General features: G+C 64.3%; 45 protein-coding genes and 1 pseudogene. 25 read left to right on the forward strand and 21 right to left on the reverse strand.

The features are described 5' to 3' along the window. The 4 genes from G455_RS0118000 to G455_RS0118015 form a co-directional block, all read right to left on the reverse strand. Nucleotides 1–255, reverse strand: a 255-nt coding sequence (locus tag G455_RS0118000) for a transposase (RefSeq protein ID WP_028094968.1), incomplete at its 3' end; no start/stop codon positions are given. A 231-nt stretch (nucleotides 256–486) separates the two neighbouring features. Continuing rightward, nucleotides 487–3,849: a carbamoyl-phosphate synthase large subunit gene (carB, locus tag G455_RS0118005; protein WP_028094969.1), complete on the reverse strand. Its 3,363-nt coding sequence runs from the start codon at nucleotides 3,847–3,849 to the stop codon at nucleotides 487–489. Nucleotides 3,850–4,039: 190 nt separating this feature from the next. Continuing rightward, a complete protein-coding gene (locus G455_RS0118010) occupies nucleotides 4,040–5,593 on the reverse strand; it encodes a M10 family metallopeptidase C-terminal domain-containing protein (RefSeq protein WP_028094970.1) in 1,554 nt (517 codons plus the stop codon). Between the two features lie 267 nt (nucleotides 5,594–5,860). Further along, complete coding sequence (locus tag G455_RS0118015; RefSeq protein WP_028094971.1) at nucleotides 5,861–7,111, reverse strand: SAM-dependent methyltransferase; 1,251 nt, start codon at nucleotides 7,109–7,111, stop codon at nucleotides 5,861–5,863. Nucleotides 7,112–7,288: 177 nt separating this feature from the next. Between G455_RS0118015 and aspS the strand changes: the two genes are divergently transcribed. Beyond that, nucleotides 7,289–9,070 carry an aspartate--tRNA ligase gene (gene aspS / locus G455_RS0118020; protein WP_028094972.1) on the forward strand — a complete coding sequence of 594 codons (1,782 nt, stop codon included), beginning with the start codon at nucleotides 7,289–7,291 and terminating at the stop codon, nucleotides 9,068–9,070. 159 nt (nucleotides 9,071–9,229) lie between these two features. Here the strand turns inward: aspS and G455_RS0118025 are convergent, their stop codons facing one another. Both G455_RS0118025 and G455_RS0118030 read right to left on the reverse strand, forming a co-directional pair. Beyond that, nucleotides 9,230–9,943 (reverse strand): BglII/BstYI family type II restriction endonuclease, encoded by a 714-nt coding sequence (locus G455_RS0118025; RefSeq protein ID WP_028094973.1) that lies wholly within the window; start codon nucleotides 9,941–9,943, stop codon nucleotides 9,230–9,232. Between the two features lie 3 nt (nucleotides 9,944–9,946). Continuing rightward, nucleotides 9,947–10,579, reverse strand: a complete 633-nt coding sequence (locus G455_RS0118030; protein ID WP_028094974.1) for an MT-A70 family methyltransferase — start codon at nucleotides 10,577–10,579, stop codon at nucleotides 9,947–9,949. 340 nt (nucleotides 10,580–10,919) lie between these two features. On the opposite strand from G455_RS0118030, the gene G455_RS0118035 reads away from it, so the two are divergent. Continuing rightward, nucleotides 10,920–12,218 (forward strand): DUF1800 domain-containing protein, encoded by a 1,299-nt coding sequence (locus G455_RS0118035; protein ID WP_229861832.1) that lies wholly within the window; start codon nucleotides 10,920–10,922, stop codon nucleotides 12,216–12,218. 11 nt (nucleotides 12,219–12,229) lie between these two features. Then, nucleotides 12,230–13,405 (forward strand): DUF1501 domain-containing protein, encoded by a 1,176-nt coding sequence (locus G455_RS0118040; RefSeq protein ID WP_035366980.1) that lies wholly within the window; start codon nucleotides 12,230–12,232, stop codon nucleotides 13,403–13,405. A 130-nt stretch (nucleotides 13,406–13,535) separates the two neighbouring features. Here the strand turns inward: G455_RS0118040 and G455_RS0118045 are convergent, their stop codons facing one another. Beyond that, nucleotides 13,536–14,255, reverse strand: a complete 720-nt coding sequence (locus G455_RS0118045) for a response regulator (RefSeq protein ID WP_028094977.1) — start codon at nucleotides 14,253–14,255, stop codon at nucleotides 13,536–13,538. A 165-nt stretch (nucleotides 14,256–14,420) separates the two neighbouring features. Between G455_RS0118045 and mce the strand changes: the two genes are divergently transcribed. Continuing rightward, nucleotides 14,421–14,825 (forward strand): methylmalonyl-CoA epimerase, encoded by a 405-nt coding sequence (mce, locus tag G455_RS0118050; protein WP_028094978.1) that lies wholly within the window; start codon nucleotides 14,421–14,423, stop codon nucleotides 14,823–14,825. A gap of 44 nt (nucleotides 14,826–14,869) precedes the next feature. Next, nucleotides 14,870–15,145 (forward strand): DUF1467 family protein, encoded by a 276-nt coding sequence (locus tag G455_RS0118055; protein WP_028094979.1) that lies wholly within the window; start codon nucleotides 14,870–14,872, stop codon nucleotides 15,143–15,145. Nucleotides 15,146–15,195: 50 nt separating this feature from the next. Here the strand turns inward: G455_RS0118055 and G455_RS0118060 are convergent, their stop codons facing one another. Continuing rightward, on the reverse strand, nucleotides 15,196–15,897 hold the full coding sequence (locus tag G455_RS0118060; RefSeq protein WP_028094980.1) for an EI24 domain-containing protein: 702 nt from the start codon (nucleotides 15,895–15,897) through the stop codon (nucleotides 15,196–15,198). Then, the gene (locus G455_RS0118065) at nucleotides 15,894–16,472 is read right to left on the reverse strand and encodes a nitroreductase family protein (RefSeq protein WP_028094981.1); all 579 of its coding nucleotides are present in this window, start codon (nucleotides 16,470–16,472) and stop codon (nucleotides 15,894–15,896) included. Before G455_RS0118065 ends, G455_RS0118060 begins: the two co-directional genes overlap by 4 nt. 210 nt (nucleotides 16,473–16,682) lie before the next feature. On the opposite strand from G455_RS0118065, the gene G455_RS0118070 reads away from it, so the two are divergent. Next, on the forward strand, nucleotides 16,683–16,961 hold the full coding sequence (locus G455_RS0118070; protein WP_035366984.1) for a DUF167 domain-containing protein: 279 nt from the start codon (nucleotides 16,683–16,685) through the stop codon (nucleotides 16,959–16,961). Nucleotides 16,962–16,964: 3 nt separating this feature from the next. Here the strand turns inward: G455_RS0118070 and G455_RS0118075 are convergent, their stop codons facing one another. Further along, complete coding sequence (locus tag G455_RS0118075; RefSeq protein WP_028094983.1) at nucleotides 16,965–17,213, reverse strand: hypothetical protein; 249 nt, start codon at nucleotides 17,211–17,213, stop codon at nucleotides 16,965–16,967. Nucleotides 17,214–17,347: 134 nt separating this feature from the next. On the opposite strand from G455_RS0118075, the gene G455_RS24570 reads away from it, so the two are divergent. From G455_RS24570 to G455_RS0118100, 5 genes are all read left to right on the forward strand, one after another. Then, entirely contained in the window at nucleotides 17,348–18,088 is a 741-nt protein-coding gene (locus G455_RS24570) for a M48 family metallopeptidase (RefSeq protein WP_051312611.1), read from the forward strand. Beyond that, nucleotides 18,085–18,462 (forward strand): YigZ family protein, encoded by a 378-nt coding sequence (locus G455_RS0118085; RefSeq protein ID WP_028094984.1) that lies wholly within the window; start codon nucleotides 18,085–18,087, stop codon nucleotides 18,460–18,462. Before G455_RS24570 ends, G455_RS0118085 begins: the two co-directional genes overlap by 4 nt. 69 nt (nucleotides 18,463–18,531) lie before the next feature. Beyond that, nucleotides 18,532–18,795 (forward strand): DUF6455 family protein, encoded by a 264-nt coding sequence (locus G455_RS0118090; protein WP_028094985.1) that lies wholly within the window; start codon nucleotides 18,532–18,534, stop codon nucleotides 18,793–18,795. Between the two features lie 15 nt (nucleotides 18,796–18,810). Further along, nucleotides 18,811–19,095 carry a DUF6455 family protein gene (locus G455_RS0118095; RefSeq protein WP_035366982.1) on the forward strand — a complete coding sequence of 95 codons (285 nt, stop codon included), beginning with the start codon at nucleotides 18,811–18,813 and terminating at the stop codon, nucleotides 19,093–19,095. Between the two features lie 3 nt (nucleotides 19,096–19,098). Continuing rightward, a complete protein-coding gene (locus G455_RS0118100; RefSeq protein ID WP_028094987.1) occupies nucleotides 19,099–19,374 on the forward strand; it encodes a DUF6455 family protein in 276 nt (91 codons plus the stop codon). A 262-nt stretch (nucleotides 19,375–19,636) separates the two neighbouring features. On the opposite strand, the gene rimO is transcribed toward G455_RS0118100, so the two are convergent. Further along, the gene (gene rimO, locus G455_RS0118105; protein WP_028094988.1) at nucleotides 19,637–21,031 is read right to left on the reverse strand and encodes a 30S ribosomal protein S12 methylthiotransferase RimO; all 1,395 of its coding nucleotides are present in this window, start codon (nucleotides 21,029–21,031) and stop codon (nucleotides 19,637–19,639) included. 172 nt (nucleotides 21,032–21,203) lie between these two features. Between rimO and G455_RS0118110 the strand changes: the two genes are divergently transcribed. Next, nucleotides 21,204–23,132 (forward strand): AsmA family protein, encoded by a 1,929-nt coding sequence (locus G455_RS0118110; protein ID WP_028094989.1) that lies wholly within the window; start codon nucleotides 21,204–21,206, stop codon nucleotides 23,130–23,132. A gap of 51 nt (nucleotides 23,133–23,183) precedes the next feature. On the opposite strand, the gene G455_RS0118115 is transcribed toward G455_RS0118110, so the two are convergent. Genes G455_RS0118115 through G455_RS0118130 form a run of 4 tightly spaced genes read right to left on the reverse strand, consistent with a single transcriptional unit; the run spans nucleotide 23,184 to nucleotide 28,037 of the window. Next, nucleotides 23,184–24,680 carry a phosphomannomutase/phosphoglucomutase gene (locus tag G455_RS0118115; RefSeq protein ID WP_028094990.1) on the reverse strand — a complete coding sequence of 499 codons (1,497 nt, stop codon included), beginning with the start codon at nucleotides 24,678–24,680 and terminating at the stop codon, nucleotides 23,184–23,186. A gap of 19 nt (nucleotides 24,681–24,699) precedes the next feature. Beyond that, nucleotides 24,700–25,533: a 3-deoxy-8-phosphooctulonate synthase gene (gene kdsA / locus G455_RS0118120; protein ID WP_028094991.1), complete on the reverse strand. Its 834-nt coding sequence runs from the start codon at nucleotides 25,531–25,533 to the stop codon at nucleotides 24,700–24,702. Between the two features lie 4 nt (nucleotides 25,534–25,537). After that, a complete protein-coding gene (locus G455_RS0118125; protein WP_028094992.1) occupies nucleotides 25,538–27,400 on the reverse strand; it encodes a capsule biosynthesis protein in 1,863 nt (620 codons plus the stop codon). Further along, nucleotides 27,378–28,037, reverse strand: coding sequence for an ABC transporter ATP-binding protein (locus G455_RS0118130; protein ID WP_028094993.1), 660 nt, complete (start codon nucleotides 28,035–28,037; stop codon nucleotides 27,378–27,380). The genes G455_RS0118125 and G455_RS0118130 overlap by 23 nt, the downstream gene beginning before the upstream one ends. A gap of 342 nt (nucleotides 28,038–28,379) precedes the next feature. On the opposite strand from G455_RS0118130, the gene G455_RS0118135 reads away from it, so the two are divergent. Then, nucleotides 28,380–28,979 (forward strand): uracil-DNA glycosylase family protein, encoded by a 600-nt coding sequence (locus tag G455_RS0118135; protein WP_028094994.1) that lies wholly within the window; start codon nucleotides 28,380–28,382, stop codon nucleotides 28,977–28,979. Then, on the forward strand, nucleotides 28,969–29,772 hold the full coding sequence (locus G455_RS0118140) for an SseB family protein (RefSeq protein WP_028094995.1): 804 nt from the start codon (nucleotides 28,969–28,971) through the stop codon (nucleotides 29,770–29,772). The genes G455_RS0118135 and G455_RS0118140 overlap by 11 nt, the downstream gene beginning before the upstream one ends. A gap of 332 nt (nucleotides 29,773–30,104) precedes the next feature. Here the strand turns inward: G455_RS0118140 and yghU are convergent, their stop codons facing one another. Together yghU and G455_RS0118150 are read right to left on the reverse strand one after the other, a co-directional pair. Continuing rightward, nucleotides 30,105–30,971, reverse strand: coding sequence for a glutathione-dependent disulfide-bond oxidoreductase (yghU, locus tag G455_RS0118145; RefSeq protein WP_028094996.1), 867 nt, complete (start codon nucleotides 30,969–30,971; stop codon nucleotides 30,105–30,107). Between the two features lie 158 nt (nucleotides 30,972–31,129). After that, nucleotides 31,130–31,720, reverse strand: a complete 591-nt coding sequence (locus G455_RS0118150) for a GcrA family cell cycle regulator (RefSeq protein WP_028094997.1) — start codon at nucleotides 31,718–31,720, stop codon at nucleotides 31,130–31,132. A 411-nt stretch (nucleotides 31,721–32,131) separates the two neighbouring features. Here G455_RS0118150 and G455_RS0118155 point away from each other — a divergent pair, with 411 nt between their 5' ends. The 3 genes from G455_RS0118155 (at nucleotide 32,132) to G455_RS0118165 (ending at nucleotide 35,532) form a co-directional block, all read left to right on the forward strand. Continuing rightward, complete coding sequence (locus G455_RS0118155) at nucleotides 32,132–33,322, forward strand: aspartate aminotransferase family protein (protein ID WP_028094998.1); 1,191 nt, start codon at nucleotides 32,132–32,134, stop codon at nucleotides 33,320–33,322. Between the two features lie 67 nt (nucleotides 33,323–33,389). Further along, the gene (gene argF, locus G455_RS0118160; RefSeq protein ID WP_028094999.1) at nucleotides 33,390–34,316 is read left to right on the forward strand and encodes an ornithine carbamoyltransferase; all 927 of its coding nucleotides are present in this window, start codon (nucleotides 33,390–33,392) and stop codon (nucleotides 34,314–34,316) included. 217 nt (nucleotides 34,317–34,533) lie between these two features. Then, entirely contained in the window at nucleotides 34,534–35,532 is a 999-nt protein-coding gene (locus G455_RS0118165) for a 2-dehydropantoate 2-reductase (RefSeq protein WP_028095000.1), read from the forward strand. Between the two features lie 8 nt (nucleotides 35,533–35,540). Here the strand turns inward: G455_RS0118165 and hrpB are convergent, their stop codons facing one another. Further along, entirely contained in the window at nucleotides 35,541–38,009 is a 2,469-nt protein-coding gene (gene hrpB, locus G455_RS0118170) for an ATP-dependent helicase HrpB (RefSeq protein ID WP_028095001.1), read from the reverse strand. A 574-nt stretch (nucleotides 38,010–38,583) separates the two neighbouring features. Here hrpB and meaB point away from each other — a divergent pair. The 4 genes from meaB to G455_RS0118190 all read left to right on the forward strand — a co-directional run bounded on the left by meaB (nucleotide 38,584) and on the right by G455_RS0118190 (nucleotide 41,032). Continuing rightward, on the forward strand, nucleotides 38,584–39,561 hold the full coding sequence (gene meaB / locus G455_RS0118175) for a methylmalonyl Co-A mutase-associated GTPase MeaB (RefSeq protein ID WP_028095002.1): 978 nt from the start codon (nucleotides 38,584–38,586) through the stop codon (nucleotides 39,559–39,561). A 163-nt stretch (nucleotides 39,562–39,724) separates the two neighbouring features. Next, entirely contained in the window at nucleotides 39,725–40,018 is a 294-nt protein-coding gene (rpmB, locus tag G455_RS0118180) for a 50S ribosomal protein L28 (protein ID WP_028095003.1), read from the forward strand. 119 nt (nucleotides 40,019–40,137) lie between these two features. Continuing rightward, on the forward strand, nucleotides 40,138–40,488 hold the full coding sequence (locus G455_RS26720) for a hypothetical protein (RefSeq protein ID WP_028095004.1): 351 nt from the start codon (nucleotides 40,138–40,140) through the stop codon (nucleotides 40,486–40,488). Between the two features lie 52 nt (nucleotides 40,489–40,540). After that, a complete protein-coding gene (locus tag G455_RS0118190; protein ID WP_028095005.1) occupies nucleotides 40,541–41,032 on the forward strand; it encodes a copper chaperone PCu(A)C in 492 nt (163 codons plus the stop codon). A 71-nt stretch (nucleotides 41,033–41,103) separates the two neighbouring features. Here the strand turns inward: G455_RS0118190 and G455_RS0118195 are convergent, their stop codons facing one another. Further along, nucleotides 41,104–41,796 (reverse strand): NAD-dependent deacylase, encoded by a 693-nt coding sequence (locus tag G455_RS0118195; protein ID WP_028095006.1) that lies wholly within the window; start codon nucleotides 41,794–41,796, stop codon nucleotides 41,104–41,106. A 53-nt stretch (nucleotides 41,797–41,849) separates the two neighbouring features. Between G455_RS0118195 and G455_RS0118200 the strand changes: the two genes are divergently transcribed. After that, complete coding sequence (locus G455_RS0118200; protein ID WP_028095007.1) at nucleotides 41,850–42,299, forward strand: low molecular weight protein-tyrosine-phosphatase; 450 nt, start codon at nucleotides 41,850–41,852, stop codon at nucleotides 42,297–42,299. Between the two features lie 173 nt (nucleotides 42,300–42,472). On the opposite strand, the gene G455_RS0118205 is transcribed toward G455_RS0118200, so the two are convergent. Beyond that, complete coding sequence (locus G455_RS0118205; protein ID WP_028095008.1) at nucleotides 42,473–43,438, reverse strand: LysR family transcriptional regulator; 966 nt, start codon at nucleotides 43,436–43,438, stop codon at nucleotides 42,473–42,475. Between the two features lie 120 nt (nucleotides 43,439–43,558). On the opposite strand from G455_RS0118205, the gene hisD reads away from it, so the two are divergent. Further along, nucleotides 43,559–44,830: a histidinol dehydrogenase gene (gene hisD / locus G455_RS0118210; protein ID WP_028095009.1), complete on the forward strand. Its 1,272-nt coding sequence runs from the start codon at nucleotides 43,559–43,561 to the stop codon at nucleotides 44,828–44,830. Nucleotides 44,831–44,929: 99 nt separating this feature from the next. Here hisD and G455_RS0118215 read toward each other — a convergent pair whose 3' ends face one another. Then, complete coding sequence (locus G455_RS0118215; RefSeq protein ID WP_028095010.1) at nucleotides 44,930–45,241, reverse strand: hypothetical protein; 312 nt, start codon at nucleotides 45,239–45,241, stop codon at nucleotides 44,930–44,932. 334 nt (nucleotides 45,242–45,575) lie between these two features. On the opposite strand from G455_RS0118215, the gene lepA reads away from it, so the two are divergent. Next, entirely contained in the window at nucleotides 45,576–47,375 is a 1,800-nt protein-coding gene (gene lepA, locus G455_RS0118220) for a translation elongation factor 4 (protein ID WP_028095011.1), read from the forward strand. A gap of 643 nt (nucleotides 47,376–48,018) precedes the next feature. Then, nucleotides 48,019–48,167 (forward strand): annotated as a pseudogene (locus G455_RS26995) (IS481 family transposase); the annotation flags it as partial.

A 48,167-nucleotide genomic window follows, 5' to 3' on the forward strand; every position in this document is an offset into this window, starting at 1 on the left:
GTCCATCTGCTCCATCAACTGCCGTTCCGAGCGGATCGAGAACAGGATCTGGAGAAGGCTCGCCCGGATCAGGCGCTCCGGCGCAATGGAGGGGCGGCCAAAGTCGGTATAGAGCGCGTCAAACTCGGCATCGAGGCTCGTCAGTGCATCGTTCACGATCTGCCGGATCTTGTGAAGCGGATGACCCACAGGGATCCGCTCCTCAAGGTCAACATAGCTGAACAGCGACTCGCTCGCTTCGTCCGTCCCACGCATCGTCACCCTCACCACCGCTGCCGTGCCGGAAGTGAATCATGTTCTCAAAACCGCGTCGAGACCGGCCTTTTTCAGCAGCCTGCTAAAGGATGTTCGCCCTGAAACGTCAGACCCTTGTGGTTTGACCGCTTCGGTGGGTGCGCGCGGGGCAGGGGCCGACCGCGCAGGGGGCGAGTGCAAAGCAAAACGCCCGGCACGGGGCCGGGCGTTCTTTGGTTTTGCGAGCGTCGATCAAGCCTGCAGGCTTTTCACCCCGACTTCACCTTCGGCCTGCGCCTTGATGGCGAGGGCTGCGGCATGGCTGCCGGCGGCGGTGGTGAAATAGGGGATCTTGTCATAGAGCGCGACTGAACGGATGCCCTTGGAATCCTCGACCGCCTGGGCGCCTTCGGTGGTGTTCATCACCAGTTGCACCTCACCGTCCTTCATCATGTCGACGATATCGGGGCGGCCCTCATAGACCTTGTTGACCTGATCGCAGGGCACCCCGTGACCGGCCAGCCAGCTTTGGGTGCCGCGCGTGGCGATCAGGCTGAAGCCCAGCCCGACCAGCGTCTGCGCCGCCTCAAGCATCAGCGCCGTCTTGTCGGCATCCTTGATCGAGATGAAGGCACGGCCTTCACGCGGCAGCGCCATGCCGGCCCCCATCTGCGCCTTGAGGAAGGCGCGCGGGAAGTCGCGGTCCCAGCCCATCACCTCGCCGGTGGAGCGCATCTCGGGGCCGAGGATGGTGTCGACGCCGGGGAAGCGGGCGAAGGGCATCACCGCCTCCTTGACCGAGAACCAGGGCATGTTGGGATCGGCCAGCGTCATCGGATCGGCCAGCGGCAGGGCGGTGTCGTAATCTGCATCCTGGCGATAGGGTGCCCGCTGCGGGAAGGCGGTGAGCTTTTCGCCCGCCATCACCCGTGCCGCGATCGACGCGATGGCGCTGTCGGTGGCCTTGGCGACGAAGGGCACGGTCCGGCTGGCGCGGGGGTTCACCTCGATCAGATAGATATCGTCGCCCTTGATCGCGAACTGCACGTTCATCAGGCCGACAACATGCAACGCGCGGGCCAATGCCTCGGTCTGGCGCTTGATCTCGGCGATGGTCTCAGGCGACAGCGAATAGGGCGGCAGCGAACAGGCCGAGTCGCCCGAGTGCACGCCGGCCTCTTCGATATGCTGCATGATGCCAGCGACATGCACCGTCTCACCATCGCAAAGCGCATCGACGTCCAGTTCGGTCGCGCCGGACAGATAGCTGTCGAGCAGGACCGGGCTGTCGCCCGAAACCACCACTGCCTCGGAGATATAGCGCTTGAGGTGATCCATATCGCGGACGATTTCCATCGCCCGACCACCCAGCACGTAAGAGGGGCGGATCACCAGCGGGAAGCCGATGCCTTCGGCGATTTCCATTGCCTCGGCGTCGGAATGGGCGATGCCGTTGCGCGGCTGTTTCAGACCCAGCTTGTTGACCAGGTCTTGGAAGCGTTCGCGGTCTTCGGCCAGGTCGATGGCATCAGGCGTGGTGCCCAGGATCGGGATGCCTTCGGCCTCCAGCGCGTTGGCCAGTTTCAGCGGCGTCTGGCCACCGAATTGCACGATCACCCCGTGCAGCGTGCCGTTCTGCTGTTCGACCCGCAAGATCTCCATCACATGTTCGAAGGTGAGTGGTTCGAAATAGAGCCGGTCCGAGGTGTCATAGTCGGTCGAGACCGTCTCCGGGTTGCAGTTGACCATGATGGTCTCATACCCGGCATTGGTCAGCGCGAAGCAGGCGTGGCAGCAGCAGTAATCGAATTCGATCCCCTGACCGATCCGGTTCGGGCCGCCGCCCAGGATCACTACTTTCTTGCGATCCGACGGGCGCGCTTCGCATTCGACCTCGCCCATCATCGGCATTTCGTAGGTGGAATACATATAGGGGGTCTGCGCCTCGAACTCTGCGGCGCAGGTGTCGATCCGCTTGAAGACCGCGTTAACACCCAGGTTCTGGCGAGCGCGGCGCACGTTGTCCTCATCCCGGCCGGTCAGCTTGCCCAGCCGTGCATCGGAAAAGCCTAGCATCTTGAGCGCGCGCAGCTCGTCCTCGGTCACCGGCAGGCCGGTCTTGCGCAGCTTGGCCTCGGCCTCGACGATCTCGCGGATGCGGGCCAGGAACCAGGGGTCGAACTTCGTGACACCATTGATTTCGCTGTCACTGAGCCCGTGACGCATGGCCTGGGCGATGGTGCGGATCCGGTCCGGCGTTTGCTTGCTGAGTGCCTTGATGACGGCGGCCTTGTCATCGGAACCGACTTCGTCCCAGGGGCCGACCGAAAGGCCGGGGATGGTGATCTCGTCGAAACCGGTCAGGCCGGATTCCATCGAAGCCAGCGCCTTTTGCAGGGATTCGTGGATGGTGCGACCGATCGCCATCGCCTCGCCCACCGATTTCATTGCGGTGGTCAGGTAGGGTTCGCTGCCGGGGAATTTCTCGAAGGCGAATTTCGGGATCTTGGTGACGACATAGTCGATGGTCGGTTCGAAGCTGGCGGGGGTCACCTTGGTGATATCGTTGTCAAGCTCGTCCAGCGTATAGCCGACCGCCAGCTTGGCAGCGATCTTGGCGATCGGGAAACCGGTGGCCTTGGACGCCAGCGCCGAAGACCGCGACACCCGCGGGTTCATCTCGATCACAACCATGCGACCGTTTTCCGGGTTCACCGCCCATTGCACGTTCGACCCACCGGTTTCCACGCCGATCTCGCGCAGCACGGCGATCGAGCCGTTGCGCATGATCTGATATTCCTTGTCAGTCAGCGTCAGGGCAGGGGCGACGGTGATCGAATCGCCGGTATGCACGCCCATCGGGTCAATGTTTTCGATGGCGCAGACGATGATCGCATTGTCCGCCTTGTCGCGGACAACCTCCATCTCGAATTCCTTCCAGCCCAGCAGGCTTTCGTCGACCAGGATTTGCCCGACGGGAGAGGCTTCCATGCCAGAGCGGCAGTAATATTCGTAATCGTCTCGGTTATAGGCGACGCCGCCGCCGGTGCCGCCGAGCGTAAAGGCGGGGCGGATGATGGCGGGCAGGCCGATATGTTCCAGCGCTTCCATTGCCTGTTTCAGGCCGGCGGCGATGTCATGCTTGCCATTGGGCAGTTTCGGCGCGGTGACGATATCGGCCTTGGGGTTCTCCAGCCCGATCCGGTCCATCGCCTCGCGGAACAGCTTGCGGTCTTCGGCCATTTCGATGGCGTCCCGCTTGGCGCCGATCATCTCGACGCCGAATTTCTTCAGAACCCCCATCTCTTCCAGTGCGAGCGAGGTGTTCAGCCCGGTTTGGCCGCCCATCGTGGGCAACAGCGCGTCGGGGCGTTCCTTTTCGATGATCTTGGCGACGACTTCCGGTGTGATCGGCTCGATATAAGTGGCATCGGCCAGGCCGGGGTCGGTCATGATCGTGGCGGGGTTCGAGTTCACCAGGATCACCCGATAGCCTTCTTCGCGCAGGGCCTTGCAGGCCTGGGCGCCGGAATAGTCGAATTCGCAGGCCTGTCCGATCACGATGGGACCGGCGCCGATGATCATGATCGAGGAGATATCGGTTCTTTTGGGCATGGCCTGTTCCTTCGAATTGCTGTGGGCGGGGCGAGTCACCGGGGCGCGCGGGCGCCCAAATTGTCCTGCTTTATAGGGATGGGCCGGAAAGGTGCAAGGGGGAGGAGACAGGTTCCCGAGAACGAAAAATCCCCCGCCGGAGCGGGGGATCTGCAAGGGCCGGACAGTCCGGGCCGGGGTTCGGATCCGTTCAGATCAGATCGAAAGAGAAGTCCGACGCGTCGATATCGGCCACATCGACATCACGCAGAACCGCGAAACGGGTGCCGGACAGCTCCAGCAGCACGTCATCGCCGTTCTGGGTGGCGGTGATGTCGGCAAAGCTGTGCAGCGCCACATCCAGGATTGCGATCTGATCGCTGCCGTCGGTGAAGTCGAGCACGATATCGGCCTTGTCGGCCTTGGTCATGTTGAACTGGAAAGTGTCGTCACCGGCGCCGCCCTTGAGGGTGTCCTTGCCCAGACCGCCGTCCAGCACATCGCTGCCCCGTTCGCCAAAGAGCTTGTCCTTGCCGCGACCGCCCAGCAGGGTGTCGCCGCCATTGTCGCCGAAGATTTTGTCGTTGCCATCCTTGCCACGGATGAGGTTGGCGGCTGCGTTGCCCTCGATCACATCCCGGAAATCAGTGCCGATGGCGTTCTCGATCAGCGTATCGGTGGCGTCGGAGATGCCGCCCTCGATGCTGTCGATGATGTCCGAGCTGTCCGAGCTCAGCGTCACGACGGTGCCGAAGCCGAATTCGTCGACGATGTCCTGATAATCGCTGACCACGCCGGAGGTGACCGCGAAGATCGGGATGATGCCGCCGTCGATCAGGGCCTGCTTGACCTGGGCGAGGGTCGGGTAATCTTCGCCGGTGCCGTTGTCGCCGGGCCCGTCGGTGACCGCGTCGCCGTCATTGGGGGCCACCGGGTTGTCGCCGGCCAGGTGCGGGATGGCATCGGTGGTGAGGACCACGACCTTCAGCGCGTCGCTGGACCAGCCGACTTCAGCCGCACGCAGTGCGACCTGCATCAGGCCGGTCATCTGGGCTTCGGGGCCATCTGCACCGCTGCCCACCACCATCGCGTCCAGGGCCGCTTTCCAGGCATCGAAATCCGATGTCAGCCCCAGTTGGGTCAAGTATTCATGGTCCGAGGTGGACCCGAAGGGCGAGGTCGGCTTGTCGATGAAGCTGGCCAGACCCAGCCGCACCGTATCAGCCAGGCCCGACAGTGCCGCGATCAGGTCGTCGGCAAGGCCGCGCACCGTGGACACGTCATCGCTGAACGATCCCGACAGATCCTGCAACAGCACCATTTCCAACGGCCGTTCGCCTTCGCCGCTGACGCCGGTCAATTCGATCACCCGATCATCGACATAGGACATGGAACCGGCGTTCATGTTGATCTGCGCCCCGGTGATGCCGCCGGAGAAATCCAGCGTGTCGCGCCGCCCGGCAGTGTCGGTGATCACCACGTGATCGCCGGCCAGGCCGTTCACGATGAAGTGGTCGTTCCCGTCGCCACCGAAGGCCACGTCATCGCCGGCGCTCAGGTCGAAGACGTCACGACCAGCGCCGCCCAGCAGGGTGTCATCGCCCAGACCGCCAGACAGTACATCATCCCCGTCGCCACCCTGCAGCGTGTCGTCGCCGCTTTGGCCGAACAGGATGTCGTCGCCTCCCAGGCCGAAAATCTGATCATTGAAGAGCGTACCCGCCAGAACGTCGTCTTCGCCGTCGATACCAAAAATCTCTTTCATACCTGCGCCCTCCCGCGCTTTAGGTTAATTTCCGTAGTAAATTCACCGGGAACCCCCGGTGCCATTTGAAATAATAATAACCAAGAATAACCGATTCTTTGTTCTAGGTCATGGTGAGATTAAGACAGTTGCCTAGGCGGTCGTAAAGCCCGTTCATGAATAATCGGGCGCGCGGCGCATTTGGACGGTCTCTCCATTTGAGAGCTACATTCGGTTGAGCGTTATGTATATGCTTTACACCTACGGCCCTATGCGCCGCCGCTTGCGTTATTCGGCCGCCTGACTGGTCGGGTCAGCCTGGGCCTGCAACGGGATGCCGGTGGGCTGATACATATAATCCCGCGTCAGCGGCACCGCAGCGCGCTGATGACCAAGCTGGAGCTGGAAGACCACCTGCTTCTCTTCCTCGAAGGTCATGAAGCAGGCGATCAGATAAAAGCGCCACATGCGGATGAAGCGATCGTCATAGCTTTGCCGGACGATGTCGATCTTTTCGTCGAAGCGGGCGAGCCAGTGGCGCAGAGTCATCGCATAGTGCAGACGCAGGATTTCGATATCCAGGGACCAAAGCCCGGATCGTTCGATCGCCGGAGCGAGTTGCGACAGGCTGGGAATATAGCCGCCGGGGAAAATGTACTTGGTGATCCACTCCGCCTGCGGCCCTGCGGGATCGAGGCTGCCGATGGTATGGATCAGGGCGACGCCGGTCTCGTTCAGCAGATGCGAGATCTGGTTGAAATACACACCATAGAAGGGCACCCCCACATGCTCCAGCATGCCGACCGAGACGATACGGTCGAAAGTCTGGTTCAGGGCGCGGTAATCCTGCAGGCGGAAATCGGTTCGCCCAGCGACCCCTGCCGCCTCGGCGCGGCGCCGTGCGGTGGCAAGCTGGTTTTCCGACAGGGTGACCCCGGTGACATCGGCGCCGTAATCGCGCGCCAGCGTGATCGCCATGCCACCCCAGCCGCAGCCGATATCCAGCACCTTCATGCCCGGCTCGATCTGCAGCTTGGCCGCGATATGGGCCTTCTTGGCAACCTGCGCGTCCTCCAGGCTCATGTCCGGATCGGTGAAATAGGCGCAGCTGTATTGCATGTCCTCATCCAGGAACAGGCGATACAGATCGTCGGAGATATCGTAATGATGCGCCACGTTCTGGCGTGCGTGCTTGGGTGTGTTCAGCTTCGCCCAGGCCTGTACCGCATAACGCAGCTTGTTATAGAAGCGGGCCCAGATCGGGATATCCATGTTACGGGCATTGCGCAGCAGGACTCGCAGCAGCGCCTCGGGATCGTCCCCTGCGATCTGCAATGTCCCGTCCATATAGCTTTCGCCGAGGGCGAGTTCGGGTTTCAGGCACAGCGCCCTGAGCGCCTGTTCATCGGTGAGCCTGACTTCGCAACTCGGGTCGGTGGTTGAGCCATAAGTCTTGGTTTCACCATCGGGGAAGGTAACCGTCAGCTGACCTTTCTTGATCAGCTTCAGCATCATGCGATCGAATATCGTTTTCCACATCGGGCAAACCTCCGCAGTTCGGGTTCGCTGCTTCTCGCGCCGTTAAAAGCTACACTGAAACGTTCAATTTCCCAAGTCTAGCGCAATTCCCGTTGCGTCACCTCCTGCTTACTTGACTTCTGAAGCGCGGCGCGGTGTATCAGCGCCACATTTCTGATCACTCAAAGGATCGCCACGATGCACGCCTATCGCAGTCATACCTGCGCCGACCTCACCGCCGCCAACGTTGGGCAGGCCGTTCGCCTGTCTGGTTGGGTTCATCGGATTCGCGACCATGGCGGCATCCTGTTCATCGACCTGCGCGATCATTATGGCATCACCCAGGTGCTGTGCGATCCCGATAGCGCGGCCTTCGCCGAGGTCGAGAAAGTTCGCTCGGAATGGTGCATCCGCATCGACGGCGAGGTGAAGGCGCGCGACGAGAGCCTGATCAACCCCAAGCTGCCCACCGGCGAGATCGAGGTTTTCGTTCGCGACATCGAAGTGCTGGGCGCCGCCAAGGAATTGCCGCTGATCGTCTTCGGCGATCAGGAATATCCGGAAGAAACTCGTCTGCGCTATCGTTACCTCGATCTGCGGCGCGAGGCGATGCAGCGCAACATGACCCTGCGTTCCGACGTGGTCAGCTCGATGCGCCGGCGGATGTGGGACAAGGGGTTCCGCGAATACCAGACCCCGATCATCACCGCGTCGAGCCCCGAGGGCGCGCGCGACTTCCTGGTGCCGTCGCGTCTGCACCCGGGCAAGTTCTATGCCCTGCCGCAGGCGCCGCAGCAGTTCAAGCAATTGCTGATGGTCTCGGGCTTCGACAAGTATTTCCAGATCGCTCCCTGCTTCCGCGATGAGGACCCGCGCGCCGACCGCTCGCCGACCGACTTCTATCAGCTCGACCTCGAGATGAGCTTTGTCACCCAGCAGGACGTGTTTGATACCGTCTCGCCGGTGCTGGCGGGCGTGTTCGAGGAGTTCGGTGGCGGCCGCAAGGTCGACAATCCGGCCGAGTGGCCGCAAATTTCCTATCGAGACGCGGCGCTGTGGTATGGCACCGACAAGCCCGACTTGCGCAACCCGATCAAGATGCAGGTCGTCAGCGAACATTTCGCTGGTTCCGGCTTTGCCATTTTCGCCAAGCTGCTGGAGCAGGAAGGCACCGAAATCCGTGCCATCCCGGCGCCCACCGGCGGCAGCCGCAAGTTCTGTGACCGCATGAATGCCTTCGCCCAGAAGGAAGGTCTGCCCGGCATGGGCTATATCTTCTGGCGCGAGGCGAATGGTGAGATGGAAGCGGCCGGCCCCCTGGCCAAGAACATCGGACCGGAACGCACCGAGGCGATCCGCCAGCAACTGGGCCTGGGCGTGGGTGACGCGGCCTTCTTCCTGGGCGGCAAGCCCGAGGCATTCCAGACCGTTGCCGGCAAGGCCCGCACCGTGATCGGTGACGAGCTGGGGCTGACCGACACCAACCGTTTCGCCTTTGCCTGGATCGTCGACTTCCCGATCTACGAAAAGGACGACGAAACCGGCAAGATCGACTTTGAACACAACCCCTTCTCGATGCCGCAGGGTGGCATGGAGGCGCTGATGGGCGATCCGCTCAAGGTGCTGGGCTATCAGTACGATCTGGCCTGTAACGGCTACGAGCTGGTTTCGGGCGCGATCCGGAACCACAAGCCGGAAATCATGTTCAAGGCCTTCGAGATCGCCGGCTATGGCGAAGACGAGGTGCGCAAGCGGTTCGGCGGCATGGTCAACGCCTTCCAGTTCGGCGCCCCGCCGCACGGTGGTTGCGCCGCCGGCATCGACCGCATCGTCATGCTGCTGGCCGATGAGCTGAACATCCGCGAGGTCATCCTGTTCCCGATGAACCAGCGCGCCGAGGATCTGATGATGGGCGCCCCGTCGGAGCCGAGCGCAGAGCAGCTGATGGAACTGAACCTGCGGGTGATCCCGCAGGAGTGATCCGGGCAACAGTTTCGAGCAGTAAAGCGGCGGCCTTCGGGCCGTCGTTTTCGTTTGGGGCTAGGGGGAAGGGCGGGCGCTCGCCCGGCGGCCCTGCGGGCCTTGTTCCGGGCGGAAGAATGGCGTTCGGCTTCTGTCGTGCGTTCCGGCCCCGCAGGATCACTCCGGGGTGATGTTCTCCGGCAGGATGCCGATTGCCAGCACCGGGCAGCCGCCGCTGCGGCCGGCGGCGATCCGGCTGATCAGCTTGTGGGTGCCGGTGGTGCTGGCGCCGAACTTGGCGGCAACGGTCTGGTCGGTCTCGCGCCCCAGCCGGTCGAGACAATGGCCCAGCGACTTGAAGAACTCGTTCGACAGCTCACGCGTGACGATGACGCCCACGTCGATCACGCCGGCTTCGAAGAAGCTGCGGAAGGCGTAAAGATCGCGGTCATAGGTCTGGTCCTTGCTGTTCCATTCGTAATCGAAGGCGACCCGACCCTTCCAGAAGTCGATCATGTGGTTGTGGATGTAATCCTGGCGCAGGATGCGGTCGACCTCCTGCGCAGACTGGCCCTTGCCGGCCTTCAGCTTGACCACCAGGTCGGCCTCGATATGCACCTCTTCATGAAAGCCTGCCGCGCCTGCCAGCCTGGCAAAACGCGTGGTCGCCTCCATCCGGTTGCCGCCGGGGCTGCGGATTTCGGTCGACGAGATGGTGAAGGCGCGCAGCACCTGCTTGATCGTCTCGAATTCCTCTGGTGCGCGCTGCTGCAGCACCGCCGTCGCGCTGCGATAACTGCGCACCGAATAACGGCGCAGCAGGTCGTCGTCGAACGCGGCTTCGGCCAGCTCTTGCGGGTCGAAGACCAGATCTGAAATGTCGCGGGCCACGGGCTATTCCGCCGCAACGCCCGAGTTATAGGCGTAGGTCTTCCAGCCGGGCTTGTAATCGGCATCCGCCTGATTGCCCCAGACGGTCCAGCCCTCGCGCACGCCACGGCCGAAAAGCTCCAGATAGGGGCCCCAGGAGCAGCCCTCGATCAGCTCGTATTGCTCATCTGGCTTGCGCGAATGTTCGCGCTTGCGCGACTGGATCATGTTCACCTGGCGACGGCCCAGATCCAGCGTGCGGGCGTTCTTGCCACGGGTGCCGAACAACAAAAGCTCGGTCACATTGCGGAAATAGAAGCCGACGCCGCGCCCGTCGCTGCCGCCATCCTTGCGGATCTTGTGCCAGACGATGTTCGATTTGTATTCGAACCCCCAGGCGCGCAGCACTTCCAGCCCCTCGGGCAACAGCGCGTTGGGCACCCAGACATAGCAATGCGCCTTGTCCTCGAGATGTTCGGCGACCGGCAGCGCGCAGATCTCCTCAAGTTCCATGGTGGGATAGCGGGCCAGTCGCTTGTGTTCGGGGGCAACCTTGCCGGTGCGGTTGGTGAATCGCCAAGGCGGGTCCGCCATCACGCAGCCGAACCGCGAATCCCCCAGGAATTTGGCCAAATCGTGTGCGGCTGTCTGTGTCATACGCAATATACTGCTTGAATTTCGTCGGGCTGTCACTCGGATTCCCACCCGAGCTTACGCGGAGGTTTTGGGAACATAGCGGGAACGGCATCGCAAGGCCACCATCTTTTGCCCATGATGCCGTGGGCTGGCCCTGTTGCGGGCGGGTTTTCGCCCGCACACCACAGTGTGACGGGCCTTTGTTCACGGGCCCGCTGTCCGATGCGGCGCGATGGTGTAGGCTGTTGGCATATCCCTTGTTCCGAAGGATGACTGAGTGAGCTTTTCCCCTGAACGGGCCGAGATTCGGTTTGGTTGCGGCCTGTCTCCGATTCGGCCGGCGCCGGAGTCTGCGACGGCAATGCTGACCGGCCTTGATGGCCTGGACGAGATGGCGGAGCGGTTCCCGGTGATGCCCTATTCGGTCTATATCGAACGGCGTCAGCGGGATCGGAAGCTGAGAAAAAAGCTCAAGACGGCCTCGGGTGCACGAGCGCAAGAGATCAAGGCCCAGCTCAAGGCGCATTCGGGTGAAAGCGTCCGGACCACGCGGCAGGGGGTGGTGCAGACCGTGCTGCGCTGGAGCCAGAGCGGGCAGGGGTTTCGCGAAAGGCTGGCACGTTTCTGGGCCGATCATTTCACAGTCGTGGGCAAATCAGCGCTGACCCGCAGCGTGGTCTCCACCTATCTGGACGAGGCGATCCGGCCGCATCTGGCGGGCAGCTTCGGTGATATGCTGGTGGCGGTGACCACGCATCCCATGATGCTGAAATATCTCGATCAGGAGAACTCCGTCGGTCCCGGCAGCCGCTTTGCCAACCGGGCGGACCGGGAGCGCGGGTTGAACGAAAACCTCGCCCGCGAGGTGATGGAGCTTCACACGCTCGGGGTTGGCGGTGCCTATTCGCAGGATGACGTGCGTCAGTTGGCCGAATTGTTCACCGGCATGGGAGTCGATGCCTCCGGGGCGTTCACCTTCCGGCCGAACCGGGCAGAACCGGGGGCGGAAACCGTTCTGGGGCATCGCTATGGCGGTGATCCGGCGGGGTTTGCGGCCATCGAACAGGCCTTGCGGGCTCTGGCGGTGCATCCGTCGACTGCCAGCCATATCGCCCACAAGCTGGCGGTGCACTTCGTCTCGGACAGCCCTGATCCGGCGCTGGTCGATCACGTTACCGCCCGGTATCGTGAGACCGACGGCGATCTGCGCGCGGTCTACGCGGCGCTGCTGGAGCATCCTGCCGCTTGGGCCGATGGCCCGGGAAACGTCAAGCCTGGCTTTGACTTCATCGCTTCGGCCTGCCGGGCGTTGGCACTGGGGCCGGACAGGCTGCATGCGTTGCAGCCCAAGCAGATCAACCGGTTCTTTCTGTTGCCGCTGACCAAGATGGGGCAGGCCTGGCAAAAGCCTATCGGCCCCAATGGCTGGCCCGAGGAAGACCGCGCCTGGATCACCCCACCGGGGCTGTCGGCGCGGATCGGCTGGGCGATGTCCGTACCGCGCCGGCTGCGTCCCGAACTGCCCGATCCCCGCGATTTTGTGACCACGGCATTGGGGCTGGGGGTGCCGGAGGCGGTGCAATTCGCCGCCAGCGCCGCGGAGACCGAGGCCGATGCAGTGGGGCTGGTGCTGGCCTCGCCCGCCTTTCAGCGCCGATAAGGAGCCTTGCTATGCCTGATATCCTGTCCCGTCGCGCCTTTCTGACCCGGGCCACCGCCCTGGGGTGTTCGGCTGCGGCCAGCCCGTTGTGGTCCCGGGTCAGTTTCGCCGCCGCCCCTTGGGACACCCGGCTGGTGGTGATTATCCTGCGTGGTGGCATGGACGGGCTTGATGTGGTGCGGCCCTATGGGGCGCCGGAATATGCTGGGCTGCGCGCTGCGCTGGCGGGCGGGGCGCAGGGGGGCGCAGCCGAGCTGGATGGGTTCTTCGGCCTGCATCCGGCGCTGTCCGAACTGATGCCGCTCTGGCGCAAGGGGCAGTTGGGCTTTGTCCATGCGGTCTCCACCCCCTATCGGGACAAGCGCAGCCATTTCGACGGGCAGGACATCCTCGAGGCCGGCACCGCCCGCCTGCAGACCGGGGTGCACGATGGCTGGCTCAATCGCATGTTGCAGCATCTGCCCGGGATCGAGGCACGCACGGCCTTCGCCCTGGGCCATGGAGAGATGAAGGTCCTTGCAGGACCGGCCACCATTGCCAATTGGGCACCGGATTCCGATCTGGTGATGAGCCCGCAGGCGGAACGGTTGATGGCACGGGTGATGCAGGACGATCCGGCCTTTCACGCCGCCTTTTCCGAGGCGCTGATGTTGTCTGCCGATACGTCGGATGGCAGCGGGGGCGGGGGCTCGGGGGCGGTGCAGATCGCCCAGTTCGCCGCCGAGCAGATGCGTGCGGATACCCGCATCGTGTCGTTTTCGCTCAATGGCTGGGACACCCACGGCAATCAGTCCAGAACCCTGCTGCCAGCGCTGAAAAGCCTCGCGGCCACGATCACCACGCTACATGACGGGGTGGGGGCGGATGTCTGGGACAAGACTGCCGTGGTGGCGATGACCGAATTCGGACGCACCGCTGCGATCAACGGCACCGGTGGCACCGATCACGGCACCGGCGGAGTGATGGTGCTGGCCGGTGGTGCATTGCGCGGTGGCCGGGTGCACGGGCACTGGCCCGGTCTGGCCGAGGCTGATCTCTATGCCCGGCGCGATCTGATGCCGACCGGCGATGTGCGCGCCGCCGCGGCCTGGATTTTGCGCGGGGCCTCAGGGCTGGATCGCGCGGTGTTGGAGCAGGCGGTATTTCCGGGGCTCGATATGGGCGGCGATCCCGGGCTGATGCTCTGATCCGGTCCGGCCGCTTCCGGACGTGGCGGCGGTGGCCGTGAGCCCCCCGAACTTGGTGGTGCTGGGCCCCGGGCCGGCGCCATGGCAGGGCTTGTCGGTTACAGGTCCGGTGCGCGGGCCTGGCCCGTTTTCACAGCAGGTGATCGCCCTGCATGCGCTGCTGTACCAGTCCCGCGATCCGCGCTGCCATCGCCCCGACAGGCGCCCCGTCGCGACGGATCTGTGCCAGCTCTGCCGCGGCTTCGGCCAGATCGTCATCGGCGGCGCTGCGGGCAACACCGCGCAGGAATTGCGCCACATAGTCCAGTACGCGCCCGTCATGGGTTTCCGTCAGGATGTCGGCGACATGGGCCATGTCATCGCGGAAGGCGATCGGATCGGGGTGGATGATCTCGTCTTCGCCGACGCTGGGCGGCGCGCCCAGCAGATCGACGGGCAGCCGGCGCAGGATCATGGTCTGGAAATCAGCCAGAGAGCTCAGCGGTTTGGGCAGGAACCCGTCGGCACCGGCTGCGATCGAGAAGTCTTCGGAAAAGCTGTCGCCGGACAGGCCGAGGATGGCGGAAATCCGCGGGCGGGCGCTGGCCATTTCCTCGATCAGGTCGGCGCCGGAGCCGTCCGGCAGGCCGAGATCGACAATCAGCACCGATGGCCGGTAGGCCTGCAGATGCAGCCGGGCGGATTTCAGACTGTCGGCGCGGCGAATGCGGGCGCCGCTGCGCAGGCACAGGAGCCGCAAGGCCTCCGCCGCGAAATTGCTGTCCTCGACGACCAGCACCGTCAGCCCCAACAATGGACGGCGCCCGGGGCCATGCGACCCCCCGGCGCCAAAAAGATCGGTGTCATCCATAGCGTAGCCCCCTAGATGGATTCTCGCAGACGCTAGGTGGATATGCCTAAGGCCGGGTTAACGCTGACGGGGCGGGAGCAAGCTACCGCCGGTGGTGCCGCCACACTTGCTCTTGCATCCGGCAGGGCCCATAACCTGGAAAACCCAGGATTGAGGAGACCCGCCATGATCGGCCGTCTGAACCATGTCGCAATCGCCGTTCCGGATCTGGAGGCCGCGGCAGAGCAATATCGCACCACGCTGGGCGCCAAGGTCGGCGCGCCGCAGGACGAACCCGATCACGGCGTCACCGTGATCTTCATCGAGCTGCCGAACACCAAGATCGAGCTGCTCTACCCGCTGGGCGAGAACAGCCCGATCCAGGGCTTTCTGGACAAGAATCCCTCGGGCGGCATCCATCACATCTGTTATGAGGTGGACGATATCATCGCCGCACGCGATCATCTGAAAGCGTCCGGTGCCCGGGTTCTGGGCACGGGCGAACCGAAGATCGGTGCCCATGGCAAGCCGGTGCTGTTCCTGCATCCGAAGGACTTCAATGGCTGCCTGATCGAGCTTGAACAGGTCTGAGCCCAGGGCTTGGACCGCACATCCGGGCAGGGGAGGAGGCCTGAATGTCGATCACATCCGCCATCGTGCTCTATGCGGTGCTCTGGTTCATGACCTTCTTCATCGCCCTGCCGATCCGTCTGAAGACGCAGGGCGATATGGGAGAGATCGTGCCGGGCACCCATGCCGGGGCGCCGGAACATCATTATCTCAAGAAGAAGGCTGTCATCACCACGGTGGTGGCGGCGGCTCTCTGGGTGCTGGTCGCCTGGGTCATTTCGACAGGGTTGATCACGCTCAGGGATATCGACTGGATGCACCGGCTACCATCGGGGCAATAGGACAACATCAGAAACGGCGCCCTGTGGCGCCGTTTCCGTTTCATTCGGGCTCAGCTCCGGGGAGCGCGTTCGGCCAGCCGATGGAAGATATGGGTGAAGGTTGCTGCCCCCAGGATCGGGATCACCAGGTTCAAAAGCGGCACCGACAGGGGCACGGCCATCAGCGTCCCGGCGGCCCAGATCGTGCCGGAATAACGCGCCCGCATCTGTTTCGCCCCCTCGCGCCCGATCCGGCGCATTGCTGCCAGCATGAAATACTCCCGCCCCAGCAGGAACCCGTTCAACGCCCAGAAGATGAAGACCGAGGCCGGCGGTATCAGCGCGTAGATGATCAGCGCCAGGGTGTTGGCGGCGATCAGTACGCCCATGAAATTGACGCTGTCCTTCAGCCCGTCCCAGAACGACACGCCCGGCACCGGCGGCAGGGTTGGATAATGCTTGTCCTCGACTGCCTGAGCCACCTCGTCGAGGAACATCGAGGTGATGGCCGAGGCGACCGGCACCATCAGGAAGACGGACAGGATCATCATCAGAAAGAAAGATCCGGCGCTGAGCAGATCGTTCAGCCAGGTGACCTGGCCGATCAGCGGCAGGGTGACCTGGTCGCCGACCAGCCCGTTGACCAGCCACAGAACCACTGCATAGGCGGCGACCAGCAGGGCGAAGGTCAATCCGATACCCAGGAACAGAACCTTGCGGAATTTCGGATCGCCGGTCTGTTGCAGGGCAAGGAGGAAGGATTGAAAGATCACTGCTCGACCCATTCGGTGATGGCAGCCAGATCCGGGCGCGGGCGCTCGGGGGCGGCGACGGTTTCTGTGGCGATGTGGATAAGTCCTGCAATGCGTTCGTTTTCGGCAAGCCCCAGCCCGTCTTCGCAGAAACCACGATCATGCGACGCCCAGCCGGTCAGCCAGTTCGCCCCCCAGCCCGAGGCCAGCGCGGCATTCAGCAGCGCCAGGCAGACGGCGCCGGCGGAATAGGTCTGTTCGATCGCCGGGACCTTGTCCGAGGCTTTCTGCACTTCGATCACCGCCACCGCCAGGATGCCCTGATCGAACTGGCTGCGGCCCTTGACGATATCGGTCTCGGACTTGCCAAGCGCTTTGCCGCGGGCCTCCGCCAGATCGGCGAGCCGACCCATGGCGCCCTGTTCGATGACGATGAAGCGCCATGGCTCCAGCTTGCCATGATCGGGGCTGCGCGCGGCGGCTCGCAATAACGGCTCCAGCTCGTCACGGGTCGGGGCCGGGGTGGTCAGCGTCTTGGCAGGGCGCGATCGGCGGGTCAGCAGAAAGTCGAGCGCGGCAGGATTGGGTGCGGGCATCTATGTAAAGCCTTTTTACATTCGGGTCTCCCCCAATCTCTGGTCGCGGGGAGGCAGTTTCAAGGGCAAACTTGCCCGCCGGGTCCCAGTACTCCAGCCGTGCGATTTTGTCCGCTTGTGTGGGACGGCAGGCCGCGCCGGTTGCCTTGAGGCAGGAAGGCCCGACGGAATTCGATGGAACCCGATCCCGATCCGGCGCAAAATGTGCTCATGGCGAAGAAACCGAAAATCCGCGATCTGCCCGACCTGTCGGACCTGGCCCGTCCAGGCACGGAAATCGCTCTGCGGGTGACCCCCAAGGCTGCCCGTACCAGCCTGACGCGCGAGGGCGACAGCCTGCGTGCGACCGTCACGGTGGTGCCCGAAAATGGCAAGGCCAATGCCGCAGTTCAGGCGCTTTTGGCCGCGGCAATGGGGGTTGCGCCCTCACGCCTGGAAATTCGCCGCGGCCAGACCGCGCGCGACAAGGTCTTTGTCTTTCTGGGCTGAACGCTATCCCTTGTCCTCGGGGACTTCCCGGATCTGATAGATGCCTTCGGGCAGATCCAGCGCCGCCGCCAGATCGCGGAGTTGTTCGGGCGAGAGGGTGATCATTTGCACTCGGTCGGTGCGTGGGTCGAGCTGTTCGAGCGTCACGCATTCGGCAAAGGCGTTTATGGTGATGTCCTCCTGCAACGGCAGGCTGCCCTCGTCGACAAGGGTGATCACCGTGGCGTCGAAATCGTGTTCGATCGTAAACATAGGACCAGATTGCCGCCGCTTGGCCGCCAATGCAAGCGTGGAAAACCGGCATTGGTGGGGACAGGGGCTGGCGGGGCGGACCGGCTGTGCTAAGGTCGCCCTAGTAAATCGTTTGTCAGGAAAAGGCCCGAGTGATGCGCTGGATGTTCCTGTTGGCGGCCCTGCTGCTGACCGCCGCTTGCGACACTGGCGGCCTGTTGTCTACTTCCGAGATGGATCCGCACGATCAGGCGCGGATCAACAGCTTTGTCGAGGTTATCCAGAAGGTAGAGCCGGTGGCCGAAACCGAATGCGTCGCCTTCGGTCTGGCGCATAACTGTAATTTCCAGATTCAGGTCGACACCAATCCGGAAGAGCCGCCGAACGCCTTTCAGTCACTGGACCGGAAGGACCGCCCGGTAATCACTTTCACGATGACGCTGATCGAGACGACGCAGAATAATGACGAACTGGCCTTCGTGCTGGCGCATGAGACCTCGCACCATATTCTGGGCCATCTGGCGCGTCAGGCGAAGAATGCCGAGGCCGGGGCGCAGATCCTCGGTCAGATGGCGACGCTGGATGGCGCCAATCCGGTGACCATCGCCCGGGCGCGTCAGATCGGCGCCGAACTCGGCGCGCGGAGCTTTTCCAAGGAATATGAACTTGAAGCCGATCATCTGGGCACGATCATTGCCTATGAGGCGGGGTTCGATCCGTTGAAGGGGGCGGCATATTTCGATCGTCTGCCCGATCCGGGCGACCAGTTTCTGGGCAGTCATCCGCCCAATGCCGCCCGCAAGAAAATCGTTCTTCAAACCATGCGTGACATTCGCGCCGCCGTCGCGTCGGGGCAGCCGATCACCCTGGGCACCCTGGCCGGGGCGGGGGGATGACATCGCCGTCACTGACCTGTCTGGGCATTGTGGTGACAGACCGCGGTTCGCGTTATGCGGTCAGCGGCGCGCCGGTCCGGTCGCGCGCTGAGATCGACATGGCGCTGGCGGCGCTCAAGACGGACAGATCCTATGCCAAGGCGACTCACAACACCTGGGCCGCGCTATTGCCGACCGGGGCGTTGAAGGCCGATGACGGAGAAAGCGGGGCGGGCATGGTCATTCTGCGAATGCTGGAACGGGCGGGGCTTGATGATCACTTGATCGTGGTAACCCGTTGGTATGGTGGCAAGAATCTGGGCGGAGACCGGTTTCGGCGGGTCCAGGATGCGGTCCGCGCCTATCTCGACACGACCGGTCTGGCAGCGGATTGACCTGCATCAAGGGGCGCGTGTCGTCTCTTCTGTAAGTTGGGGCCGTGCCGATAAGGGAGGGCCCCCGGAATGCAGGATCGTGACAGCTTGAAGCGCCACGCGGCGTTGGTCGACCGAATGGCTGAAACACTTGGCATTGATCTGCAGGAGGCCGCGCTGGAGGGCAGCGTGGCGATGGATGAGATTGCCGATGCGGTGTTGCGCTGTACCGGGTGTTCCGATCCGTCGCATTGTGCCGGTTGGCTGGATGGCCATGGCCATGGCGCAGCGCAAACGCCGGGATATTGCCGCAACAGAGATTTGATGGCGCGGCTGCGACCCGGGGTTGCCTGAGCTGGGGGAGGACTGATGACAAGCGTTTTGGGAAATGTGATGACGCATGTGCGGCTGGTGTCGCGGATGGCGCGGGCAACCGGCACCGATCTGGTTGGCGCCTACCGCGCCGGCGACCTGACGCAAGAGGCCTGGGTCGACATGGTGCAAGCCTGTCGGGGCTGCAGTTGGGCCGGCGCCTGTGGTGACTGGCTGGAGGCGCATGAATACGCCGATCGTGCCCCGACGGAATGCCCGAACCGGGGGCGTTTTCTTGACCTGCAGGCGCTGGCTGCGCTGCGGATGCCCGAGGAGGCCTGAGCAATGGATGGCGGTGCCATTCCCTCGGAAATGGGGCGTCCATTCTGGCTGACCCGTTCGATGGCGCGGGTGGCCGGTGTCAACCTGACCCAGGCAATGGCCGAGGGTGGCCTGAGCGCCGATGACTATGTGGGGATGATCGAACGTTGTCGAAGCGGTGGCTGTCATGCCGCCTGCGCCGAGTGGCTGGCGGGGCAGGCCGATTGGCCTGTCGCACCGCCGTCGTTTTGCGCCCATGTGGAAATCCTGGCCCGGCTCAGCCATCTTCAGGTCGATTAAACGCGGTTCAGAGCCTGGCGCGGGTATCGTCGCCGGATGGCTGGGGATGGCGCGCTGCCGGGCGATGACGGCAGCCCTGCCCGGGCGAAAGCTGTCAGCTCCGTCGGCGAGGCGCTGATGGGGCGGAGCTGACACGGGTCAACCGCCCCGATGCCGCCGCATGGACCCCTCTGAGAAAACTCAGAGATGCCGTCGGGATAAAATCCCCGGAATGTTGAAAAAAGACAATCTTGTGGCGGAAATTTGCGGGAAAATCGGGCCCCTATGCCTGCAAAATGCGGCCCCACAGATCGTATTCGCTGGCCTCTTCGACCTCGACAGTGACGATATCGCCGGGTTTGAGCCCATCGAACCCCTCGTCAATGAACAGGTTGCCGTCGATCTCAGGGGCGTCGGCCATGGTGCGGCAGGTCGCGGCGTCGGCATCCACATCGTCGACGATGACTTGGCAGGTGGTGCCCACCTTGGCCTCGAGCTTGGCGGCGGAAATCGCCTGCGCCTTTTCCATGAAGCGTTCCCAGCGGTCCTGCTTGATCTCGTCCGGCACGTGGTCGGGCAGGTCGTTCGACCGGGCACCTTCGACGTTCTCGTATTGAAAGCAGCCGACGCGATCCAGTTGCGCCTCATCCAGCCAGTCTAGCAGGGTCTGGAATTCCGCCTCGGTTTCACCGGGATAGCCGACGATGAAGGTCGAACGCAGGGTGATATCAGGGCAGGTGGCGCGCCAGGCGGCGATTTCGTCCAAGGTCTTGGCGGCGGCAGCGGGGCGCGCCATCCGCTTCAGCACATCGGGATGCGCATGCTGGAACGGGATGTCCAGATAGGGCAACAGGCCGCTGTCGGGATCCGCCATCAGCGGGATCAGCTCACGCACATGGGGATAAGGATAGACATAATGCAGCCGCACCCAGGCGCCCATCTGCCCCAGTTCGCGTGATAGATCCGTGATATGGCTGCGGATCTCTCGATCCTTCCAGGGATTGCTGTCGTACTTTCGGTCCAGCCCGTAAGCGCTTGTATCTTGGGAAATAACCAGAAGTTCGCGCACCCCGGCCTCGACCAGTTTCTCGGCCTCGCGCAGCACCGCATGACCCGGGCGCGATGCCAGCCGGCCGCGCATGTCGGGGATGATGCAGAACTTGCACTTGTGATTGCAGCCCTCGGAAATCTTCAGATAGCTGTAATGCCGTGGCGTCAGCTTGACGCCCGAGGCCGGTAGCAGATCAACGAAGGGATCGGGATCGGGTGGCACCGCGCCATGCACCGCGTCCAGCACCTGTTCGTATTGATGCGGACCGGTCACCGCCAGGATGCGCGGGTGGTGTTCGCGGATATAATCGGGCTCTGCCCCAAGGCAACCGGTGACGATGACCTTACCGTTCTCCTGCAGCGCCTCGCCAATGGCATCGAGCGATTCCGCCTTGGCGCTGTCGAGAAAGCCGCAAGTGTTCACGATGACCGCATCCGCCCCGGCATAATCGGCCGAGATGCCATAGCCTTCGGCCCTGAGCCGGGTGAGGATCCGTTCGCTGTCGACCAGCGCCTTGGGGCAGCCCAATGACACCATGCCGATGGTGGGCTGGCCCGCGCGCGGGCGGTCGGCCAGTTGGGCCTTGGGGGCGATGTCGGGGCGCAGGTTCGGCGGATTCGTGGTCATTGCGCGCATATAGTCCCCGAAGGGCTGCGTGGGAACCGTTTTCGATGGAAATCGCGCAATGGTGGATGCGCGCCGCACCGCCGGCACGGTCCTGGGCGTCGTCCGGCGATTGCACCTGCCAGCCGAGAGTTTAGGGTGAGGCCGGACGCAACGGCAGGGGCAGAGGTTGGCCATGAAATGGATGTTCCGGATTTTGGGGGCTCTGGTGGTGGCGGTGATTGCCGCGGGCATCGGGGTGCTGATGTTGCCCTCGGAGCGGATCGCGCGTCTCGCCGCCGATCAGATCGAGGCCCAGACAGGCCGTAAGCTGACCATCACCGGGGGTCTCAGCCTGTCCTATTGGCCGGTGCTTGGGGTCGAGACCGGGCCGGTGACCCTGGCCAATGCCCCCTGGGCGGGGGAGGAGCCGATGCTGCGTGCGCGCAGCTTGTCGATCGGCGTCTCGACGCGTGATCTGATCGCCGGACGCATCCGGGTGACGCGAGTCGTTGCCGAAGAACCGATGCTGAACCTGACCACCGACAAGGCCGGGCGCGGTAACTGGGTTTTCAGCGATGCTGCTGCCTCTGACACGGCGCAGACTGGCACGAGCGGCGGCTCTGCCACCCCGGTGACGTTGGAGCATGTGCAACTGACCGATGCGCGGTTGCGCTATGCTGCTGCAGGCGCCGACCCGGTCGACCTGGGGCCGGCGGATCTGACGCTCGATTGGCCGCAAGCCTCGGGGCCGGCAGATGTGACTGCGGCGCTGACCTATGACAAGGCCCGGATCAAGGTGTCCGCCCGGATCGCCGCGATGCAGGATTTCATCGACGGCAAACGGGTGCCGTTGGTGGCCAAGGTCGGCACCGCCGGGGCGACGGTCGATTTCGATGGCGAGGCCGATGTTATCGGTGCCGCTTCGGGGCAGATCGAGGCCGACAGCCCGGATACCGCCAAGCTGCTGGCGGCGCTGGGGCTTGGTGATGTCGATCTGCCGAAGGGATTGGGGCGGGCGGCGCACCTATCGGCTGAGGCCGAGATCTCTCCCGATGGCCGACTGGCGCTGCGCGACCTGGCGATCAGTGCCGATCAGAACAGCCTGTCGGGGGCGGCGGATATCGACCTTTCCGGTGCAGTGCCGCAGATCAATGCCGATCTGTCCGCCGGCGTCCTGGACTTGTCGGGGCTGACTGGGGGGGGCGCATCCGGCGGGGCCGGTGGCTCGGGCTCGGCCACGTCCGGCTGGTCGACGGCCCCGATTGATGCCAGCGCGCTCGGCCTGGCGAATGCCTCTGTCAAATTCTCGGCCCAGAGCATACGCGTCGGCGCGATGACGCTGGGGCCGACCAATGCCGAATTGACGCTCGACACCGCCCGGGGAGTGTTGCGACTGACCCCTGCAACCATCTTCGGTGGCAGCCTCTCCGGCCGTTTGGTTGCCAACAATCGCAAGGGCTTTTCTGTTGCGGGCAACCTCCGGGCCAGCGATCTCGACACCACGCAGATGCTCGCGACATTCGCCGGCATCGACCGGCTGAGTGGCAAACTGCAGGCGGATGTGGAGTTTCTGGGCAAGGGGGCATCGGTGGATGCGATCATGAAATCGCTCTCAGGCAAGGGCAGCCTGACGATGGGACGCGGGGTGATCTCGGGGATTGATCTCGACAGGTTGTTCCGGTCCGGCGTGGCATCGGGGGGCACGACCGTTTTCGACAGCTTGACCGGAAGCTTTACGATCAAGGCGGGCAATCTGCATAACGACGATCTGTTGCTGTCGCTGTCGAACTTCCGGGTGAAGGGCGCCGGGCGGGTCGGGCTTGGTGGCCGCGATCTTGATTATCTGGTGACGCCGGTGGCCTTCAAAAGCGATACCAGCGACGGGCTCGAGGTGCCGGTGCGGGTGATAGGCCCCTGGAGCGCGCCGAAGTTCCGGCCCGATCTGGACGCTGCGGCGAAAGCGAAGCTGGACGAGCAGAAAGATGCGCTTGAGCAGAAGGCGAAGGACAAGCTGAAGGAAAAGCTGAATCTGCAGGACGGGCAGAGCACCGAGGACGCGGTGCGCCAAAAGCTGGAGGATGAGGCGAGGAAAGGTATCCTCAAGCTGTTGGGGGGCAATTGAGGCAATTGTCGGCAGGCGCGCCCGAAAGTGTTTCCGGGCGCGCCGCTTGGGTCAGAATGTCTGGTCGTAATCGCCGACGCCGGGTTCGGTCCGGATCACGTCGTCGATCTCCTTGAAGATCGCGCGCAGCTCTTCTTCGCTGACAGAGCTTTCGCAGACCACCACCAGGTTCGGGGTATTCGACGAGGCGCGTACCAGCCCCCAGGAGCCGTTTTCCAGGATCACCCGAGCACCGTTCACGGTGACGACGTCCTTGATCGGCTGACCGGCAAAGCTGTCACCTGCGGCATGTTTTGCGACCAGTTTGTCCACCAGCCGGTCGAGGATCTCGTATTTCTCGGTATCGGCGGCATAGGGCGACATCGTCGGTGTCGACCAGGTCTTGGGCAGCGCCTTGCGCAGATCAGACATCTTCATGTCCGGGTTGCGGTCCATCAGCTTGCAGATCTCGACCGCCACGCGCATGCCGTCGTCATAGCCACGCCCCACGGGGGAGGCCATGAAGTAATGGCCCGACTTCTCGAAGCCCGCCAGCGCGCCCAGTTCGTGCACCCGGCGTTTCATGTGGCTGTGGCCGGTCTTCCAGTAATCGGCCTTGACCCCATTCGCCTTCAGCTCGGGGTCGGAGGCGAAGAGACCGGTGGATTTCACATCCGCGACGAAGGTGGAGCCGGGATAGAGCTTTGACAGATCGCGGGCCATGATCACGCCGACCTTGTCGGCGAAGATCTCCTCGCCCTCGTCATCGACCACGCCGCAGCGGTCGCCGTCGCCGTCGAAGCCAAGCGCCAGATCGGCGCCCGAGGCCTTCAGCGTGGCCGACATGTCGTGCAGCATTTCCATCGCTTCGGGGTTCGGGTTGTAATTCGGGAAGGTATAGTCGAGCTCGTTGTGCGAGGGCACGACCTCGACCCCGAGCCGCTCCAGCAGGGCAGGGGCATAGGCGCCGGCGGTGCCATTGCCGGTGGCGCAGACCACCTTGAGCTTGCGGGTCATTTTGAAGTCGCCCACGAGATCGTCCATATAGGCGTCCCAGACGCCGTCTACGAATTCATATTTGCCGCCCTCGCGTGCCTCGCCCTTGCCGTTCAACACGATGTCCTTCAGTTCGGACATCTCGTCCGGGCCGTGGGTCAGCGGCATGTTGAAGCCCATCTTCACCCCGGTCCAGCCGTTCGGGTTATGCGAGGCGGTGACCATCGCCACCGCGCAGCCTCCCAGGTGGAAGGAGGAGAAATAGGCCATCGGCGTGATGCAGGGGCCGATGTCCTTGACGTGGATGCCGGCCTGCATCAGCCCCAGGATCAGCGCGTTCTTGATCGCCAGGGAATAGTCGCGATAATCGTTGCCGACAGCGATCACCGGGTCGATGCCGCGGGCGATCATCTGGGTGCCAAGGCCAAGCCCCAGCGCCGTCATGCCGGGCAGGTTGATTTCTTCCGGATATTTCCAGCGCGCGTCGTATTCGCGAAAGCCAGTCGGTTTGATCATCGGGGTTTTCAGGAAATTCCAGGTGTTCGGGGACACCTCGTAAAGCGGCCGGGTCATCGTGTCAGAACCTCAAAATTCAAATTTCAATCGGGTTGGCCTTGGCCAGCGCATCAAACTGCATCAGCGTGTCGATCAGCTTTCCCATCTGATCGAGAGGGATCATATTGGGCCCATCCGAGGGCGCGCGGTCGGGATCTTCATGGGTTTCGATGAACACGGCCGCGATGCCCAGAGAGACTGCGGCGCGCGCCATCACCGGGGCGAATTCGCGCTGTCCGCCGGACGATCCGCCCAGCCCGCCGGGCTGCTGCACCGAATGGGTCGCATCCATCACCACCGGATAGCCGGTCTTGGCCATCTGCGGCAGCGCCCGCATGTCGGCGACCAGCGTGTTGTAACCGAAGGAAGAACCGCGTTCGGTCAGCAGGATACGGCTGTTGCCGGTGCTTTCCACCTTGGCCACCACATTCGCCATGTCCCAGGGCGCCAGGAACTGGCCCTTCTTGATGTTAATCACGGCGCCGGTCTCTCCCGCAGCGACCAGCAAGTCGGTCTGACGGGACAGGAAGGCCGGGATCTGCAGGATGTCCACCGCTTGGGCTGCCGCGGCGCATTGTTCGGGCGCATGCACATCCGTCAGGGTCGGCACGCCGATCGCGGCGCGCACCTCTTCCATCACCTTCAGTCCGGCCTCGATCCCGAGGCCGCGCTTGCCGGAGACCGAGGTGCGGTTCGCCTTATCGTAGGAGGCCTTGAAGACATATTGCGCGCCAGCGGCCTCGCAAATCTCCTTCATCCGGCCGGCGATCATCTCGGCATGATCGCGGCTTTCCAGTTGGCAGGGGCCGGCGATCACGGTCAGCGGCAGGTCATTGCCGATCGTCAGACCGGCCACTTCGACATGTTTCATGAGATTACGACGTTATCTGTTCACGGAGAATCGAGGCGGTCAGAGAGATCATCAGGTAGATACCGGAAAACAACAGGAATGCCAAAATCGTATTCTCGAACTTCCTGGGATAGGCGGGATCCTGACTGGCGACCGGCTCGACCGAGGTGGTCAGATAGCGGACCTGGCGGTTCGCTTCCATCCGGGTCTGTTCGACCTGTTGCAGGGACGATTGCAGCATCATGTCCCGGGTGGTGAGGTCGGCCTGGGCCATCTGGATGCGGACGCTGAGCTCGGCCAGGGAGTTTTCGCCCTTCGAGGCATCGACCATCTTCTTGTTGAGCTGATCAAGAAGATCCTGAAGCCGCCGCACATCGCCCTTGGCGCCTTCGACCTTGGCCTGGTTGGGGCGTGGGTTGTCCATCAGCGCGGACAGTTCCAGTTGCTTGTCCTGAAGCTGGATTTCGATGTTGTTGATCTGCCCGCGCAGCGCCGCGATCACCCCTTCGGGATCAAGAATCGCGCCTTTTTGCTGCAGCGTCACCAGCGCCTCCTGCGCCTTGCGCCGTTCGATCTGCGCGTTCTCGAAGCCGGCCAGCGCATCGCGCATCTGGTCCGATCGTTTCTGTTCGCTCAGGTGGTTGACCCGTTCCTCGGCATAGGACAGCAGGCTGCGGGCGAAATTGGCGCTGGTCTCGGGGTCGGCGGCGATCACTTGCATGCGCACCACGCCTTCGGTCGGATCGTAGCCGATCTTTACGTCCTTCGAATAGATCTTATAGGCCTGCTCGTTGGTCGGATCGGCGGGCAGTCGCTGGATCGGGTCGATCCAGGGCTGGCTGAAATGCGCCTTGAACCCCTGATCGGCATCCAGTCGCAGCATGGCGTCCTTGGATTCCAGGTAGGATTGCACTGCGATGGAATCCTGGCTGGTGGCGAATTGCGTGCCGCTGAGCAGGTTGCCCAGACCGGTGCCGCCACCGGCGTTATCTGCCTTGAGGATCAGGAATTCTGACTTGGTGGCGTACATCGGTGTCGCCACGGAATAGAAATACCAGCCGACCACGGCGGTGGGAATCATCACGAAGAAGAACAGCCGCGTCAGCAGAAGCAGCATCTTCTTGCGGCGGCGGCTGACGATATCGCGCTGAATCTCGGTGATTTCCCGTTCGCGTTGTTGCGCCGGGCTGAGGTCTGTCGAGGGCAGGGTAGTGGTGCCCGCAGGGATCGTTTGCGGCAGTTGCACCTTGTCCTTCGGAGCGTCACTATCGTCGCGCGGCACCACCAGTTCCAGCATGTTGGAGCGGTGGAACGGGTCGATGCCCTGCTGCCGAAGCAGCCGGACCGCGTCGAAATCCGATGTCGCCGGCAGGCTGTGTTTCTGCGCCACCCGGCGCGCCATGCGCAATTGCCGGCCAGTCAACCCTTCGCGGCGAATGGCGTCGATCTCTGCCTCGACACTCATCTCATGGGCGGAGGAGACCATGCCGCTGCGCGCTGTGTCTGTCGTGTCAGCTGCCTGGCTGCGGGCGGTATCGTCGTCGATCGTTCCGGCGGTGGTCTCGGCGGTGGTTCCTGCCGTGGTTCCGGTGTCGGCGACTGCGGGCTCTGCCGGGGCGGAGGCATCGGTCGCAGAGGCGGCGGGCGCCTCAGGCGTTGCCGGCTGATCGACGGCTGCCGTCTGTGCCGCGGCATCGCCCGCTGTCGGATCGGCTTCGGGCCGACGGGCGGTGTCGTTCTCCGTCACCACGCGGGGGCGCAGCCGCTCAACCTCGGGCGGGCGCGACGGGTTGGTCTCGCCCTGTTGCTCGACGGTCGCAGCCTGGGCGCTGCCCGCGGCGGGGCTGCGGCGGATACGGAATTTCTTAGCCTTGGGTTTCATAGTCATAAAGCTGCTTCGCCTCTTCCAAGGTGTCGAACATATGTAACTTGCCATTCAGCAGGACGGCTGCCGAACGAGCGAACTTTTCCAGGGTGGCGGGCTGGTGCGACACGATGATGATCGTAGTGGTGCGCAGCCGCTCTTTCAGAATGGCGCCGGCCTTGCGGTTGAACTCCACGTCGGTCGAGCTCGGCATGCCTTCGTCGATCAGATAGATGTCGAAGTCCAGTGCCAGCATCAGCGCGAAGGAAAACCGCGATCGCATCCCCGAGGAATAGGTGCCGATCGGCTGGTCGAAATATTCCCCGAGCCCGCAGAGCCAGCGGCAATAAGCTTCGACATAGTCGGGGTCCATGCCGTAGAGCCGGGCGATATAGCGCGAATTCTCCATCGCCGAGATGCGGCTGACGACGCCGCCCATGAAGCCCAGGGGAAAGGAAATCTTGCAGCCGCGCCGAATTTCGCCTTCGTCGGGCTTTTCCAGGCCGGCCATCATGTTGATCAAGGTGGTCTTGCCGGTGCCGTTGGGCGCCAGGATGCCCAGCGATCGGCCAAGATCCACCCGGAAGGACACCTGATCCAGAATCACCTTGCGGCGAACCCCGGTCCAGAAGGATTTGCTGACGTTGTCGAATTCAAGCATTGTGTCTTCCGGAGCTGCAGATGCAGCCTTGGCTTCCTTGCGTCATGTGCACTGGCTTATGCTCAGGCCGCCTCTTTATCAGAGGAGTATTAACGACTTACAGGGGGAATTGGGCTAGATTATGTCGAAATATGAAACAAAATCCCATCAAGATTGAGGCCGAAATGGGGCAACGCCGACAGCAGTCTGGATGGGTCTTTCCCCACTTTGGTGGCTGCGGAAGATGGGGGTGTTTGCGCGTTTTGTTTCCGTTTCGTGAACGGGTGATTAAGTCTGTCAGGCGGCGCGGGCAGGGGGAACAGTCGGCAGGAATGGCCCGACACGGTGGGAAAAGGGCGGTTGATGGCCGGGTCTTCTGACCTGATCGAGCAGATCCGTGCTTGCCGATTGTGTGCCGATCGCTTTGCCGCGACGGCGACTCATCACGTGCCGCGTCCCGTTGTCTGGTATCGTCCGGGCGCGCGCATTCTGATAGCCGGGCAGGCGCCGGGTGCCCGGGTGCATGAAAGCGGACGTCCCTTCACCGATCCTTCTGGTGATCGGCTGCGGGGCTGGCTGGGGATGGATGCGGAGAGCTTCTATGATCTGTCCCGGGTGGCGGTGGTGCCGATGGGGTTTTGTTTCCCCGGCTACAACGACCGAAAGGCCGATCTGCCGCCGCCGGCGCTTTGTGCTCGCACCTGGCACGGTCGCGTGATGGCGGAACTTGCCGATGTCGAGCTGAAGATCCTGGTGGGCGGGCATGCGCAGCGCTGGCATATGGGAATAAAGTCCCCGGTGACCGCGACAGTGGCCGGCTGGCGCGATCATGCGCCGCGCGTCTTTCCCTTGCCTCATCCGTCCTGGCGCAATACCGCATGGCTGAAGAAAAACCCCTGGTTCGAGGCGGAACTGCTGCCGGTTCTGCGCGCCCGGGTGAAGGAGGTGCTGAATGAGCGATGAGACCGAAGAGCTGACCCCGATCGACATGGCCCATGCGGCGATGGAGGCCGCCGGCGATGAGGGGGCCGCGCGGCTGCGGTTCTACGAACGGCTCGCCGATGCCGAACTGTTCCTGTTGCTGACCGAAGAGGCGTTGGACGATAACGTTTCGCCCGAGATCTTCGATACCGAGGACGGGCGGTTCGTGTTGGTCTTCGATCGCGAGGAACGGCTGGCGCGCTTCGCCGAACGGGTGGCGCCCTATGCGGCGATGTCGGGCCGGATCCTGGCCGAGATGTTGCGGGGGCAGGGTGTCGGGGTAGGGCTCAATCTGGGGGTCGCTCCCTCGGCCATCCTGATCCCGCCGGCGGCGATGGACTGGCTGTGCGACACGCTTTCCCATGCGCCGCAGGAAACCGAGGCGCAGATCAGCGAGGTGATCGCGCCGGGTGGGCTGCCCGAGGAGCTGATCACCGCGATCGACACCAAGCTGGCGACTGCAGTGGGGCTGGCGCGGGTGGCCTATCTGGTCGGCACCCGCGATGCCGCCGGAGGCCATGGTCATCTGCTGGCCTTCGTTGATGCGCTGGAACAGGCCGAGGGGGCGCTGGCCAAGGCAGCGAGCGAGGCGCTGACCTTTTCGGGCATCGAGGCAGGCGCGATGGATGTCGGGTTCTTCACTGGCGACGACCCGGTGACCGCGAGTTTCGCGGCGGTCGGTCTGCGCTTTGATCTGCCCGAACCCGCCAAGCCCGAGCCCCTGTTCCAGGAGGCGCCGGGCAGCAATCCGGCAAAGCCGCCGATCCTGAAGTAGGTGTAGGCTGCGGGGAGACGGGAAAGGGGGGGCTCTGCCCCCGTCGCCTGCGGCGCCTCCCCCGGGATATTTCCAGCCAGAAAAAGGGGGTGAGCGGCGCCCGGAAAACAGTCCAGCGGACTGTTTTCAGCCGCGAACGGGCGTAGCCCCGGGAGGCGCAGGGACAAGCAGTCCAGCGGACCGTTCGGCGGGGAAACTCTCCCCCGGAGAGTTTCCTGATCCGCCTCTTGTCAGCCGTGAGCAGGCAAAATCCGGCGAACCGCCTGCGCCGAGAGCGGGTGTCATGCGGACGGAGGGCGCGGGCGGCCCCGGAGGATGGCCCGCGCCGGCGTTCACTCCTCGGCGGTGAGTTTGTCTTGCGTTCTGGTGTCGAAATCGCTGGCGTCATGGCGTTCGTGCAATTGCAGCGACGGCTCACCGAAGGTGCGATTGACCATGCGCCCGCGCAGCACCGCAGGGCGGGCGTTGATCTGTTTCGCCCAGCGACGGACATGGGCGTAGCTCTCGACGTCGAGGAAGGTGGCCGCGTCGTAGAGGCGGCCCAGAACCAGTTGTCCGTACCAGGCCCAGATCGCGATATCGGCGATGGTGTAATCATCGCCGGTCATGAACTGCCGGTCGGCCAGATTGCGGTTCAGCACGTCGAGCTGGCGTTTGACCTCCATCGCGAAACGGTCGATCGGATATTGCCATTTTTCCGGCGCATAGGCGTAGAAGTGGCCGAAGCCGCCGCCCAGATAGGGGGCGCTGCCCATCTGCCAGAACAGCCAGGACAGCATTTCGGCCCGGTTTTCCGGCGCGCCGAGGAAGGCGCCGAACTTCTCGGCCAGATGCAAAAGGATGGCGCCGGATTCGAAGATGCGGATGGGGGTGTCGCCGCTGTAGTCCATCAGCGCGGGGATTTTCGAGTTCGGGTTGACCTCGACGAAGCCCGAGCCGAACTGATCGCCGTCGCCGATCTTGATCAGCCAGGCGTCATAATCCGCGCCAGCATGACCGGCGGCCAGCAGTTCCTCGAAAAGAACAGTGACCTTTACCCCGTTGGGGGTGGCCAGAGAATAGAGTTGGAAGGGGTGTTCGCCCTTTGGCAGTGCCTGGTCGTGGGTCGGGCCGGCGATGGGGCGGTTGATGCTGGCAAAGCGGCCGCCGCTCTGCTTGTCCCAGGTCCAGACCTCGGGCGGGGTGTAGGGGGTATTCATGCGCGTTCCTCCTGTTGTGACGGATCCTCGTCGGGCGGGATGTCACAAGGGGTAAGCCTGCGCACGGGCTTTGCCAAGCCGGGGAGGGCGCAGGGCGCGCTGTGCGCTGCTGCACGATCGCGTGCGGTCCGGATCGGGGCCGCACGCTTGCGCGGGACTCAGCGACGCCGGTCGCGCCGGGTGCTCATCGGCTGGAAGGCGACGCCGACATGGGCCTCGCAATAGGGTTTGCCGGCCTGGGTCGGCAGGCCGCAGAACCAGAAGTCATCGGTTGCCGGGTCGCCGACAGGCCATTTGCAGGTGCGTTCGGTCAGCTCCATCAGAGTAAGCTTCTTGGCCTTCTTTTCGACCTCGCTCACCTTGGCGAGCGCCTCGGGGCTGATTTCATTTGCGGAGGGTTGCGGCGGCAGCGGCTGGCCGGCGGGGATGATCTGCTTGCGCGCCGGCGGCATCGGGCGCGGTTCCGCGGCCGGTTTGGCCTCGGCGGCGGGGCGGGGGGCAGGTTCCGGGCGCGGTTCCGGTTTGGGCTTGGCCGCGACCTCGGGCTTCGGTGTCTCGATTGGTTTTTCCTTGGCTTCGGCTTTGACCGGCGCGGCCCCGGTGGTACGGTTGGACAGTCCCAGGCGGTGCACCTTGCCGATCACGGCGTTGCGGGTGACGCCGCCCAGCTCCTTGGCGATCTGGCTGGCCGACTGGCCCTCGGCCCACATTTTCTTGAGCAGTTCAACGCGCTCGTCAGTCCAGGACATCTTGTGCCTTTCAAAGCTGAAAAGCGGCCCGCACTGCGGGGGCCGCTCTGATCATTTCCCATCGGACACTTATTTTAATCACTGTTGGGCGAGATACAAGGCGGCTTGGACAGGGGGCGATGGGACGGATGTGTTCGCGGGGGAGGGATCGCCCGCGTCTTGGCGGCGGGGCGGAACAGGCGCTGCGATTGGGGCTTTCCTTTTGCCGGTGTTCGGGCTAAGCGTGCGCCATGATCGACCTGGCACATATCCGACAGCTCCGACGCCGACGCGCACACGCGTAACGGCGCCTCTCGATCTTTTGCACTGGAATTCCGGTGCAGTTCCCCTTCATATCTATCTCAAATCGTTGACCCAAGCGCCCAAGCCGGGCATTCCCTTGGGCCTGTGCTACCCGCAAAGGATGATCCTATGATCCCGTCCGTTCTGCCGACCTATAACCGCGCGCCGCTTTCCTTCGTCAAAGGCGAAGGCTCCTGGCTGATCGAGGCGGATGGCCGACGTTTCCTTGACCTTGGCGCCGGCATCGCGGTGAACGCGTTGGGCCATGCCCATCCGGCGCTGGTGGCGGCGCTGACCGATCAGGCGCATCGGGTCTGGCACGTGTCGAACCTCTATCACATCCCCGAACAGGAGGCGCTGGCCGATCGGCTGGTGGAGGCGACCTTTGCCGATACCGTCTTCTTCACCAACTCGGGCACCGAGGCCTGCGAACTGGCAGTGAAGATGGCGCGGAAATACTGGTATGACAAAGGTCAGCCGGAGAAGACCGATATCATCGCTTTCGAAGGTTCGTTCCACGGACGCTCCTCGGCCGGGATCGCGGCGGCGGGATCCGAGAAGATGGTCAAGGGCTTCGGCCCGATCCTGCCGGGGTTCAAGCATCTGCCCTGGGGCGATCTGGCGGCGCTGGAGGCAGCGATCGACGAGACGACCGGTGCAGTGCTGCTGGAGCCGGTACAGGGCGAGGGCGGCATTCGCCCGATCGCCGATGCCGACCTGAAGGCGATCCGGGCGCTTTGCGACGAAAAGGGCTGTCTGCTGGTGCTGGACGAGGTGCAATGCGGCATGGGCCGCACCGGCCGGCTGTTCGCGCATGAATGGGCCGGGATCACCCCGGACATCATGATGGTGGCCAAGGGCATCGGCGGCGGCTTCCCGCTGGGCGCGGTGCTGGCGACGGAAGAGGCTGCTTCGGGCATGACGGCGGGGACTCATGGTTCCACATATGGCGGCAACCCGCTGGGCTGCGCCGTAGGCTGTGCTGTGATGGAGCAGATCAATACGCCGGCGTTCCTGCATGGGGTGAACCGCAAGGCGGGCATGCTGCGTCAAAAGCTCGAGGGGCTGGTCGCCGCCCATCCAGATGTTTTCGAAGAGGTGCGCGGGCTCGGCTTGATGCTGGGGTTGAAGTGCAAGGTGCCGAACGGCGATGTGGTGGCCGCGGGCTATGACAATCTGGTCATCACCGTGCCGGGCGGCGACAATGTGATCCGCCTGTTGCCGCCGCTCAACCTCAGCGAGGATGAGATCGCCGAGGCTTTGACGCGGCTCGAGGCTGCGGCCGAGACGGTCGCGGCCAAGCTGGGCGAAACCGCCTGAGATCGCGCGGCGGGCGCCGCATTCTTTCCCGGGCGGTGCGACCGTCCCAAGACGAAAAGTAAGCAAGATGAATCATTTTCTGGATATCTACAAAACCGACCCCGCCGCGCTGCGGGGGATGATCGACCAGGCGCGTCAAATGAAGCAGGCGCGTGCGGGGCGGCCGAAGGGAACTCCCGATGACGACCAGCCGCTGGCCGGCCGGATGGTGGCGCTGATCTTCGAGAAGCCCTCGACCCGGACCCGAGTGTCCTTTGACGTCGGCGCCCGCCAACTGGGGGCGGAGACCATGGTGCTGTCGGGCAAGGACATGCAGCTTGGTCATGGCGAGACCATCGCCGATACCGCCCGAGTGCTGTCGCGCTATGTCGATCTGATCATGATCCGGACCTTCGATGAAACCGTGCTGACCGAGATGGCGGAATATGCCTCGGTCCCGGTGATCAACGGGCTGACCGACCGGACCCACCCTTGCCAGATCATGGCCGATATCCTGACTTATGAGGAACACCGCGGCCCGATCGCCGGCAAGAAGGTGGTCTGGGCCGGCGATGGTAACAATGTCTGTGCCTCGTTCCTTCATGCCGCCGGGCAGTTCGGCTTCGATCTGACGTTCACCGGCCCGGCGCAGCTCGATCCGGAAGAGGAGTTCGTGGGCTTCGCGCGCGACAAGGGGGCCAAGGTGGTGATCGAACGCGATGCTGCCAAGGCGGTTGAGGGCGCCGATCTGGTGGTGGCCGACACCTGGGTCAGCATGCATGACAGCCAGAGTTCGAAAGAGCGGCGGCACAACATGCTGCGGCCCTATCAGGTGAATGCCGCGCTGATGAAACACGCCAAGCCTGACGCGCTGTTCATGCATTGCCTGCCGGCGCATCGCGAGGAGGAGGTGACCTCTGAGGTGATGGACGGGCCGCAATCGGTGATTTTCGACGAGGCGGAGAACCGGCTGCATGCGCAAAAGGCGGTCATGCGCTGGTGCATGGGCGCCTGAGACCCTCCGTATTCGCCCACGGCTTGGTCGAAGCCGAGATGGAGCGCCCCGGCTGTCTGGCCGGGGCGTTTTCGTTTGTTGCGGGAGCCTCCGGCGGGGATATTTGACGCCAGAAAAAGGACAGGGGTGTTTCGCTGGAACGGGCGCGTCATTGTCGGCGTTTCGCGAAGGGGGCGACAGGAGTACACTAGGATCAGATTTGCGACGGGAGGAGGTCATGTCTGAGGAACGTATCGTCATCGCCGGGGCCGGCGCGATCGGCTGTTTCGTCGGCGGACTTCTGGCCGCGGCCGGGCATCCGGTGACGTTGCTGGGGCGCGAGCGGGTGCTTGGCCCGATCCGTGCAAGCGGGCTCAAACTGACCGATTTTTCCGGTCTGGAGGTGAGGGTGGGCTCCGGTCGGTTGGGGCTGGCGCAGCGCCCCGAGGCACTGGAGGGGGCGGCGCTGGTCTTGGTGGCGGTTAAATCCGGGGCGACCGCGACAATCTCTGCCGAGATCGCGGCGCATGCGCCGCAGGCGGCGCCGGTGATCAGCCTGCAAAATGGGGTCGGCAATGCCGATCTGTTGCGCGCGGCGCTGCCCGGGCGCGATGTCCGTGCCGCGATGGTGGGGTTCAACGTGGTGCCGGCCGGGCCTGCCGCCTGGCATCGTGCCAGCAGCGGCGATATCGTGATCGAGGCCGGGGCGGGCGATCTGGCGGCGCGGCTGTCGGTGCCGGGGCTGGTCGTGCGGGAGGTCGATGACATCCTGCCGGCGCAATGGGGCAAGCTGCTGTTGAATTTGGCCAATGCGCTTAATGCCCTGTCCGGAATTTCGTTGCGCGATCAGCTACTGGATCGGGAGTGGCGCCGCCTGATGGCCGATCAGATCGCCGAGGCGCTGAGGGTACTGCGCCGGTCCGGGATCGTCGCGCGGCCGCCGGCGCCGGTGCCTGCCGTACTGCTGCCGGCTATTTTGCGGTTGCCGACGCCGTTGTTTACCCGGATCGCGGAGCGGATGCTGACGATCGACCCGATGGCGCGGACCTCCATGGCCTATGATCTCGAGGACGGGCGCCTGACCGAGATCGACCATATGCAGGGGGCGATCGTGGAGCTGGCGCAGCAGCAGGGGGGGCGGGCGCCGATTTGCGAGCGGGTCGCGCGGCTGGTGCATGAAGTCGAGGCGCAGGGATATCGCGGGCTGCGCAAGACGCCGGCAGAGATTCGCGGCTGAACCTTGTGTCACTCGGCCGGGCGGTCGCGCCGCTTGGTGCGCAGGGTCGGATCGGCTTGGGTCGGGTCCTCGGGCCAGGGATGTTTGGGGTATTGCGCCCGCATGTCCTTGCGCACATCGGCATAGGAGCCGGCCCAGAAGCCGGGCAGATCGCGGGTCACCTGAACTGGGCGCTGGGCGGGGGAGAGGAGCGTGATCTTGATCGGCTGACCGGCGCTGGTCGGGTGGGTGGTGACGCCGAAAAGTTCCTGCAGCCGCAGGGCGATCTCGGGCCCGTCGCCGCCGGAATAGTCGATCGGCACCTTGCGCCCCAGCGGCGTGGTGAAGGAGCCGGGCACCCGGCGATCGAGCTCTTGCTGCTGATCCCAGCTCAGCGCCGCCTGCAAGGCGGGGTGGGGATCGAAACGCTTCCAATCCTCCGCCGTTTTCACCTTGCCCAGCATCGGCAGCAGCCAGTCCTCCAGCGTCGCCATCAGCCCGTCGGGCGAGAAGTCGGGAAGATCGGCGCCGGTGGCGCGCAACAGTTCCACCCGTGCCGCCAGTCGTGCCGCAGCCCCATCGAGGCGCAGGCCCAGATCGCGCACGCCCTCGAGCATGGCGCGGGCCACCGCCTCGGGTGGCACGTCCTTCCAGACCCGGTCATCCAGCACCAGCGTGCCGAAACGCTCTTGCCTGCGCGCCACCACCCGGCGGTCGCGTTTCGACCAGTCGCAGTGATCGATCCAGCCGATCTGGTCGGCGAAAAGCTCGCGGATATCGCGCTCGCCGATCTGCGCCGCCATGCGGATCTTCGCCTCGCGCGGGTCACCGTCGAGGTCGGTCGCGACCACGAAGGGGGCGCCAGCCAGCGGGTCGCCCGCGGTCATCACCGCGCCCTTGCCGCCCGAAAGGACATAGCGCGGGGCATCGCCCTTGCGGCGTTGGCCGATGCGGTCGGGATAGGCGAGCGCGGCCATGGCGGCGGCGGAGAGGCCGGGCAGGCTTGCCTCGGGGGCTTGCGCGCGCAGGCGCTTGGCCTCGGTCCGGATGCGCTCCAGCGTCGGGCGGGTGACCTCGAAGGGGCGCTCGGCGGTGAATCGTTTGAGATCGCGCAGCGCCTCGAGCCGCAGGGTCAGATCCGAGGGCGCGGCGCGCAGCGGGTCGCGTTCCTCGATCAGGGCGGCGAGGGGAGCGGCTTCGGGGCCGGCCAGTACCAGCATATGGGCGACGCGCGGGTGCAGCGGCAGCGTGGCCAAGGCCCGGCCGTGATCGGTGATCCGGCCCTTGTCGTCCAACGCTCCCAGCAGGCGCAGCAGCGTCCGCGCCTCGGCCAGGGCGCCGGCGGGCGGCGGGGTGAGAAAGGCCAGTTCCTGATCCGAGGCGCCCCAGAGCGCGAGATCAAGCGCGAGGCCGGTCAGGTCTGCCGCCTCGATCTCGGCCGGCGGGAAGGAGGCGAGGGCGCCTTCCTCTCCCTTCGACCAGAGCCGATAGCTGACGCCTTCGGCCACCCGACCGGCGCGACCGGCGCGTTGGGTTGCCTCGGCCCGGGTCACCCGTTCGGTCACCAGCCGCGACATGCCGGCGCCGGGATCGAAACGGGCGCGTCGCGCCAGCCCCATGTCGACCACCACCCGCACGTCCTGGATGGTGAGCGAGGTTTCGGCGATGGAGGTCGCCAGCACGATCTTGCGCCCCGATGTGGCGGGCTCGATCGCGGCGCGCTGTGCGGCGAAGGGCAGCGCGCCATAGAGCGGGCGGATCTGGACGCTGTCGGGCAGGCGGCGGGAAAGGGCGGTTTCTGCGCGGCGAATCTCCCCCTCCCCGGGTAGGAAGACCAGAAGGCCGCCGCCCAGCTTCCGCGTCTCAGTCTCGGCCCGCACCACCAGATCGGCCAGCGCCTCGTCCCGCCGCGCCCGGGGGCCGAGCGGGGTGTCGAGCCAGCGGGTTTCCACCGGGTAGCTGCGTCCTTCCGAGGTGATGACGGGCGCGCGCATCAGATCGCCCACCGGTCCGGCGTCGAGCGTTGCTGACATCGCCAGCAGGAGCAGATCGTCGCGCAGGGCGCCGGCGACTTCGAGACAGAGGGCAAGGCCGAAATCGGCGTTGAGGGAGCGTTCGTGGAATTCGTCGAAGATCACCGCACCGATGCCGGACAGCTCCGGATCGGATTGCAGCATGCGGGTCAGGATACCTTCGGTCACCACCTCGATCCGGGTGGTTTTCGACACCTTGCTGTCGCCGCGAACGCGATAGCCGACGGTCTGGCCCGGCGCCTCGCCCAACGTCTCGGCCATGCGTTCGGCGGCGGCGCGGGCGGCAAGGCGGCGGGGCTCCAGCATGACGATGCGCCCTGTCGTCAGCCCGGCGTCGAGCATCGCCAGCGGCACCCGCGTGGTTTTCCCCGCTCCGGGCGGCGCCTGCAAGACGGCGCGGCCCTGTTGGCGCAGGGCCTCCAGCAGATCGGGCAGGGCGGTGTCTATGGGCAAGCTCTGGGTCATCCGCGCCTTATCCGACAAAGCGGCCGGCGGGTCTAGCGGCGCAGCAGCACCAGGGGGGCCACGGATCGTCTCGCCCCGGATGCGATAGGCGCCGATGCAGAGCCCTCATCGGCTTCGGCCTCTTCGGTGAAGGGAGGGAGTTCGGGCCGCCGCTCACCGTCGAACTCCCGCTGGCGCAGAGGGTGGAGCGGGCGACCGCTGCGGGGGAGGCGTTGCCGCGCTGCCGCTGCAGCGCAAATCGGCTGGTGATTCGCTGCGACTGGTGTTCATGATCTCGCCGCGGAAGGGGGGGCGGAAATGGGCGCCATCGTGCGGGCCGGCCTCGCTGTTCGGAAGCGGGAGGCAACGACATGGCAGCGCGGATCGACCGAACCGGTCAGAACCGGGGGCCAAGCTTCGGCTCCAGCGCCAGGATCGAGAAATATGTCTCCAGCAGTTTTGCCCCGGGGCAGAGGCGGCGAGGCGCAGAAGCAGGCTCCGGATCAGGCCCCGGGTCATGCGGCCGCAGCCCTCCGCACTGGACAAATGTCGTCCGGCCAAGGCATGTAGGGCGCTGGACCGGCAGGATATGAGCATGCGGATACAAGACCTGGGTGACAAGATCTTAAAGGGCGATCGCCGCGCCTTGGCGCGGGCGATCACGCTGGTGGAGAGCAGCCGTCAGGACCATCGGGCAGAGGCTGCGGCGCTGCTGGATCAACTGCGGGCGGTCGGGCGGCAGGCGGTGCGTGTCGGCCTGTCGGGCACGCCGGGGGTGGGCAAATCCACCTTTATCGAGGCCTTCGGCATGATGTTGACCGGGCAGGGGCTGCGGGTTGCCGTGCTGGCGGTGGATCCGTCTTCGACCCGCTCGGGCGGCTCGATCCTGGGCGACAAGACCCGGATGGAGCGGTTGAGCCGCGATCCCAATGCCTTCATCCGCCCCTCTCCCAGCCAGTCGCATCTGGGTGGTGTGGCGCGGCGCACCCGCGAGGCGGTGGAGCTGTGCGAGGCCGCTGGTTTCGATGTCATCCTGATCGAGACGGTGGGGGTGGGCCAGTCCGAGACCGTGGTGGCGGAGATGTCTGATCTGTTCGTGCTGCTGCTGGCACCGGCCGGCGGGGATGAATTGCAGGGCGTCAAGCGCGGCATCATGGAGATGGCCGATATCATCCTGGTCAACAAGGCGGATGGTGATCTGAAGCCGGCGGCGACGCGGACCTGTTCGGATTACGCCGGTGCGTTGAGGCTGCTGCGCAAGCGCCCTCAGGACCCGGAGGGCTTTCCCAAGGCAATGATGGTGTCGGCTCAGACCGAAGTGGGGCTGGCAGAGGCCTGGACAGAGATGCAGGCGCTGATCGACTGGCGGCGGGAGAATGGGTTCTGGGACCGGCGGCGCGCCGATCAGGCGCTCTACTGGTTCGACCAGGAGGTGCGTCAGGCACTGCTCGCACGGCTGGAGACCGGTGAGGCGAAAGCGGCAATGGCCGAGCTTTCCGCCCGGGTCGCGGCAGGCGATATCTCTCCGGCGGGGGCAGCTGAAGCCATGCTGCGCGAGCATCTGAGAATGTGAGTGGGGCCTGTGCAGCCGGGGCTTGACGATTCCCTGCCGCACGCGTAATAGCCTGCGAACGAGATTCCGGGCGCTGCCAAAGCGGCGCCCCTGTTATTTGCAGGGCCACGCGGGGGTTCCAGAACCCCGGCATCAACGCCCGAGAAAAGACGAGGATGAAACCATGTCGCGCCGTTGCGAACTGACCGGTAAAGGCCCCATGACTGGCAACAACGTCAGCCATGCTAAAAACAGAACCCGCCGGCGTTTTCTGCCGAACCTGAACGATGTGACGCTGCAGTCCGAAACGCTGGGGCGTGGCGTCAAGCTGCGGATCTCTGCTGCCGCGCTGCGCAGCGTCGATCACCGGGGTGGTCTGGACGCCTTCTTGGCCAAGGCCAAGGACGAAGAGCTTTCGGATAACGCTCTGAAAATCAAGAAAGAGATCGCCAAGGCTGCTGCTGCCAACGCCGCCTGATCCTTTCTGATCCGTCAGGACAGTTGCAAACCCCGTGCCCCAGGTGCGGGGTTTTGCCGTACCGTGCCTGCAGCTTTGCGCTTGCCCGTCGGATCCCTGCCTGACTATATGCTGCGGCTATGATCCGTAGTTGGCGCATATATTTCGGTTTGGCTCTGGTCGTCGTGATGGCGCTGACCAGCCAGAGCATGGCCGTCGCCCGGGGCGCCGCCGGCGTCGCCGGGCAGATCGAGATTTGCATCGGCTCCGGTCCGGTCACCGTCTATGTCGACGACAGCGGCAATCCCACGGGCCCGCCGCATATCTGCCCCGATTTCGCGCTGCATTTCCTGGCCTTCGTGACGCCGCCCGCGATCTTGCCGGCGCCGCTGACGCTTGAGGTGCGGCGGCTGTCGGCCTGTCAGCGGGGGCTTTGTTCCGGCCGCCCGGTGCCGACAGCCCGGGCCCGGGATCCTCCCTCTGTCGGCTGATATCTGTTCCCAGTTCCAAGCCACAGACGACGACCACAAGAGGAGAGAGATCATGTCTGTCAAAACCGTTCTTATCGCCGCTGCCACGACCCTGGCCCTGGCCTTGCCTGCCGTTGCCGGCGATATCCAGGTGCAGGACGCCTATGCCCGTGCAGCGACCAAGATGTCGAAGACCGGCGCCGCCTTCATGGTGCTGATGAATGAGGGCGATCAGGACGACCGGCTGGTCGCGGCCAACTCGGATGTCGCGAAGCGGGTCGAATTGCATACCCACAAGGACAACGGCCAGGGCGTCATGAGCATGATGAAGGTCGAGGAAGGCTTTCCTGTCCCCGCCCATGGTCACCATGCGCTGGCGCGTGGCGGTGACCACGTCATGCTGATGGGGCTGACCCGGCCGTTGGAGCAGGGTGATATCGTCCAGATCACCCTGACCTTCGAAAAGGCCGGCGAGGTGACGATCGACGTGCCCGTCGATCTAGAGCGCCAACCGCAGGGCGGCATGCAGATGCAACAGCATGGTCAGATGAAAATGAACAACTGAGTCGACGGCGATCGCCAGACATCGGGCCGCACCTTCGGGGGCGGCCCTTTGCGTTGGGCGGATCGCCTGCCTTAACGCGCTAGAAGTTCCTCGACCCAGACCGGCACGGTCCGGGTTGCCGGGCCAAAGCGGGTATCGTCGAATTGCGACACCACCGCCGAGGGATCGAGATTCAGCTCGATGGTATGGGCGCCGGCGGCGGCAGCCTCTTGTACGAAGCCGGCGGCGGGATAGACTTGGCCCGAGGTGCCGATGGCGGCGAAAATATCCGCACTCACCAGATGGTCGAAGATCTGGTCCATGAAATAGGGCATCTCCCCGAACCAGACGATATCGGGGCGTGCGGTGGAGGTCTTGCAACTCGGGCAGGGTTCTCCGACGGTCATGCGCATCGGCGCGGGCCAGCGTTGACCGCAGGCAGAGCAGAGCGCGCTGTCAAGCTGGCCGTGCATATGCAGCACTCCGGTCGCACCGGCCTTTTCATGCAACCCGTCGACGTTCTGGGTGACGATCACCACCTCGCCCGGGAAATCCCGTTGCAGCCTGGCCAGCGCCACATGGGCGGTGTTGGGCTGTGCCTGCGCCGCCTGCAGGCGGCGCATGTTATAGAACTCCTGCACCAGGGCAGGATCGCGGGCGAAGCCTTCGGGGGTGGCCACGTCCTCGATCCGGTGCTGGGCCCAGAGTCCGCCCTCGTCCCGGAAGGTGCCGAGGCCGCTTTCGGCGGAAATGCCGGCGCCGGTCAGGATGACGATCTTTTCCATGGGCTTCCCTCGCGGTTTGCGCTGTCTTATCAGGGTGGCGGAAGGAGATGTCGATGACCACCCGTATTCTGTTTGTCTGTCTTGGCAATATCTGCCGGTCGCCGGCGGCGGAAGGGGTGGCGCGCGCCCTGTTGCCCGATTGCGAGATCGACAGTGCCGGCACCTCGGGTTGGCATGTGGGAGAGCCCCCCTATGGGCCGATGCGGGCGGCGGCGCGGGCGCGCGGGATTGATCTGGCTGCGTTGAGGGCGCGGCAGTTCGAGCCTGCTGACTTCAGCCGGTTCGATCTGATTCTGGCGATGGATGGGCAGAACCTGCGCGACATCGAGGCGCAGCGCCCGGTGGGGCGCGACACACCGGTACGGCTGTTCACCGATTACATTGCGGACAGCGGCACCGACCATGTGCCCGATCCTTACTATACCCGGGATTTCGATGGGGCGCTCGACCTGATCGAGGCGGCGGCAGCGGGTCTCAGGCGTGCGTTACGCGCCGAAGGCTGAGGCGTTTTCCAGTCAGATATTAAGAGAAGTCAAATTCGCAGCCCGAGGATGCGAAATCTTGGCCCGCGCCGCTTGTCCTTGGGGTTGCTGCGGTTAAGGATTGTCGTGCCCCTTGCCTCGAAGCCTTGCCGATGTGTTCCGATCGCGCTGCCCCCGCCAGATTATATCCCGGATCATTCCTCAAGCACCCGAAGCTGACCTGCCAGCCAGGGCAGTCGGCTGACCGCAGGGTCGATCATCTGGCTACGCACAAGCTGGCGCATGGTCTGGGCCACGTCGCGCGGCACCCGATCGGCCCAGTCGGCGGCGGCAAACAGCGAAATGGTCCGCGAGAAGGGGGTGAAGGGCAGGGGAAAGACGTCGATATCGTCGTGGAAGCGACCGGCGCGCATATAGCCCAGCGGGGTGGTCAGCGCCCAGCCGATGCGACGGGCGACCATGGCCATCAGCGCCAGATGGCTGCCGATCTCGAAACGCTCTTCGAACAGCAGGCGCTGGCGGGACAGATGCGCTTCGATCTGGCGCGAGATCATCTGTTCCTTGGCGTAGCGCAGGAACGGCAGGCCCGACAAGGATTCCATAATGTTCTGCCGGTTACGGACCGCGCCGCGCGGGGCAACCAGGACAAAGGGATCGCGGGCAAGCGGATATTCCGAAATTCCTTCGCGCAGCTCTCCGGTACTGGCGGCGACGGCGATATGCAGCCGGCGTTCCTCCAGCGCATCGTTGATTTCATGGCTGGGCGCGGTGATCATCTTGAAGCGGCAGCGGGTCAGGCTTTCGGCCAGGGTGGTGACCAGTCGCGGGGTCAGGTCGTTGTCGAAATCGTCGATGATCCCGAAGGAGAGCGTTGTCAGTTCGCTCAGGTCCATCACGGTCAGCTCACTCTGCGCCAGACGCAGTTCCGACAGCACCGCCTCGGTGCGGGCAAGAAAACCGCGGCCCGCCGGCGTCAGCACCATCGGGCGGCGACCGTGATCCAGCAGCTCGGTACCGAGTGCGGTTTCCAGATTGCGCAATTGCTGGCTGACGGCAGGCTGGCTGAGACCGGTCAGCTCGGCCGCCTGGGCCACGGAACCGGTCGAGCCGAGCGCGGCGAATACTTCGAGCCCGCGCAGCGTGACGCCTTTCATGAGCATGTCATGCTTCCTCACAGTTTTACCTTTTGTGAATATAGACGTGATTTGGGTCAAGTCCTCGCAGCCTGTCGCGGCAGGTCGCGTGGGTGAGATTGCAATGCTGCCCGGGAAGGAGCTGTCATGTCCGCTGAGGTTCTCAAGGCCGCCGGTGCCGCACCGGCTGATGTCGTCGGCGATGTCGCGGAGCAGGTGGCGGCGATGCTGGCCCGCCTGGCTGCCGGCGGCGAGGCGGCCGCCCGCGATTACGCGCTGGCGCTCGATGGTTGGGAGGGGGCGGTGGTGCTGTCCCCGCGGCAGGTCGCGGCGGCGGCGGATCAGGTGCCGGAGGCGCTGAAGCAGGCAATCGGCTATGCGCATGAGAACATCCGCCGGTTCGCCGAGGCGCAGCGTGCTTCGGTGCGGGAGTTCGAGGTCGAACTGCGTCCGGGGCTGATGGCGGGGCAGCGGCTGTTGCCGCTGTCTGCCGCCGGTTGCTATGTGCCGGGGGGGCGCTATGCGCATATCGCCTCGGCGCTGATGAGCATTACCACCGCACGGGTCGCCGGGGTCAGGGATATCACCGTGTGCTCGCCGCCCCGGGGGGCTGCGGGGATCGCTCCGGCGCTTCTTTATGCGATGTCACTGGCGGGGGCCGACAGGGTGCTGGTGCTGGGCGGGGTGCAGGCGCTGGCCGCGATGGCGCAGGGACTGTTCGGGGCGCCGGCGGCGGATATCCTGGTCGGGCCGGGCAATGCCTTTGTGGCCGAGGCCAAGCGGCAGTTGTTCGGTCCCGTTGGAATCGACATGTTCGCTGGCCCGACTGACCTGCTGGTGGTGGCGGACCGATCTGCCGATCCGCAGGTGATCGCCTGGGACCTGGCCGCGCAGGCCGAACATGGTGCCAGCTCGCCTGTCTGGCTGGTCACCGACCACCGTCCGCTGGCCGAGGCTGTTTTGCGGCTGTTGCCCACCTGCTTCGATCAATTGCCCGAGCCGAATGCCACTGCGGCGCGGCAGGCCTGGGAGGGGCTGGGAGAGGTCAGGCTGTGTTCCTCGCGTGAGGAGATGGCGGCGCTGGCCGACGATTACGCGCCGGAACATCTGCATGTCCAGGCGGCGGATCCCGCTTGGTGGCGCGCCCGGCTTGGGGTCTATGGCTCTCTGTTTCTGGGGGCGGAAACGGCCGTGGCCTTCGGAGACAAGGCGGCTGGTCCCAATCATGTACTGCCCACTGCGCGGGCGGCGCGCTATACCGGCGGGCTGAGTGTTCACAAGTTTCTGAAGGTGGTGACCTGGCAACGGGCCGTTGCTCCGGCCTTGCCCGATCTGGTCCTGGCCACCGCTAGGATCAGCCGGGCGGAGGGAATGGAAGGCCATGCCCGCAGCGCCGAATTGCGGCGGGCAGGGCCGTGAGTGTGAACGCTTGCTGGCGGATGCAGGGCAAAGCGTGCGGGGCGGCGACAGCACTGGTGCTGGGCGAAGCGCGCCCCTCTGTCGTGCGCCCGGATCGCCTCAGCCGCAGACCTGATTGGCGCGATCGCCGAAGGCGCGATACCGCTCCCAGAGCTTGGAATCGCTGCTGCGGCTGGACTGGCGGATTTCCTGCGCCTGATGCGGATCGCCGAACCAGCGGGCGACCTTGCGCCGTTCCGAGGCGCTGAGGCTGGAATTCGCGACTCGCTGGATGCAGCTGCACAGCTGCGGCGAGGCCGCAGAGCGGTTCGATTGGCGGCAAGCGCGCTCGATCACGCCAGCCTCGGTCGGGGCGGGGGCCGCCCATCCCAGGGCTCCGGCGCAGAGCGCGACGGTCAGCAGATATTTCATCGTCTTCCTCTTTCCGGGTCGTTCTCCGGGGCCGGACCATCGGGCCGGGCCGGATCGGCAATACTATGTTCCAGTCTCGTCCGCGAGGCAATTGCAGCGCTGTCGCAGGTAATCGGAAAAACCGTCGCCGAATCCCATGCTGAGGGGCAGGTATGCCCGAGTTCCCCATGCGTTCACGGGCGCTGCGCCTGCCTGTGATCCGCAGGTTGTGGCGTGTCCGCTCCCCTGGCAGAGCACTATGGCAAAATTAAGGAATGGGAAAGGATGGGTCGCAAGCACCATGTCGCGCGCGTGCCGGCTTGACGGACATCGCGTTCCCAGACATATCGCGCGTATGACCGAGCTTTCGCATATCCGCAATTTTTCCATCGTGGCCCATATCGACCACGGGAAATCCACGCTTGCAGACCGCCTGATCCAAGAGACCGGGACGGTGCAGGATCGTGACATGAAAGAGCAGCTTCTCGACGCGATGGATATCGAGCGCGAGCGCGGCATCACCATCAAGGCGAACACCGTGCGCCTTGATTACAAGGCCGACGATGGGGAGACCTATATCCTCAATCTGATCGACACCCCCGGCCACGTCGATTTCGCCTATGAGGTCTCCCGCTCGATGCGCGCGGTCGAGGGCTCGCTTCTGGTGGTGGATAGCACCCAGGGGGTCGAGGCGCAGACGCTGGCAAATGTCTATCAGGCGATCGACGCCGATCACGAGATCGTGCCGGTCTTCAACAAGATCGACCTGCCGGCCTCAGACGTGTCCCGCGTTGCGGAGCAGGTCGAGGATGTGATCGGCATCGACGCCTCTGGCGCGATTGCGGTTTCGGCCAAGACCGGGCAGGGCATCCACGAGGTGCTGGAAGCCATCGTCACGCATCTGCCGGCCCCCCAGGGCGACCGTGCGGCGCCACTGAAGGCGATGCTGGTGGACAGCTGGTATGATTCCTATCTGGGGGTCGTGGTTCTGGTGCGCATAATGGACGGCGTGCTGAAGAAGGGCGAACGCATCAGGATGATGTCGAACGGGTCGATCCATCACGTTGACCGCATCGGCGTGTTCCGGCCGCAGATGCAGCCGGTGGACGAATTGGGCCCGGGCGAGATCGGCTTTCTCACGGCCTCGATCAAGCAGGTGCGCGACACCCGCGTCGGCGACACCATCACCCACGAGAAGAAGGGCTGTGATACGCCGCTGCCGGGATTCAAGCCGGCACAGCCTGTGGTGTTCTGCGGTCTCTTCCCGGTGGATAGCGCCGAATTCGAGGATCTGCGCGACGCGATCGAGAAACTGGCGCTGAACGACGCCTCCTTCAGTTCCGAGATGGAGACCTCGGCCGCGCTCGGTTTCGGGTTCCGCTGCGGCTTCCTCGGGCTCTTGCATCTCGAGGTGATCCGCGACCGGATCGAACGCGAATATAATATCGAGCTGATCACCACCGCGCCTTCGGTCGTCTATCATGTCTACATGAAGGACGGCACGATGACAGAGCTGCATAACCCCGCCGACATGCCGGACCTGACCTATGTCGACCACCTGGAGGAGCCGCGGATCAAGGCGACGATCCTGGTGCCCGACGACTATCTGGGCGATGTGCTGAAGCTGTGCCAGGACCGTCGCGGCATTCAGGAAGACCTGAGCTATGCCGGGCCGCGGGCCATGGTGGTCTATGACCTGCCGCTGAACGAGGTGGTCTTCGACTTCTACGACCGGTTGAAATCGGTCACCAAGGGCTATGCCAGCTTCGATTACCAGATGACCGGCTATCGCGAGGATACGCTGGTCAAGATGCAGATCCTGGTGAATGACGAGCCGGTGGATGCGCTCTCGGTGATGGTGCACCGCGATCGGGCCGAGATGCGCGGCCGGGCGATGGTGGAAAAGCTCAAGGAGTTGATCCCGCGTCACATGTTCAAGATCCCGATCCAGGCGGCCATCGGCGGCAAGGTCATCGCCCGTGAAACGCTTTCGGCACTGCGTAAGGACGTGACCGCCAAATGCTACGGCGGCGACGCCACTCGGAAGCGGAAGCTTCTGGAGAAGCAGAAGGCGGGCAAGAAGAAGATGCGCCAGTTCGGGAAAGTGGAAATCCCGCAGGAAGCGTTTATTTCGGCGTTGAAGATGGACAGCTGAGGCTGTCCGTTTTCAGGGCCAGTGGGCAAAAGCGGTTGGCGCAGCCAACTGCGTGCCCACACCCAGGTCAGTTACGCGCCAAACACGCCTAAGCGCTAACCCTCCAAGCTCCCGGTAGGATGCAGCCGTAGGGAGGGCTTCAGCCCGCCACCCCCGGTCGCCCTCTCGTCAAAACAGCCAACTATCGGGAACCTCTCCCAACACCCGCCCCGCCCGGCGTCCACGCCGGGCAGCGCCCGACCCGCCCCGTCGCACCGAAGGTGCGCCGCCTAACGTCGGCACGCCTCCGGCGTGACGGCGGGCGCTTCGCACCCACCCCGTGCGGGGCGCTGCCCTTGGTGGGTGATTGGAAACGTCAGAGTTGGAACATGTTTTGGTTGTCCAACGTGGACACATCTCAGGCGTATATGATTAGGTGTTTGATCCCAAGGTTTGATGGTGTGATCCTTTCGTTGGAATGGAAGGAAGCATTATGGGGCAATTCGTCACGGCAGCGCCACGTACTGTTACCCGGCAGGCGATTTGCATAGCAAATCTGCCGAGAGGGCACGCACGACGTCAGAGCAGCAATACAGCGATCGCAAGCTTCGATCGCGGAGCTGAGCCTGGGGTCCAAGCGACAAGCGATTGATCCAGTGGATCAATCGCCGCGCAGGACGGGATCAACCCCAAAACGGTCGCGAAGTGGCGCAAGCGACAGACCGTCGATGATCGCAAGACCGGGCCTCGGAAGCCGCGCTCAACCGTTCTCAGCGAAGAAGAGGAAGCCATGCTCGTTGCGTTCCGACGGCA

It is taken from the genome of Pseudodonghicola xiamenensis DSM 18339, from assembly GCF_000429365.1.
Taxonomy (GTDB): Bacteria; Pseudomonadota; Alphaproteobacteria; order Rhodobacterales; family Rhodobacteraceae; genus Pseudodonghicola; species Pseudodonghicola xiamenensis.

Bases quoted from the DNA above. Each gene is read 5' to 3' on its own strand.
- G455_RS0118110 (WP_028094989.1), top strand. From the start codon at position 21,204: ATGAAATGGATGTTCCGGATTTTGGGGGCTCTGGTGGTGGCGGTGATT.
- G455_RS0118045 (WP_028094977.1), bottom strand. From the start codon at position 14,255: ATGGATGACACCGATCTTTTTGGCGCCGGGGGGTCGCATGGCCCCGGG.
- rpmB (WP_028095003.1), top strand. From the start codon at position 39,725: ATGTCGCGCCGTTGCGAACTGACCGGTAAAGGCCCCATGACTGGCAAC.
- kdsA (WP_028094991.1), bottom strand. From the start codon at position 25,533: ATGAAACATGTCGAAGTGGCCGGTCTGACGATCGGCAATGACCTGCCG.
- G455_RS0118215 (WP_028095010.1), bottom strand. From the start codon at position 45,241: ATGAAATATCTGCTGACCGTCGCGCTCTGCGCCGGAGCCCTGGGATGG.
- G455_RS0118065 (WP_028094981.1), bottom strand. From the start codon at position 16,472: ATGCCCGCACCCAATCCTGCCGCGCTCGACTTTCTGCTGACCCGCCGA.
- G455_RS0118195 (WP_028095006.1), bottom strand. From the start codon at position 41,796: ATGGAAAAGATCGTCATCCTGACCGGCGCCGGCATTTCCGCCGAAAGC.
- hisD (WP_028095009.1), top strand. From the start codon at position 43,559: ATGTCCGCTGAGGTTCTCAAGGCCGCCGGTGCCGCACCGGCTGATGTC.
- rimO (WP_028094988.1), bottom strand. From the start codon at position 21,031: ATGACCACGAATCCGCCGAACCTGCGCCCCGACATCGCCCCCAAGGCC.
- G455_RS0118130 (WP_028094993.1), bottom strand. From the start codon at position 28,037: ATGCTTGAATTCGACAACGTCAGCAAATCCTTCTGGACCGGGGTTCGC.
- G455_RS0118155 (WP_028094998.1), top strand. From the start codon at position 32,132: ATGATCCCGTCCGTTCTGCCGACCTATAACCGCGCGCCGCTTTCCTTC.
- argF (WP_028094999.1), top strand. From the start codon at position 33,390: ATGAATCATTTTCTGGATATCTACAAAACCGACCCCGCCGCGCTGCGG.
- G455_RS0118085 (WP_028094984.1), top strand. From the start codon at position 18,085: ATGACATCGCCGTCACTGACCTGTCTGGGCATTGTGGTGACAGACCGC.
- G455_RS0118055 (WP_028094979.1), top strand. From the start codon at position 14,870: ATGTCGATCACATCCGCCATCGTGCTCTATGCGGTGCTCTGGTTCATG.
- G455_RS0118010 (WP_028094970.1), bottom strand. From the start codon at position 5,593: ATGAAAGAGATTTTTGGTATCGACGGCGAAGACGACGTTCTGGCGGGT.
- G455_RS24570 (WP_051312611.1), top strand. From the start codon at position 17,348: ATGCGCTGGATGTTCCTGTTGGCGGCCCTGCTGCTGACCGCCGCTTGC.
- lepA (WP_028095011.1), top strand. From the start codon at position 45,576: ATGACCGAGCTTTCGCATATCCGCAATTTTTCCATCGTGGCCCATATC.
- G455_RS0118090 (WP_028094985.1), top strand. From the start codon at position 18,532: ATGCAGGATCGTGACAGCTTGAAGCGCCACGCGGCGTTGGTCGACCGA.
- G455_RS0118100 (WP_028094987.1), top strand. From the start codon at position 19,099: ATGGATGGCGGTGCCATTCCCTCGGAAATGGGGCGTCCATTCTGGCTG.
- aspS (WP_028094972.1), top strand. From the start codon at position 7,289: ATGCACGCCTATCGCAGTCATACCTGCGCCGACCTCACCGCCGCCAAC.
- G455_RS0118095 (WP_035366982.1), top strand. From the start codon at position 18,811: ATGACAAGCGTTTTGGGAAATGTGATGACGCATGTGCGGCTGGTGTCG.
- G455_RS0118150 (WP_028094997.1), bottom strand. From the start codon at position 31,720: ATGTCCTGGACTGACGAGCGCGTTGAACTGCTCAAGAAAATGTGGGCC.
- G455_RS0118140 (WP_028094995.1), top strand. From the start codon at position 28,969: ATGAGCGATGAGACCGAAGAGCTGACCCCGATCGACATGGCCCATGCG.
- G455_RS0118070 (WP_035366984.1), top strand. From the start codon at position 16,683: ATGGCGAAGAAACCGAAAATCCGCGATCTGCCCGACCTGTCGGACCTG.
- G455_RS0118125 (WP_028094992.1), bottom strand. From the start codon at position 27,400: ATGACTATGAAACCCAAGGCTAAGAAATTCCGTATCCGCCGCAGCCCC.
- G455_RS0118035 (WP_229861832.1), top strand. From the start codon at position 10,920: ATGCTGACCGGCCTTGATGGCCTGGACGAGATGGCGGAGCGGTTCCCG.
- G455_RS0118075 (WP_028094983.1), bottom strand. From the start codon at position 17,213: ATGTTTACGATCGAACACGATTTCGACGCCACGGTGATCACCCTTGTC.
- G455_RS0118040 (WP_035366980.1), top strand. From the start codon at position 12,230: ATGCCTGATATCCTGTCCCGTCGCGCCTTTCTGACCCGGGCCACCGCC.
- G455_RS0118165 (WP_028095000.1), top strand. From the start codon at position 34,534: ATGTCTGAGGAACGTATCGTCATCGCCGGGGCCGGCGCGATCGGCTGT.
- carB (WP_028094969.1), bottom strand. From the start codon at position 3,849: ATGCCCAAAAGAACCGATATCTCCTCGATCATGATCATCGGCGCCGGT.
- G455_RS0118190 (WP_028095005.1), top strand. From the start codon at position 40,541: ATGTCTGTCAAAACCGTTCTTATCGCCGCTGCCACGACCCTGGCCCTG.
- G455_RS0118205 (WP_028095008.1), bottom strand. From the start codon at position 43,438: ATGCTCATGAAAGGCGTCACGCTGCGCGGGCTCGAAGTATTCGCCGCG.
- G455_RS0118135 (WP_028094994.1), top strand. From the start codon at position 28,380: ATGGCCGGGTCTTCTGACCTGATCGAGCAGATCCGTGCTTGCCGATTG.
- mce (WP_028094978.1), top strand. From the start codon at position 14,421: ATGATCGGCCGTCTGAACCATGTCGCAATCGCCGTTCCGGATCTGGAG.
- G455_RS26720 (WP_028095004.1), top strand. From the start codon at position 40,138: ATGATCCGTAGTTGGCGCATATATTTCGGTTTGGCTCTGGTCGTCGTG.
- G455_RS0118015 (WP_028094971.1), bottom strand. From the start codon at position 7,111: ATGTGGAAAACGATATTCGATCGCATGATGCTGAAGCTGATCAAGAAA.
- meaB (WP_028095002.1), top strand. From the start codon at position 38,584: ATGCGGATACAAGACCTGGGTGACAAGATCTTAAAGGGCGATCGCCGC.
- yghU (WP_028094996.1), bottom strand. From the start codon at position 30,971: ATGAATACCCCCTACACCCCGCCCGAGGTCTGGACCTGGGACAAGCAG.
- hrpB (WP_028095001.1), bottom strand. From the start codon at position 38,009: ATGACCCAGAGCTTGCCCATAGACACCGCCCTGCCCGATCTGCTGGAG.
- G455_RS0118030 (WP_028094974.1), bottom strand. From the start codon at position 10,579: ATGACACAGACAGCCGCACACGATTTGGCCAAATTCCTGGGGGATTCG.
- G455_RS0118200 (WP_028095007.1), top strand. From the start codon at position 41,850: ATGACCACCCGTATTCTGTTTGTCTGTCTTGGCAATATCTGCCGGTCG.
- G455_RS0118115 (WP_028094990.1), bottom strand. From the start codon at position 24,680: ATGACCCGGCCGCTTTACGAGGTGTCCCCGAACACCTGGAATTTCCTG.